A 56,798-nucleotide genomic window follows, 5' to 3' on the forward strand; every position below is an offset into this window, starting at 1 on the left:
GGCGGTGCCGCAGCACATGCCGCTGGCGTTGTTGGCGACGATGCCGCCGATCTTGCAGGCGTTGATCGAGGCCGGGTCGGGGCCAATCTTGCGCCCGAACGGTGCCAGCCAGGCGTTGGCCTGGGCGCCGATGACCCCGGGTTGCAGGCGGATCTGCGCGCCCTGGTCGCGGATCTCCCGGGCGTTCCAGTTATCCCCGAGGACAATCAGCACTGAATCGCTGATGGCCTGCCCGGAAAGACTGGTGCCGGCGGCGCGGAAGGTCACTGGTATCTGGTCGCGCTGGGCCAGTTGCAGCAGGGCGACCACTTCGTCCTCGGATTCGACGCGGATCACCAGCTTGGGGATCAGCCGGTAGAAGCTGGCGTCGGTGCCGAAGGCCAGGGTCGAGAGCGGGTCGTCGAAGCGCCGTTCCTGGGGAATCAGGCGCTGGGCATCACGCAGAAAAGCGGCCGGCAGGCTCATTGGTCCTCCAGGATCAGCACCACCAGGTCTTTCGGGCCGTGGGCGCCGTAAGCCAGGACTTGCTCGATATCAGCGGTTTTCGACGGGCCGGAAACCAGCAGCGCATTGGTCGGCATGCCGCAAGCCCAGTTCATCTGTTGCTGCACCTGGTAGAAGTTGTCGCGGATCTCGCTGGCCTTGAGCAGGGCGAAATGCACCGGTGGTACCAGGCTCATCAGTCGCGGTTCCTCGCGGGTCGGCCAGAGGATCAGGCTGCCGGTGGCGGCGATGGCGCCCAGGGTGCCGGTGAGGCTGGCCGGGGTGTCGTTGAACAGCTCGGCCTTCCATTCTTCCACCGGCCGATCGTAGGCCTTGAGTTCGGGCAGCTCGGGATGCGCCGCCCAGTGCTGCTGCACCTGCTGGCCATGGGCGGTACCCGGGGCGATCAGCAGGCTGGGCAGTTGGCGCTCCTTGAGCAGGCGGGCGAGCAATTCGGGCCACTCGGCCGCGCGGCTCAGGTGGATCTCGGTGTGCACCGCTTCCATCTGTTTGCGCAACTGCGGGATGCGTTGCTCGGCGGTGTAGGTATAGGGCTCGGTGACCAGCGCCTCGTCGAAGTTATCCACAATGGGCGTGGTGCCGCTCAGGCTGTTACGCAGCTTGGCGAGGATGTTGTGCTTGGCGCTCATCAGCGATCTTCCTGCTTGGCCAGGTGCTCGCGGGCCAGGTCGTGCAGCGACCGGGCGGCGGGTTTTGGCGCACTGTGGTTCTGGGTCCAGGGGCCGACGTTGCTCGGGGCCAGCGCCCGCAACCGGGTGGCCGCCAGGGTGAACAGGCGATACAGGGTGGGCGAGCTGTTCAGCCGCGCCCAGGCGTTCCAGATGAAACGCTCCTTGCGCGAGAACTTGCTGCCCTGGCCACGCATCACCGGGTGCGGGCTGTCCGGGGCCTTGACGTTCTCTTCGCGCAGGCGCCGCAGCAACGCCGGGATTGGGATCTTCACCGGGCAGACTTCGCCGCAGGCACCGCACAGCGACGAAGCGCTGGGGTGATCCGGGACCTTGGCCAGGCCCACCATGTGCGGGGTGATGATCTTGCCGATCGGCCCCGGGTAGACCTCGCCATAGGTGTGGCCGCCGACCCTCGTGTACACCGGGCAGTGGTTCATGCAGGCGCCGCAGCGGATGCAGTTCAGGGGCTGGCGCAGTTCGCTGTCGGCAAACGCCTGGCTGCGGCCGTTGTCCAGCAGCACCAGGTGCACTTCCCGGGGGCCGTCGAGCTCATGCTCTTTGCGCGGGCCGGAGATCATGTTGACGTAGGTGGTGATCGGCTGGCCCAGGGCCGAGCGGGTCAGCAGCGACAACAACGGCACTACGTCGCGCAGGTTCTCGACCACTTTCTCGATCCCGGTGACAGCGATGTGCACCGGCGGCACGGTGGTGGACATGCGGCCGTTGCCTTCGTTTTCCACCAGCAGCAGGGTGCCGGTCTCGGCCACGGCGAAGTTGACGCCGGAGACGCCGATGTCGGCTTCGAAGAATTTCTGCCGCAGGACCCTGCGACCGATCTGGATGAGTTGGTCGACGTCCTTGGTGTACTCCACGCCAAGTTTGTCGTGGAACAAGGACGCGACCTGACCGGCATTCTTGTGGATCGCCGGCATGATGATGTGTGAAGGCTTCTCGTGGTCGAGCTGGACGATGAACTCGCCCATGTCCGACTCAAGGCATTCAATGCCTTGTTCAGCGAGGACATGGTTCATTTCCATTTCCTCGCTGACCATCGATTTGCCCTTGATCACTTGCCGTGCCTCGTGAGCACGGATGATCGAAAGAACGATGCCATTGGCCTCGTCCACCGTTTCCGCCCAGTGCACTGTCACACCGTTGCGGGTCAGGTTCTGTTCCAGGCGCTCGAGCAGGTCGGGCAGCTTGGACAACGCCCGGGCGCGAATCGCATTGCCCAGGGCGCGCAGGTGTTCGCGCTCAAAGGCATCGCTGAACGAGGCCGCACGCTTGGCCATGAGTGAATCCATGGCGCTGCGAAAGTTGTTGCGCAGTTGCTGGTCGCCCAGGGCCTGGTGGGCCCGGGTGCGAAAATCGTCCGCCACCGTCGTGGTCGGAATCAGCTCGGGGGTGCTCATTGGGCACCTCCGGTACGCTGCCAGAGGAAGCTCGCCAGGTGCTGGCCGCGCAATGCCTCTCTTTGTTTCTCCAGGGCGCCGTTGATGTTCATCAAGCAGCCGCAGTCGGCACTGACCACCTGGTGCGCGCCGGAGTCCTTCAGTGCGCGGGTCTTGTCTGCGACCATGGCGCCGGAGATATCCGGCATTCGGACGCTGAAAGTCCCGCCAAAGCCACAGCATTCGCTTTCGTGGCTGTGTTCTACCCGTTCCACGTTGCTCAGTTGTGACAGCAGCTCACGCCCGTGCAGGTGGGTGTTCATTTCCCGGCGCGCCGAGCAGGAAGTGTGCAAGGCCACCTTGATCGGCTTACCGCTGTCCTTGAGTTGCACCTTGCACACATGCAGGAGGAACTCGGCCAGCTCATAGGTGCGTGCGGCCAGGGCCTGCACCTGTGCCAGGGTCTCGGGCTCGTCCTTGAACAGGTCCGCGTAGTGCTCGCGAATCATCCCGGCGCAGGAGCCCGAGGGCACCACCACCGGATAGTCCCCGGCGAACAGCGCCAGTTGCGCGCGGGCCACGGTGCGCGCCTGCTCGGTGTAACCGCTGGTGTAGGCCGGTTGTCCGCAGCAGCTTTGCCCCTGTGGGTATTCCACGCGAATGCCTTCGCGCTCCAGCAGGTGGATCGCATCCATCCCGGCTTCGGGATAGAACAGATCGACCACGCAAGTGCCGAACAGGTAGACCTGCGCCGGCTTGGCGCCAGGGTACTGCCGGGGCTCGGCCAAGGGTGGCGCGACACGGGTCGCATTGGGCACGGCGTTGTAGAAAAGCTCGCTCATCAGGCGTGTCTCCGGGTGGTCCCGGTTATTCGTCTGTCGCGGCGGCTGAAAGATAAACCAGCAAGCTTTCAGCAGCCTTGCAGACCGGGTGTGAATGACTGGCGCCGCGACTCCTTGCGGCGCCATCAGTATTGCCTAGTGCACCAGCATGCCGGTGAACCAGTAGGCCTGGGCCAGGGTGATCAGACCGACGATAGTGGCAAAGAACAGGCTGTGCTTGAGGGTGAAGCGGAACAGATCGGACTCTTTGCCCACCAGGCCGGTGGCGGCGCAGGCCACGGCGATCGACTGCGGCGAGATCATCTTGCCGGTCACGCCACCGCTGGTGTTGGCCGCCACCAGCAGGGTGTCGTTGACCCCCAGTTGATGCGCGGTGGTGGCCTGCAGCGAACTGAACAGGGCGTTGGACGAAGTATCGGAACCGGTGAGGAATACCCCCAGCCAGCCCAGGAACGGCGAGAAGAACGGGAAGGCCGCGCCGGTGGCCGCCAGGACCAGGGCCATGGTCGAAGACATGCCCGAATAGTTGGTGACGAAGGCGAAGGCCAGCACCATGCCGATGGACAGGATCGGCCAGCGCAGCTCGTAGAAGGTTTCCTTTAAAGTGGTCAGACCAGTTTTAAAGTCGATCTTCAGTACCAGCATGGACAGCAGTGCCGAGAAGAAGATCGCGGTGCCAGTGGCCGAGATCGGGTCGAACTTGAACACCGCAGGAATGGCTGTGGGCGTGGTGACGATCGGCGCCACCTTGATCACCAGTTGATCCAGGTGCGGGATGGCGAAGTTGAACACCCAGGCGTACATCGCGCCGCCGGCGGCGAACATCGCCTTGAACGGCTTGAGGGTCCAGAGGGTGACCAGTACGGTGAGGATCAGGAAGGGCGACCAGGCCTTGAAAATCTGGCCCAGGCTGTAGGGCGAGGCCAGGGTGCTGCGTGGCTGGCCGAAGCCGCCAGCGCTGGCGGTGATGGCGATGTCGGCGCTGACTCCGGGAATGCGTGCACCGGCGCTGCGCTTGGGCTGCCAGATCTTCAGGAACAGCGTCAGGGCGATCAGGCTGGCCAGGGCTGAGGTGATGTCCGGCAGCTCCGGGCCGATGAAGTTCGAGGTGAAGTATTGGGTCACGGCGAAGCTCAGGCCGGCCACCAGTGCCGCTGGCCAGGTCTCCCTGACGCCGCGCAGGCCGTCCATCATGAACACCAGCCAGAACGGCACGAACAGCGACAGCAGGGGCAGTTGGCGGCCGGTCATGGCGCCGATCTTGAAGGCGTCGATACCAGTCACCTGGCCGGCGACGATGATCGGGATGCCCAGGGCGCCGAAGGCCACTGGCGCGGTGTTGGCGATCAGGCACAGGCCCGCGGCGTACAGCGGGTTGAAGCCCAGGCCCACCAGCAGGGCGGCGGTGATCGCCACGGGGGCGCCGAAGCCTGCCGCGCCTTCGAGGAAGGCGCCGAAGCAGAAGCCGATCAGCAGTACCTGCAGGCGCTGGTCGTCGGTGATCGACAGCACCGAGCTGCGGATGATTTCGAACTGGCCGCTCTTCACAGTCAGCTTGTAGAGGAATACGGCGGCGACGATGATCCAGGCGATGGGCCATAGACCGTAGGCAAATCCATAGCCAGCGGCAGCGAAGGCCATGTCGGCGGGCATCTGGAAGGCGAAGATCGCCACCAGGATCGACAAGGCCAGGGTGATGCTCCCGGCGACATGTCCCTTGAGGCGGAACACGGCCAGAGCCAGGAAGAAGAACACGATCGGGATGACGGCGGCGAGAGCGGACAGGCCGAGGCTGCCAAGCGGGCTATAGAGCTGTTGCCAGGTTTGCATAGTGGGGTGGCCCCTAATTGTTGTTGGTCAGGCACTGCTAGCGTCTTGGTTAATTGGTAAGACCAATTTACAATCGCTGTTGGCTAGGGTAAAAGCCCGATGCTCGGTGTGTCAATTTGCCGCCCTAAAACTTTTGTAGCAGGCCGTTAGGGCGACTCATCTGTTCGCTGGAAATGGCAGTGTTCTGCTAGGTGTGGGCAGGGCCTGAATAGGCCAGAATAGAGCCCCCCGACGATGGGTCGGAGGGTGGGGAGTGAGTGATGGGGTTTGACCAGATACGCCAGCGCCGTTTGTCCGACGATATTGTCGAGCGCCTGGAAGCGATGATTCTCGAGGGCACCTTGAAGGCGGGCGAGCGCTTGCCGGCCGAGCGTGCCCTGGCCGAGCAGTTCGGGGTTTCACGGCCATCGCTGCGTGAAGCGATCCAGAAGCTGACCGCCAAGGGGTTGCTGATCAGCCGCCAGGGCGGCGGCAATTATGTGGTGGAAGGCCTGGGCTCGACCTTCAGCGACCCGCTGCTGCATCTTCTGGAAAACAATCCCGAGGCCCAGCGCGATCTATTGGAGTTCCGCCACACCCTCGAAGCGTCCTGCGCCTATTACGCGGCGTTGCGGGCGACCCCGGTGGATCGCGAGCGCCTGACCCAGGCCTTCGAAGAACTGCAGGATTGCTATGCCCATGCCAATGACGACAGCCGCAGCGAGGAGGGGGCGGCGGATGCGCGGTTCCACCTGGCGATTGCCGAGGCCAGCCATAACGCGGTGCTGTTGCACACCATTCGCGGGCTGTTCGATCTGCTCAAGCGCAACGTGGTGACCAATATCGGTGGCATGTACAAGCAGCGCACGGAAACCCGCGAGATGCTGATCAGCCAGCACCGTGACCTGTACCTGGCGATTATCGAGGGGCGTGCGGAGGAGGCGCGTGAGGTCTCCAGCCGGCACATTCTCTATGTGCAGGAGGTGCTCGAGGAAGTGCGCCAGGAAGTACAGCGAGTGGCCCGGGCCGAACGGCGCAAGGGCATCTGATGCAAATCGCCGGTACTGCGGTTTCTGCAGCGATGGCGCAGAAACCGCAGTACCGGCGATGACGGCTTCAGGGCAGGACGGTCAGTCTTCCTTGCCCTTGGTCCGCACGGCGCGCTGCAATTCCCGGTCGGAATCGCGCTCGCGCTCGGTGTGCCGCTTGTCATATTCCTTCTTGCCCTTGCCCAGTGCGATCTCGCACTTGACCAGATGCTTGCTCCAGTAGAGCGAAAGGCAGACGCAGGCATAACCCTTCTGCTGCACTGCGGCGAACAGCTTTTCCAGCTCGCGCTGGTTGAGCAGCAGCTTGCGCGTGCGCGTCGGGTCGGCGATGACGTGGGTGCTGGCGGTGGTCAGCGGGGTGAAATGGCTGCCGAACAGCCAGGCCTCGCCATCCTTGAGCAGCACGTAACTGTCCACCAGTTGCGCCTTGCCCGCCCGCAGACTCTTTACTTCCCAGCCGGCCAGGACCAGTCCAGCCTCGAACCTGTGTTCGATGAAGTAATCGTGACGCGCCTTTTTATTCTGCGCGATGGTCCCTGTTGGGTGTTTCTTCTGTTTAGCCATAGGGGCGGCATTATAGGGAGTTGCGCGGCCGCCCGCTACGGTGATGCAGCGTGCTTGAGCAGGTTGATCGAATCCCGGACAATGCGCGCTCTTTTTTTTCGGTTGGGCGTGTTAACGATGTCGACAGACAGGGTCTCTGTCCATGGCGGTTGGGCAAGCCGCTGGGTCTTTATACTCGCTGCAACTGGTTCGGCCGTGGGCCTGGGGAGCATCTGGAAATTCCCCTATATGGTCGGCGTCTATGGTGGCGGTGCTTTTGTCCTGGTGTTCCTGGCGTGTATCGCGCTGATCGGCTTGCCGGTGATGCTGGCCGAGACATTGATCGGGCGACGGGCTCGGCAGAGTCCGGCGAATGCGCTGAAAGTCCTGGCCCAAGAGGCCGGGCATTCGGCCAAGTGGTCCTGGGGCGCTTTTGCCGGAATGATCACGGCCTTGTTGATCCTTTCCTTCTATAGCGTGGTGGGTGGTTGGTCGCTGGACTACATCATCGACATGGGGCGTGGGGATTTCAGCGGCGTCACGGCGGAGCAGGTAGGGGCCTATTTCGCTTCGGTGACCGCCGACCCTTGGCGCCTGACGCTCTGGCACACGTTGTTCATGCTGCTGTCGGCGCTGGTGATTGCCAAGGGCGTGGTCGCCGGGCTCGAGCGTAGCCTGCGGATCATGATGCCGCTGCTGTTCGTGATGCTGCTGGTGCTGCTGGGCTACAGCATGACCACCGGGCACTTCATGCAGGGTTTGCACTTCATGTTCGACTTCAGCCTGGAGCGGCTGCTGGATGGCCTGTTGCCTGCGATGGGCCATGCCTTCTTTTCCCTCAGTGTGGGGGTTGGCTCGATCATGATCTACGGCGCCTACATGCCCAAGCATTCGTCCCTGGCCGGAACGGTGGTGGGCGTGGCGCTGCTGGACACCTTTGTCTCGTTGTTGGCCGGGATGGCGCTGTTCCCCATCGTCTTCGCCGCGGGACTGAATCCCAGTGAAGGGCCGGGGCTGATGTTCATCAGCCTGCCATTCGCCTTTGGAAATGTGGCGTTCGGCCAGCTCATGGGCGTAGTGTTCTTTATCCTGGTGGCCATTGCTGCATGGAGTTCAGCCATTTCCCTGCTGGAGCCCATGGTGGCTTATCTTGTGGAGAAGACTAAAATCCGCCGCGCCTGGGTGACGTTCTGGTTGGCGTTCAGTTGCTGGTTCGTGGGGTTGGGAACGGTGTTTTCCTTCAACATCTGGCAGCAGGCCAAGTTTTTCGTGAACGATGGCGGCGCTTTCCACCTCTACCAATGGGGGGCGGCCGGCGGCCTGGACTTCTTCGGCGTGATCGACTTCTTCACCTCGCGGATCATGTTGCCCCTAGGCGGTTTGTGCTTCGTGGTATTTGCAGGTTGGGTGATGGGCCGTGAGGCAGTGCGTGATGAGTTGTCGCTGCGCAGTCCCTTGTTGTTCGCCCTGGCCTTGTTTTTGATGCGCTATGTGGCGCCCGTCGGCATTCTTGTGGTGTTTGCCGCCCAGTTGTGGAAATGAAGCTCACATGACGACCCATATTCAACGTTCGGCCCTTTTGCCTTATCCGGCGCAGTTTCTTTATGACCTGGTCAACGATGTGGCCCGGTATCCGGAGTTTCTCCCTTGGTGCTCTTCGTCCACGGTGCTCGAGAGCAGCGCCGAGCACATGCGCGCCAGCCTGGAGGTGGCCAAGGGAGGGCTGAGCCAGCATTTCGTCACGCGTAATGCTTTGGTGCCGGGGCAGTCCATCGAGATGAATCTGGAGGAGGGGCCGTTCAATCAGTTGCACGGTGTGTGGGTATTCAAGCCGCTGGGCGAGAAGGCCTGCAAGATCAGCCTGGACCTGTCGTTCGACTACGCTGGGCCGCTGGTGCGCGCTACCCTGGGGCCGCTGTTCAATCAGGCGGCGAATACCCTGGTGGATGCATTCTGCCAGCGCGCCAAGCAATTGCATGGCTGAGGCGATGATGCGGATCGAAGTGGTGCATGCCGCGCTCGATCGCCAGTTGCTGGTCGAGGTGCAGGTGCCTGAGGGTACGACCTTGCGTGGGGCATTATTGGCTTCTGCCCTGGGCGAGCATTTTCCCGGTTTGGACCTGATGGCTTGCCCGGTCGGGATCTTCGGTCGGCAGGTCAACGACCCTGAACGGCACGTGCTCCAGGCGGGGGATCGGATCGAGGTCTATCGTCCGCTGCTGGCGGACCCCAAGGAAGTGCGCCGGATGCGGGCGGCCAAGGCTGCCGAGGCGCGTAAGCGCGAAGAGTCGTGACCGGTTTCGCCAAGCAATAAAAAAGCCCGGGTAGATCCGGGCTTTTTTGTGGGCTGCAGTTTTACTGCGGCGAGGTGTCCAGCGGCTCGGGTGTAGGTACGGGAACGGTCTCGACACCGTCCACGTCCTTCTGGATCTGATCCAGCAGGGAGCCTGGCTTGACCGGTTTCTCGGCCTTGGGCTTCTCGGCGTTTTCGGGGGTGGTAACGGTGTTGCCGCTTTCCTTGCCCAGCAGGGCTTCGTCGCGGCTTACGCCCGGCATGAAATCGCCAGCGAGGCTGACCAGCTGATCGTTGTTGTTGAAGATCAGGCTGACGCGTTCCTGTTGGCGCTCGCCGCCGCCAGGTTGCAGGCTATAGAGATAATCCCAGCGATCGGCATGGAACGTGTCGGTCAGCAGAGGGTTGCCCATGATAAACCGTACTTGCCGTCGGGTCATTCCAGGGCGCAACTGGTCTATCATGTCCTGCGTCACGACATTGCCCTGCTGGATGTCGATTTTGTAAACCCCGGGGAATGAACAACCGGCGAGTGCGAGCAGTCCCACGAAGGTGAAACTGGTTAGCAAGAGCTTGGTGTTTTGCATCGGTGGGCGACTTCCACTATCTTGGCTGGGACAACGTAAACCCCGATCATACCCGCATTAAGAGAAGCTGCGAAGCAGCATCGGCGAGAAAGCTGACCATGGTTGAAAATAGCGAACTACGTAAAGCCGGCCTTAAAGTGACTCTGCCACGGGTCAAAATTCTACAAATGCTCGACTCCACCGAGCAGCGGCACATGAGCGCTGAAGATGTCTACAAGGCGCTGATGGAGGCTGGTGAAGATGTCGGGTTGGCCACGGTCTACCGTGTACTGACTCAATTCGAAGCCGCCGGACTGGTGGTGCGCCATAACTTCGATGGCGGTCATGCTGTATTCGAGCTGGCTGACGGCGGCCACCACGACCATATGGTCAACGTGGAGTCTGGTGAAGTGATCGAGTTCTTCGACGAGGAAATCGAAAAGCTTCAGAAGGCGATTGTCGAAAAGCACGGTTTTGAATTGGTGGATCACAATCTTGTGCTGTACGTGCGCAAGAAGAAGTAAGCCCTTACGCGACCTTCATGGTCGTGAAACGATCGAAGGCGACCCTAGGGTCGCCTTCGTGTTTTCTGGAGCTTTCTATATATAGCAGAGGTCCAGGTATCAGGCTTTGGTGGTTACCACCATTTTCCTGGCGTGAGCCAGGGATTCCTTGGTCAGGTCGATGCCTCCCAGCATCCGGGCAATTTCCTCGACCCTCTCGTTCTTGTGCAGCTTGGATACAGCGGTGTGGGTCGCATCGCTGCCACGTACCTTGTGTACGAACAGGTGCTGGTGTCCTTGGGCTGCCACTTGTGGCAAATGGGTAACGGTCAGTACTTGGCCGCGCTCGCCAAGGCGGCGCAAGAGCTGGCCGACGATCTCGGCGGTCGGGCCACCGATCCCTACGTCAACTTCGTCGAACACCAGGGTTGGAACCCGCGATGTCTGGGCGGTAATGACCTGGATCGCCAGGCTGATGCGTGACAGCTCGCCACCCGAGGCTACCTTGGCCAAGGCCTTGAGTGGTTGTCCGGGGTTGGCGCTGACCAGTAGCTCGACCTGCTCCAGGCCATGGGGTAACAGTTCGTCGCTGGTGTTGGGGCGCAGTTCAATGGTGAAGCGCCCCCCGGGCATGCCCAGGCGCTGGATTTCCAGCTCCACCGCACTGGCTAGCCCGGTTGCGGCCTGTTGGCGCAGTTGACTTAGTTCCAGGGCCTTTTCGTGGTAGTGGCGAGCGAAGGACTGCAGCTCTTCGCCCAGGCGCTCGATGGATTCGTCGTTGGCATCCAGGGTCTCTATTTCCTCGAGCAGGGTTTGCTGCATCGCGGCTAATTCGAAAGGCTGGATGCGGTGCTTGCGGGCAAGGGTGTAGATGGCGTCGAGGCGCTCCTCCAGCTGTTGCAGGCGTGCTGGGTCGGCATCGAAGTTGTCGACGAAACGGTTCAGTTCGCCCACGGCCTCTTCAACCTGGATCTGTGCGCTTGCCAGCAGGTTGGTGGCCTCCGCGAGGGAGCCTGAAGAGCTGCCGATACTGGAAAGGCGGTTGAGGCTGACGGTCAGGGCGTTGAGGACATTGCCGGAATCGCTCTCGCTGCATTGTTCTACCACTTGTCGGCAGATGCCCAGCAGGCTTTCGGCATTGGTCAGGTTCTTGTGTTCCTGCTCCAGGTCCTCAAGTTCGCTCTCGCCGAGGCCAAGGTTTTCCAGTTCTTCCAGTTGATAGCTGAGCAGTTGGTGGCGAGCTCGCTGTTCGTCCCCGGAGTTGGATAGCCGTTCCAGTTCCTGGCGGGTCTGGCGCCAGCGCTGTGCGGCGAGCTGCACCTGGCGGGCCAGGTCGGTGGCGCCGGCGTATTCGTCCAGGAGGCGGCGGTGGGTATCGGTCTTGAGCAGGGATTGATGCTCATGCTGGCTATGGATGTCGATGAGGAGCTCACCCAGTGCCTTGAGATCGCCAAGCGGGCAGGGGGTGCCATTGATATAGCCACGGGAGCGGCCTTCGGCAGTGATCACCCGGCGCAGGATGCAGGGGCCGTCGCTGTCCAGGTCTCGCTCCGCCAGCCAGGTGCGGGCCTCGGGGATGTCCGCAAGGTCGAAGGTGGCAAGGATATCGGCCTTGTCTGCCCCGGGTCGTACCACGCCGCTGTCGGCGCGATCACCCAGGGTCAGGCCGAGTGCGTCGAGCATGATCGACTTGCCGGCACCGGTCTCGCCTGTGATGACGCTCATCCCGCGGTCCAGCTCGAGGTCCAGGTGTTCGACGATGGCGTAATTGTGTACGGACAGGTGCATCAGCATTAAGGCCGCTCCCAAACTAGATGTCTGGTTATTTATACAGTGTTTTGTTTCGGGCTGACAATGCCTTCCTTTAGCTCGATTCGCTTGATGGATGGGGCTGGTTAGTGTGTTCGGGAATGTGAGCGTGGGCTGTTCGTCAGGGGCGGGCGACTTTTACCCGGGGCTTGGGCTTGAACCCTGAAAATACGTCCCCATATAGCTGGGCAGAAGAGTGGGCTTGGCCCGCAGACGATATTGAAAGGAGAGTTTCATGGCTGACGAACAGACCCTGGATACGCAAAACCCTGACACCAACCAGGCCCCCGAGGCGTCGGGTGAAGATCTGGCGGCACGTGTACAAGTGCTCGAAGAGCAACTGGCTACTGCGCAGGACCAGGCTTTGCGTGTTGCGGCTGATCTGCAGAACGTCCGCCGCCGCGCCGAGCAGGATGTGGAAAAGGCTCACAAGTTCGCCCTGGAGAAGTTTGCGGGCGACCTGTTGCCGGTCATCGACAGCCTGGAGCGGGGGCTGGAGTTGTCCAACCCGGATGACGAGAGCATCCGTCCGATGCGTGAAGGTATCGAACTGACCCTGAAGATGTTCCACGACACCCTCAAGCGCTATCAGTTGGAAGCGATCGACCCGCACGGCGAGCCTTTCAATGCCGAGCAGCATCAGGCCATGGCCATGCAGGAAAGCGCGGACGTCGAGCCCAACAGTGTTCTGAAGGTGTTCCAGAAGGGTTACCAGCTCAATGGTCGCCTGCTGCGCCCGGCCATGGTCGTGGTCAGCAAGGCCCCGGCACCGGTTTCGCCTTCGATTGACGAGAAGGCTTGAAATCGGCTGTAGAGCCCCCATTTATCAGTCAAGCGTTTAAGTGCTACCGCAGTTTGCCAAGACAGCTGCGGCATCCAAATCCAAAGTTTCGGGAGAGTTAACATGGGCAAGATTATCGGTATCGACTTGGGGACCACCAACTCGTGCGTCTCCATTCTTGAAAACGGCAACGTAAAAGTTATCGAAAACGCCGAAGGCGCGCGTACCACGCCGTCGATCATCGCGTACGCCAACGATGGCGAGATCCTGGTAGGTCAGTCGGCCAAGCGCCAGGCTGTGACCAACCCGCACAACACCCTGTACGCGGTAAAGCGTCTGATCGGTCGTCGCTTCGACGAAGAAGTTGTGCAGAAAGACATCCAGATGGTCCCTTACAAGATCGTCAAGGCTGACAACAGCGACGCCTGGGTTGAAGTGAACGGCCAGAAAATGGCCCCGCCACAGATTTCGGCTGAAATCCTCAAGAAAATGAAGAAGACCGCCGAAGACTACCTCGGCGAGGCCGTGACCGAAGCGGTCATCACCGTTCCGGCCTACTTCAACGACAGCCAGCGCCAGGCGACCAAAGACGCCGGCCGCATCGCGGGCCTGGACGTTAAACGTATCATCAACGAACCAACCGCAGCCGCTCTGGCCTACGGCATGGACAAGGCCAAGGGCGACCACACCGTGATCGTCTATGACCTGGGCGGTGGTACTTTCGACGTTTCCGTGATCGAGATCGCTGAAGTCGACGGCGAGCACCAGTTCGAAGTACTGGCCACCAACGGTGACACCTTCCTGGGCGGTGAAGACTTCGACATCCGCCTGATCGACTACCTGGTAGACGAGTTCAAGAAAGAAAGCGGCATGAACCTCAAGGGTGACCCGCTGGCCATGCAGCGCCTGAAGGAAGCTGCCGAGAAGGCCAAGATCGAGCTGTCCTCGAGCCAGCAGACCGACGTCAACCTGCCGTACATCACTGCAGACGCCACCGGTCCTAAGCACCTGAACGTGAAGATCTCCCGCGCCAAGCTGGAGTCGCTGGTCGAAGACCTGGTTCAGCGCACCATCGAGCCATGCCGTATCGCCCTGAAAGACGCCGGTATCGACGTGGGTTCGATCAACGACGTGATCCTGGTCGGCGGTCAGACCCGTATGCCGCTGGTGCAGAAAGCCGTGACCGATTTCTTCGGCAAGGAAGCTCGCAAGGACGTCAACCCTGACGAAGCCGTTGCCATGGGTGCTGCCATCCAGGGCGCTGTACTGGCCGGTGACGTGAAGGACGTACTGCTGCTGGACGTTAGCCCGCTGACCCTGGGTATCGAAACCATGGGTGGCGTGATGACTGCGCTGATCGAGAAAAACACCACCATCCCGACCAAGAAGTCGCAGGTGTTCTCGACTGCCGATGACAACCAGGGCGCGGTGACCATCCACGTACTGCAGGGCGAGCGCAAGCAAGCCGCGCAGAACAAGTCGCTGGGCAAGTTCGACCTGGCCGACATTCCACCTGCTCCACGTGGCGTGCCGCAGATCGAAGTGACCTTCGACATCGACGCCAACGGCATCCTGCACGTAGGTGCGAAGGACAAGGCGACCGGCAAGACCCAGTCGATCGTGATCAAGGCCAACTCTGGCCTGTCGGATGAAGAAATCCAGCAGATGATCCGTGACGCTGAAGCCAACTCGGAAGAAGACCGCAAGTTCGAAGAGCTGGCCACTGCCCGTAACCAGGGTGATGCGCTGGTGCACTCGACTCGCAAGATGGTGGCTGATGCCGGTGACAAGGTGACCGCTGAAGAGAAGACTGCTATCGAAGCTGCTGTGGTTGCCCTGGAAGCCGCTGTCAAGGGCGACGATAAGGCTGCCATCGAAGCCAAGGTCGAAGAGCTGTCCAAGGTCTCCGCTCCGGTTGCCCAGAAGATGTACGCCGAACAGGCCCAGCCTGCAGAAGGCGCGGCACCGAACGCGGAGTCCGCTCAAAAAGCCGACGACGTGGTCGATGCCGAGTTCGAAGAAGTAAAAGATCACAAGTAATGTCTTGTTGGTCGGCCGGTTGACTGCCTTTGGGCGGTGACTGGTAGGATGTCGCCGCGCGGGAGCTTGCTCCCGCGTTGGCGTGTCTGGAGTCAGTGAATTTTCAACGGCATGCAGCTCCGTTTGCGTGCTGGCGGTCGGCTTGGAGAAGCTCCTGCTTTCCGGCTGCGATGACCGCAATCGTCGACCTGCAATCGGGTCGGCTTCCAAGACCAGGATCGTTGAATTGACGTGAGTTGGGTCCGGGCCTGTATTGGGGCTCAGCGAGTTTGGCGGAGCTCAGGAGGGGTTTGCCGGACGTCCTTAAGAGTGCAAAGACTTATGGCAAAGCGTGACTATTACGAAGTGTTGGGTGTGGAGCGAGGCTCCAGCGAGGCGGAGCTGAAGAAGGCTTACCGTCGCCTGGCGATGAAGCACCACCCAGACCGTAATCCCGGCGACAAAGCGTCGGAAGATCTGTTCAAAGAGGCCAACGAGGCCTACGAAGTACTGTCCGATTCCAGCAAACGCGCTGCCTACGACCAGTATGGTCATGCTGGCGTGGATCCGAGCATGGGTGGCGGCGGTGCCGGTTTCGGTGGGCAGAATTTCTCCGATATCTTCGGTGATGTGTTCAGCGACTTCTTCGGTGGTGGTCGTGGCGGCTCCCGTGGCGGCGCCCAGCGCGGCAGCGACCTGCGCTACACCCTGGAGTTGAACCTGGAAGAGGCGGTGCGCGGTACTACGGTCAATATCCGTGTGCCGACGCTGGTCAACTGCAAGCCATGTGATGGCTCGGGGGCCAAGAAGGGCTCGTCTCCAGTCACGTGCCCTACCTGTGGTGGTATCGGCCAGGTGCGCATGCAGCAGGGCTTCTTCTCGGTGCAGCAGACCTGCCCACGTTGCCATGGCCAGGGCAAGATCATTTCCGATCCTTGCGATTCGTGCCACGGCGAAGGCCGTGTCGAAGAGTACAAGACCTTGTCGGTGAAAGTGCCGGCTGGTGTCGATACCGGCGACCGCATCCGCCTGTCGGGTGAGGGTGAGGCCGGGACCCAGGGTGGCCCGACTGGTGACCTGTACGTGGTGATCAATGTGCGTGAGCACGCGATCTTCCAGCGTGATGGCAAGCATCTGTTCTGTGAAGTGCCGATCAGCTTTGCCGATGCGGCGCTGGGTGGCGAGCTGGAAATCCCGACCCTGGATGGCCGGGTCAAGTTGAAGATCCCCGAGGGCACCCAGACCGGCAAGCAGTTTCGGGTGCGTGGCAAGGGCGTTGCGCCGGTGCGTGGCGGTGGTGCGGGCGACCTGATGTGCCGTGTGGCGGTAGAGACTCCGGTTAACCTGAGTCGTCGCCAGCGCGAGCTGCTGGAAGAGCTGCGTGGGTCGCTGGAAGGCGACAATTCGCATTCGCCCAAGACCGCAGGTTGGTTCGAGGGCGTCAAGCGCTTCTTCGGCGACCTGTAAGGAGTAATGCATGCGACGTATAGCTGTGATGGGCGCCGCTGGGCGCATGGGCAAGACTCTGGTCGAGGCTGTGCAGTTGCGCTCGCCGCTCTCTGGCCTGACTGCGGCCATCGTGCGTCCGGGCAGTTCCCTGGTGGGGGCGGATGCTGGTGAGCTGGCGTCCTTGGGGCGCCTTGGCGTGCCAATGTCCGACAGCCTGGAGAAGGTGGTCGATGAGTTCGACGTGCTGATCGACTTCACCCTGCCTGAAGTGATGCTCAAGAACCTGGCTTTCTGCCGCAAGGCCGGCAAGGCCATGGTGATTGGCACTACGGGGTTGGGGGTCAAGGAAAAGCAGTTGCTGGTGGAGGCGGGCAAGGATATTCCGATCGTCTTCGCTGCCAACTTCAGTGTCGGGGTGAATCTGTCGTTGAAGCTGCTGGATATGGCGGCCCGGGTGCTGGGTGATGATGCGGACATCGAGATCATCGAGGCTCATCACCGTCACAAGATCGATGCGCCGTCGGGTACTGCCCTGCGCATGGGTGAAGTGATCGCCAGTGCCCTGGGGCGCGATCTGCAGCAGGTCGCGGTGTACGGTCGTGAAGGCCACACCGGGGCTCGCGAGCGTGAAACCATCGGTTTTGCCACGGTCCGTGGTGGTGATGTGGTGGGTGATCACACCGTGTTGTTCGCCACTGAGGGCGAGCGCCTGGAGATTACCCACAAGGCCTCCAGTCGCATGACCTTCGCCAAGGGGGCGGTTCGCGCAGCCTTGTGGCTGGATGGTCGTGAGCCTGGTCTTTACGATATGCAGGACGTTTTGGACCTGCGTTGAGATGTCTCTGGGGCGGGGCTGGGGTTTGTGCTTCAGTCCTGTCTTCGGCCGCTAAGCGATCTCCTGTCGCATTCCCCTGCCTTTAAGGCTCATTAGCGGTGGACCGAAAAAGCCTTTTTCTGTAAGCTACAGCTTTAGTGTGTCCACTAAAAGCGCGCAGATAATTCGATGAAGAAGCGGGGTGACGTGTCTATACGTCATTCCGCTTTTTTGCAACCTGCGATCGCCCCTTCAGGCTCTATATACGGGAGGTCTCTTGACTAAGCCAGCCATACTCGCCCTTGCTGATGGCAGCATTTTTCGCGGCGAAGCCATTGGAGCCGACGGTCAAACCGTTGGTGAGGTGGTGTTTAACACCGCAATGACCGGCTATCAGGAAATCCTTACCGATCCTTCCTACGCCCAGCAAATCGTTACCCTGACCTACCCTCACATCGGCAACACTGGCACCACGCCGGAAGATGCCGAGTCCGATCGCGTCTGGTCGGCCGGCCTGGTCATTCGCGACCTGCCCCTGGTCGCTAGCAACTGGCGTAACACCCTGTCCCTGTCCGATTACCTGAAAGCCAACAATGTGGTGGCGATCGCGGGTATCGATACCCGTCGCCTGACCCGGATCCTGCGCGAGAAAGGCGCTCAGGACGGCTGCATCATGGCGGGTGACAACATCTCCGAAGAGGCGGCCATCGCCGCTGCTCGCGGTTTCCCTGGCCTGAAGGGCATGGACCTGGCGAAAGTCGTCAGCACCAAGCAAAGCTACGAATGGCGCTCGACTGTCTGGGACCTGAAGACCGACAGCCACGCCACCATCGAGGCCTCCGAATTGCCTTACCACGTGGTCGCCTATGACTACGGGGTCAAGCTGAACATCCTGCGCATGCTGGTAGAGCGCGGTTGCCGCGTCACCGTGGTGCCTGCCCAGACGCCGGCGAGTGAAGTCCTGGCGCTCAAGCCTGATGGCGTGTTCCTGTCCAACGGCCCTGGTGACCCCGAGCCTTGCGACTACGCGATCAAGGCGATCAAGGAAGTCCTGGAAACCGAGATCCCGGTGTTCGGTATCTGCCTGGGCCACCAGTTGCTGGCCCTGGCCTCCGGCGCCAAGACCGTGAAGATGGGCCATGGCCACCACGGCGCCAACCATCCTGTCCAGGACCTGGACACCGGTGTGGTCATGATCACCAGCCAGAACCATGGCTTTGCGGTGGATGAAACCTCCCTGCCGGGTAACGTCCGGGCGATCCACAAGTCGCTGTTCGACGGCACCTTGCAAGGTATCGAACGTACCGACAAGAGCGCGTTCAGCTTCCAGGGCCACCCAGAGGCCAGCCCAGGCCCGAACGATGTCGCGCCGCTGTTCGACCGCTTCATCAACGAAATGGCCAAGCGACGCTAAGCGTTCGCCTTGAAAGTGTAGCGAGTAGCGCCTGAGGGCGGCCCCGGCGAGTCCGGTGGAGTCCCCTTAGGCGCCTCAGAGATTGTTCAAGACGGCTTGCCGACTGACCTGCGGATTTGAGTGACAACCATGCCAAAACGTACAGACATTAAAAGCATCCTGATTCTCGGCGCTGGCCCGATCGTGATCGGCCAGGCCTGCGAATTCGACTACTCCGGCGCCCAGGCCTGCAAGGCCCTGCGCGAGGAAGGTTTTCGCGTCATCCTGGTGAACTCCAACCCGGCCACCATCATGACCGACCCGGCCATGGCCGACGCCACCTACATCGAGCCAATCAAGTGGCAGTCGGTGGCCAAGATCATCGAGAAAGAGCGCCCGGACGCGGTGCTGCCGACCATGGGCGGCCAGACTGCACTGAACTGCGCCCTGGACCTGGAGCGCCACGGCGTTCTGGAGAAGTTCGGCGTGGAGATGATCGGTGCCAACGCCGACACCATCGACAAGGCCGAAGACCGTTCGCGCTTTGACAAGGCCATGAAAGACATCGGCCTGGAGTGCCCGCGCTCCGGTATCGCCCACAGCATGGAAGAGGCCAACGCGGTGCTCGAGAAGCTTGGCTTCCCTTGCATCATTCGCCCGTCCTTCACCATGGGTGGCACTGGCGGTGGTATCGCCTACAACCGTGAAGAATTCGAAGAGATCTGCACCCGCGGCCTGGACCTGTCGCCGACCAAAGAGCTGCTGATCGACGAATCGCTGATCGGCTGGAAGGAATACGAGATGGAGGTGGTCCGCGACAAGAAGGACAACTGCATCATCGTCTGCTCGATCGAGAACTTCGACCCGATGGGCGTGCACACCGGTGACTCCATCACCGTTGCACCGGCGCAGACCCTGACCGACAAGGAATACCAGATCATGCGCAACGCCTCGCTGGCGGTGCTGCGTGAAATCGGTGTGGAAACCGGTGGTTCCAACGTGCAGTTCGGTATCTGCCCGGACACTGGCCGCATGGTCGTGATCGAGATGAACCCTCGCGTTTCGCGCTCCTCAGCCCTGGCCTCGAAAGCTACCGGCTTCCCGATCGCCAAGATCGCCGCCAAGCTGGCCATCGGTTACACCCTCGACGAGTTGCAGAACGACATCACTGGCGGCCGTACCCCGGCGTCGTTCGAGCCATCGATCGACTACGTCGTCACCAAGCTGCCACGCTTCGCCTTCGAGAAATTCCCGAAAGCCGACGCCCGCCTGACCACCCAGATGAAATCCGTCGGTGAAGTCATGGCCATTGGCCGTACCTTCCAGGAATCCCTGCAGAAAGCCCTGCGCGGCCTGGAAGTCGGCGCCTGCGGCCTCGACCCGAAAGTCGACCTGGCCAGCCCTGAGGCTGCCGGCATCCTGAAGCGCGAGCTGACCGTGCCGGGCGCCGAGCGTATCTGGTACGTGGCCGACGCCATGCGTTCGGGCATGAGCTGTGAAGAAATCTTCGCGCTGACCGGTATCGACATGTGGTTCCTGGTGCAGATGGAAGATCTGATTAAGGAAGAAGAGAAGGTCAAGACCCTGGCCCTGTCGGCGATCGACAAGGACTACATGCTGCGCCTCAAGCGCAAGGGCTTCTCCGACCAGCGTCTGGCCAAGCTGCTGGGTATCACCGACAAGAACCTGCGCCGTCACCGTCACAAGCTGGAAGTGTTCCCGGTGTACAAGCGCGTCGACACCTGCGCCGCCGAGTTCGCCACCGACACCGCCTACCTCTACTCGACCTATGAGGAAGAGTGCGAGGCCAATCCGTCGACCCGTGACAAGATCATGATCCTCGGCGGTGGCCCTAACCGTATCGGCCAGGGCATCGAGTTCGACTACTGCTGCGTGCACGCGGCGCTGGCCCTGCGTGAAGACGGTTACGAGACCATCATGGTCAACTGCAACCCGGAAACCGTCTCCACCGACTACGACACCTCCGACCGCCTGTACTTCGAGCCGCTGACCCTGGAAGACGTGCTGGAAGTCTGCCGAGTCGAGAAGCCGAAGGGCGTCATCGTTCACTACGGCGGCCAAACCCCGTTGAAACTGGCCCGCGCCCTGGAAGAAGCCGGCGTGCCGATCATCGGTACCAGCCCTGACGCTATCGACCGCGCCGAAGACCGCGAGCGCTTCCAGCAGATGGTTCAGCGCCTGAACCTGCTGCAGCCGCCAAACGCCACCGTGCGTAGCGAAGACGAAGCCATCAAGGCCGCCGGTGGTATCGGCTACCCGCTGGTGGTGCGCCCGTCCTATGTATTGGGTGGCCGCGCCATGGAGATCGTCTACGAGCTGGACGAGCTCAAGCGCTACCTGCGTGAAGCAGTACAGGTGTCCAACGACAGCCCGGTACTGCTCGACCACTTCCTCAACTGCGCCATCGAGATGGACGTGGATGCGGTGTGCGACGGCACCGACGTGGTCATCGGTGCCATCATGCAGCACATCGAACAGGCTGGTGTTCACTCCGGTGACTCTGCTTGCTCGCTGCCACCTTACTCGTTGAGCAAGGAAGTGCAGGATGAAGTCCGCGTACAGGTCAAGAAAATGGCCTTGGAACTGGGCGTGGTTGGCCTGATGAACGTGCAGCTGGCCCTGCAGGGCGACAAGATCTACGTGATCGAAGTCAACCCGCGCGCTTCGCGTACCGTGCCGTTCGTTTCCAAGTGCATCGGCACCTCGCTGGCCATGATCGCTGCCCGCGTCATGGCCGGCAAAACCCTGAAAGAGCTGGGCTTCACCCAGGAAATCATCCCGAACTTCTACAGCGTCAAGGAAGCCGTCTTCCCGTTCGCCAAGTTCCCAGGTGTCGACCCGATCCTCGGCCCAGAGATGAAGTCCACGGGTGAAGTGATGGGCGTCGGTGATAGCTTCGGTGAGGCCTTCGCCAAGGCCCAGATGGGTGCCAGCGAAGTGCTCCCGACCGGCGGTACCGCGTTCATCAGTGTCCGTGATGACGACAAGCCCCTGGTTGCCGGCGTGGCCCGCGATCTGATCAACTTGGGCTTCGAGGTGGTAGCTACCGCGGGTACTGCCAAGGTGATCGAGGCCGCTGGCCTGAAAGTGCGCCGCGTGAATAAGGTGACTGAAGGTCGCCCGCATGTGGTCGATATGATCAAGAACGACGAAGTCACCTTGATCATCAATACCACTGAAGGTCGCCAGTCGATTGCCGACTCCTACTCCATTCGTCGTAACGCCTTGCAGCACAAGATCTACTGCACCACTACGATTGCTGCTGGCGAAGCTATCTGTGAAGCGCTGAAGTTCGGCCCTGAAAAAACCGTGCGGCGCTTGCAGGATCTACACGCAGGATTGAATGCATGAATAAATACCCAATGACCGTCCAGGGCGCTCGCGCCCTGGAAGAAGAGCATGCTCACTTGACCAAGGTCGTGCGTCCGAAGCTCAGCCAGGACATCGGCACGGCCCGAGAGCTGGGCGACTTGAAGGAAAATGCCGAATACCATGCCGCGCGCGAGCAGCAAGGCATGGTCGAGGCTCGGATCCGTGATATCGAAGGCCGCCTGCAGAACTCGGTGGTTATCGATGTCACCACCATTGCTCATACTGGCAAGGTTATCTTTGGCACTACGGTCGAGATCGCCAACGTCGAAACAGACGAGAGCGTGACCTATCAGATCGTTGGTGAAGACGAGGCTGACATCAAGCTCGGCAAGATCTCCGTTGCCTCTCCGATCGCCCGCGCCTTGATTGCCAAGGAAGAGGGTGATGTGGTGGTCGTCAAAACGCCAGGCGGCGTTATCGAGTACGAGATTGTCGAAGTCCGTCACATCTGAAAGAAGGCGCCCGCTGCATGCGGGCGCCATGCTTTGGCAGCTGACCCAGATGTTGTGGGTCGGCGGCTTATGGTTATTGCATCTCGGGTTGCTGCCTGCCTTGGGGCAAATCGGTCTGGCACCGTTGCTGATCGATGAGATCTCGACGCTACTAAGTGCATTGCTGGTGGCTTTCGCCGCCGTTTGTGTCGCTCTCCAGGTTCTGGTCTTGATCCAGTCCGAGGGGTTGCAGAGCGTGTGGCGGGATATTCGGGGGCAACTGCTGTTGATGGCGATGTATGCGTGTGCAATGTATTTCACTGTGCACAAGTTATTGCCGGAAGCTCAGCGCTGGCAGTTGTTCAGCTACTTGGTCCTGGGATTCTCCGGCCTGTTGCTGGTCTTGCAGCCAGTGCCAGGGTGGGGTGGAAGGGTGCGCCAGGCACACCCTTGACCTGGATCGACGTCAATTGAAACGATGGACGTTCGAGAGTTGCTTGTTTACCTTGGCGTTCTTGCGGTAGATCAACGCCATCTTGCCGATGACTTGTACCAGATCCGCCTTGCCGGTCTTGCACAGTTCGGCGATGGCTTCCAGGCGCGACTCGCGCTCAAGGATATTGAGCTTGATCTTGATCAGCTCGTGATCGCTCAAGGCGCGTTCAAGTTCGGCTAGTACACCTTCGGTCAAACCATTGTCAGCCACAGTCAATACTGGTTTCAGATGGTGGCCAATGGATTTGTACTGTTTCTTCTGCTCTTGAGTGAGCGGCATAATCTGACCCCTGCGTCTGATCTTGTAAAAAGCGGCGGCCAGTTTACCCGAGCGAGTCCGGGACCGCCCAGTTAATCACGACGCGTTTTATTTTTGAGGTGGCCCGTGGCCCGTTCCAAGACAAGCCATAACTGGCTAAAAGAACATTTCAACGACCCATTCGTCAAAATGGCGCAAAAAGATGGGTACCGTTCCCGTGCCAGCTACAAGCTACTGGAAATCCAGGAAAAAGATCGCCTCATCCGCCCGGGCATGAGCGTTATCGATCTGGGAGCTGCCCCGGGTGGCTGGTCGCAGGTGACCAGTCGTCTGATTGGCGGCCAGGGGCGCTTGATCGCTTCCGATATCCTGGAGATGGACAGCATTCCCGATGTGACCTTCATTCAGGGGGATTTCACCGAGGATGCCGTGTTCGCGCGAATTCTCGAAGCGGTGGGAAATTCCGAGGTCGACCTTGTGATTTCCGATATGGCCCCCAATATGAGTGGGTTACCAGCCGTAGATATGCCTCGAGCGATGTTTCTCTGCGAGCTGGCGCTGGATCTCGCGAGCCGGGTGCTTCGTCCAGGCGGCGATTTCCTGATCAAGATCTTCCAGGGGGAGGGTTTTGATGAGTTCCACAAGAATGTCCGGCAGAGCTTCGAGAAAGTGCAGATGCGCAAACCGACCTCTTCCCGTGATCGTTCTCGGGAGCAGTACCTGCTAGGGCGCGGCTTTCGTGGGCGTGCGGAGTAAGTAGGAGTTTTGAGCGGGGTGATAGGATTTTCATATTTCGCCCCCGCGGTATTAAGCGCATATTGTGTAGTCTAGGTTTCACATAGGGTTACAGACAGCGCCTGCCAGAGCTGTAGGTAATGTAGTAAGTTAGGCCGGTGAATATCATGCGAAGCGCGCGCCAGTAGCGGAGCTTGCTTCAGAGGGTAGTTAATTGAACGACATGGCAAAGAATCTAATCCTTTGGTTGATCATCGCGGCTGTCCTGGTGACGGTGATGAACAACTTCTCCAGCCCTAACGAGCCGCAGACCCTCAACTATTCAGACTTTATTCAACAAGTTAAGGATGGCAAGGTCGAGCGCGTTGCCGTTGACGGTTATGTGATTACCGGCAAGCGCAACGACGGCGACAGCTTCAAGACCATCCGCCCGGCGATCCAGGACAACGGATTGATTGGCGACCTGGTTGATAACCATGTAGTGGTCGAGGGCAAGCAGCCTGAGCAGCAGAGCATCTGGACCCAGTTGCTGGTGGCCAGCTTCCCGATCCTGGTGATCATTGCGGTCTTCATGTTCTTCATGCGCCAGATGCAAGGTGGCGCAGGCGGCAAGGGCGGCCCGATGAGCTTTGGCAAAAGCAAGGCGCGCCTGCTGTCCGAGGATCAGGTAAAAACTACCCTGGCTGATGTCGCAGGTTGTGACGAAGCCAAGGAGGAAGTTGGCGAGCTGGTCGAGTTCCTGCGTGATCCAGGCAAGTTCCAGCGCCTGGGCGGTCGGATTCCTCGTGGCGTACTGATGGTCGGCCCTCCAGGTACTGGTAAGACCCTGCTGGCCAAGGCTATCGCTGGCGAAGCGAAAGTGCCGTTCTTCACCATTTCCGGTTCCGACTTCGTCGAGATGTTCGTCGGTGTGGGTGCCAGCCGTGTTCGCGATATGTTCGAGCAGGCCAAGAAACATGCTCCTTGCATCATCTTCATCGACGAGATCGATGCCGTCGGTCGTCACCGTGGTGCCGGCATGGGCGGTGGTCATGATGAACGCGAGCAGACCCTCAACCAGTTGCTGGTTGAGATGGACGGCTTTGAAATGAACGATGGCATCATCGTGATCGCTGCTACCAACCGCCCTGATGTGCTGGACCCTGCGTTGCTGCGCCCTGGTCGTTTCGACCGCCAGGTGGTGGTAGGCCTGCCGGACATTCGCGGTCGTGAGCAGATTCTCAAGGTGCATATGCGCAAAGTTCCGATGGGTGACGATGTCGCTCCAGCGGTTATCGCGCGTGGCACGCCAGGTTTCTCCGGTGCCGACCTGGCCAACCTGGTGAACGAGGCTTCGCTGTTCGCAGCTCGTGGTGGCAAGCGAATTGTCGAGATGAAGGAATTCGAGCTGGCCAAGGACAAGATCATGATGGGCGCAGAGCGCAAATCCATGGTCATGTCCGAGAAGGAAAAACAGAACACGGCTTACCACGAGGCGGGTCACGCTATTGTGGGTCGAGTGGTGCCGGAGCATGATCCTGTCTACAAGGTGTCGATCATTCCTCGCGGGAGGGCCCTTGGCGTCACCATGTTCTTGCCGGAAGAGGATCGCTACAGCTTGTCCAAGCGTGCCCTGATCAGTCAGATCTGCTCGCTCTACGGTGGTCGTATCGCTGAAGAGATGACCTTGGGTTTCGATGGCGTGACCACTGGGGCATCCAACGACATCATGCGGGCCAGTCAAATTGCCCGGAACATGGTGACCAAGTGGGGGCTTTCCGAGAAGTTGGGTCCGCTGATGTATGCGGAAGAAGAGGGCGAGGTGTTCCTGGGGCGCAGTGCCGGTTCCCAGCATGCGAGCCTGTCTGCCGAGACCGCAAAGCTCATCGACTCCGAAGTGCGTAGCATCATCGATCAGTGCTATGGCACCGCGAAGCAGATCCTGACTGACAACCGCGACAAGCTGGATGCCATGGCGGACGCCTTGATGAAGTACGAAACCATCGATGCCGATCAGATCGATGACATCATGGCGGGGCGCACCCCGCGTGAGCCTCGTGATTGGGAGGGCGGTTCGGGTACTACTCCTCCAGTGGTACAAAACGAACGTCCGGAAACTCCTATTGGTGGCCCTGCGGCTGACCACTAAGGTTCTAAATGACTTCTGTTTCTTCCTCCACCCGGTTGCCTTGCGGCAACCGGGTTCTTGATTTGGCCCGTGCGCATGTCATGGGTATCTTGAATGTCACCCCTGATTCCTTTTCCGATGGCGGTCGTTTCAACCAGCTAGATGTCGCCTTGCGTCATGCCGAAGCCATGGTTGTGGCAGGGGCTACGCTGATCGATATAGGTGGCGAGTCGACCCGGCCCGGGGCGCGAGTGGTGTCGCCTCTGGAGGAGTTGGAGCGAGTGGCTCCTGTGGTCGAGCGCATTCATCGCGAGTTGGATGTCATCATCTCCGTTGACACCTCGACGCCAGCCGTCATGCGTGAAACCGCCCGCCTTGGTGCAGGGTTGATCAATGATGTTCGGTCTCTACGTCGTGATGGTGCCCTGGATGCGGCGGCTGCCACGGGGCTGCCGGTGTGCCTTATGCACATGCTCGGTGAGCCGGGAAACATGCAGGATGACCCTCGTTATCAGGATGTTACCCACGAAGTAGGTGTCTTCCTGGCTGAGCGCATGGCGGCATGTGCATCGGTAGGAATTGGTGCCGAGCGGATCGTCCTTGATCCTGGCTTTGGTTTTGCCAAGACCTTGCAGCACAACCTGAGCCTGTTCAAGCATATGCAAGCCTTGCACTCGCTGGGGTGTCCGTTGCTGGTTGGCGTATCCCGCAAGAGCATGATTGGCCAGGCATTGAATCGCCCTGTAGCTGAGCGCCTGAACGGCAGCTTGGCGCTAGCCGCGCTGGCGGTAGTCAAGGGGGCAAAAATTATCCGCGTGCACGATGTTGCCGAGACCGTGGATGTAGTGCGAATGATTGCGGCAGTGGAATCGGCCGAATAAGAATGATGGAGTACTTATGACTAAGAAATATTTTGGCACCGACGGTATTCGTGGCCGCGTGGGTGAATACCCTATTACTCCTGATTTCATGCTCAAGCTTGGTTGGGCTGCGGGCATGGCTTTCCGTAGCATGGGTGCCTGTCGCGTCCTGGTGGGCAAGGATACGCGTATCTCCGGCTACATGTTCGAGTCGGCTCTGGAGGCCGGTTTGTCCGCTGCTGGTGCGGATGTGATGTTGCTGGGGCCTATGCCGACTCCGGCAATCGCCTACCTGACACGTACCTTCCATGCCGAGGCCGGTATCGTTATCAGTGCTTCGCACAATCCCCATGATGACAATGGCATCAAGTTCTTTTCGGGTGAGGGCACCAAGTTGCCCGACGAAGTCGAGTTGATGATCGAAGAGCTACTGGATGCTCCGATGACCGTGGTGGAGTCCAGCAAACTCGGCAAGGTATCGCGAATCAATGACGCCTCGGGGCGCTACATCGAGTTCTGCAAGAGCAGTGTGCCCTCCAGTACCAGTTTTTCAGGTCTGAAGGTCGTTCTCGATTGCGCGCACGGTGCGACTTACAAAGTGGCTCCAAGTGTATTTCGTGAGTTGGGGGCCCAGGTTACCGTCCTGTCGGCACAACCCAATGGCTTGAATATCAACGAGAACTGCGGTTCTACCCATATGGCGCAGTTGCAGGCTGCGGTCCTGGCTGAGCATGCCGACCTGGGTATTGCCTTTGACGGCGATGGCGATCGGGTGCTGATGGTTGATCAGACCGGTGCGATTGTTGATGGTGATGAGCTGTTGTTCATCATTTCCCGAGACCTGCATGAGCGCGGCAAGCTCCAAGGTGGCGTGGTCGGCACGCTCATGAGCAATCTGGGGCTGGAGTTGGCCTTGGCTGAACTGGGTATTCCTTTTGTTCGGGCCAATGTCGGTGACCGTTATGTGATCGCCGAGCTGCTAGAGCGGAACTGGTTGGTGGGTGGAGAAAATTCGGGGCATATCGTGTGCTTCCGTCATGCCACCACTGGCGATGCAATCATTGCCGCTTTGCAGGTGCTGATGGCGCTCAAGGCGCGTGGCGAAAGCCTGGCTCAATGCCGGCAAGGGTTGCGCAAGTGCCCCCAGGTGCTGGTCAATGTGCGTTTTGGTGGCGGTGAGAGTCCGGTCGAGCACCCTGTGGTGAAAGAGGCTTGTGAGCGTGTTACTGCTGCCATGGCTGGGCGAGGGCGAGTTCTCTTGCGCAAGTCCGGTACAGAACCTCTGGTGCGTGTCATGGTCGAGGGTGACGATGAAACCCAGGTCCGCGCCTATGCCGATGAACTGGCAAAACTGGTTGCTGAAGTTTCTGCCTGATTTCAGCTTGCCAGTGGTGTTTTGGTTGGGTAACATCTGCGCCCACTTTGACCGACGAGGTAAAGCATGCGTCGCCCTATGGTAGCTGGTAACTGGAAGATGCACGGTACCCGCGCCAGCGTCGCTGAGCTGATCAACGGCCTTCGTCATCTGGCCTTGCCAAGCGGTGTTGACGTCGCGGTGTTCCCGCCTTGCTTGTATATCAATCAGGTGATTGATGGCTTGAAAGGCAAGTCGATTTTTGTCGGCGCACAGAACTCCGCGGTGGAACCCATGCAGGGTGCGTTGACGGGCGAGATCGCTCCGAGTCAGTTGGTCGATGCAGGTTGTTCCCTGGTGCTGGTTGGGCACTCTGAGCGCCGCCAGATGATGGGTGAGCGTGATGTGGTCCTCAATCGCAAGTTCGCAGCGGCACAGGCCTGCGGTTTGAAGCCGATCCTGTGTGTTGGGGAAACCCTGGAGCAGCGCGAAGCCGGTAAGACTCTTGAGGTTGTCGGGCGTCAGCTTGGTAGCATCATCGAAGAGTTGGGTGTTGGTGCTTTCGCCAATGCTGTTATTGCTTACGAGCCGGTCTGGGCCATTGGCACCGGGCTGACTGCGACACCGCAGCAAGCTCAGGATGTGCATGCAGCCATCCGGGCGCAGCTGGCGGCAGAAAATTCTGAAGTGGCACGAGGTGTGCGGCTTCTATACGGCGGCAGCGTGAAGGCGGCCAATGCGGTCGAATTGTTCGGCATGCCGGATATCGATGGGGGGCTCATTGGTGGAGCTTCCCTGAATGCAGATGAATTCGGTGCGATTTGTCGCGCCGCGGGAAACTGAGAAAATGCTGGAAACAGTCGTAGTCGTTTTTCATCTGCTGGGTGCCCTGGGCGTAGTTGCTCTGGTTTTGCTGCAGCAGGGTAAAGGTGCGGAAGCTGGCGCGTCTTTCGGTGCAGGTGCTTCAAATACTGTGTTCGGAAGCCAAGGTTCCTCTACCTTTCTTAGTAAGTTTACTGCTATACTTGCCGCCGGTTTCTTCATAACCAGCTTGGGGTTAGGTTACTTTGCTAAAGAGAAAGCTCATCAGCTGACTCAAGTAGGTTTGCCAAATCCAGCAGTACTTGAAGTACCAAAGCAAAAACCGGCTTCTGATGATGTACCGGTGCTCCAAGAGCAAAAGTCGGCTAACAGTGCGACTGACGTACCTCCAGCTCCAGAGCAGAAGTAAGAAGAGTTTCACGCAGTAACGTAGTCTATGCCGAGGTGGTGGAATTGGTAGACACGCAACCTTGAGGTGGTTGTGCCCATAGGGTGTAGGGGTTCGAGTCCCCTTCTCGGTACCAATTATCAGGAGAGCCCGCTGTTGCGGGCTTTCTTGTAGGTGGAAGGTTACATTGACCCTATTTGGGATCAGTCGTATACTTCCGCCCCAGCTTTGTCGCGGGGTGGAGCAGTCTGGTAGCTCGTCGGGCTCATAACCCGAAGGTCGTCGGTTCAAATCCGGCCCCCGCAACCAGTTTTAGCGGAGCCCCTTTTCAGGGGCTTTTTGTTAGCTGGACACTTTATAGCGCCGATGTTCAACGGCGTTTCCGGGATGGGCGCTTCGCCCATTTTTTATTTGCACAAGCATGCACGAGGGGGTTCAGGTGTCGAGCAAGCTAGAACAGTTGCAGGCCTTGTTGGCCCCGGTGGTCGTGGCCCTTGGCTATGAATGCTGGGGTATCGAGTTTTCGGCCCAGGGCCGCCATTCATTGTTGCGCGTTTACATCGATAAGGAAGGCGGCGTGCTGGTGGACGATTGCGCCATCGTCAGCCGTCAGCTCAGCGGTGTCCTGGATGTTGAAGATCCAATTTCCGTTGAGTACACCCTAGAAGTTTCCTCTCCTGGCATGGAACGCCCGCTGTTCACCCTTGAACAGTTTGCCAAGTATGTCGGTGAGCAAGTGAAGATCAAGCTGCGCTCGCCCTTCGAAGGTCGGCGTAATTTTCAGGGCTTTCTCCGCGGGGTGGAGGAACAGGATGTCGTGGTGCAGGTGGATGACCATGAATTCTTGTTGCCGATCGATTTGATCGACAAGGCCAACATTATTCCCAGTTTTGACTGAGACGCGGATCCCGCGGATCCAATGGCTTGCGAAAGGCGAGGCGTACGATGAGCAAAGAAGTACTGCTGGTTGTTGAGTCGGTATCCAATGAAAAAGGTGTACCGGCAAGCGTAATTTTTGAAGCGCTGGAGCTGGCCCTGGCCACTGCTACCAAAAAGCGTTTTGAAGACGAAGTGGACCTGCGTGTGGAAATCAATCGCCACAACGGTTCCTATGAGACTTTCCGTCGCTGGACGGTAGTCGATGAAGCCGATCTGGATGATCCAGCGGTGGAAACCTGGCTGAGCAAGGCCCGCGAAACTCATCCCGATGCCAAAGTCGGTGATGTGATCGAAGAAAAAATCGAATCCATCGAGTTCGGCCGTATCGCTGCCCAGACTGCCAAGCAAGTCATTGTGCAGAAGGTTCGCGAAGCCGAGCGCGCGCAAGTGGTCGATGCCTACCGCGAGCGCCTGGGCGAGATCATTTCCGGCACCGTGAAAAAGGTGACGCGTGACAACGTGATCGTCGACCTGGGTAACAACGCCGAAGCGTTGCTGGCCCGTGAAGACATCATCTCCCGTGAGACTTTCCGCGTTGGTGTGCGTTTGCGCGCTCTGCTCAAGGAAATCCGCACCGAGAACCGTGGCCCGCAGTTGATCCTGTCGCGTACCGCTCCGGAAATGCTGATCGAGCTGTTCCGTATCGAAGTGCCGGAAATTGCCGAAGGCCTGATCGAAGTCATGGCCGCCTCCCGTGATCCGGGCTCGCGGGCCAAGATCGCCGTCCGCTCCAAGGACAAGCGCATCGACCCGCAAGGCGCGTGCATCGGTATGCGCGGTTCGCGCGTCCAGGCTGTGTCCGGCGAGCTGGGTGGCGAACGTGTGGATATCGTCCTGTGGGACGAGAATCCGGCGCAGTTCGTGATCAATGCCATGTCGCCGGCTGAAGTCGCGGCCATCATCGTCGACGAAGATGCCCATGCCATGGACATCGCCGTTGGTGCAGACAACCTGGCCCAGGCCATTGGCCGTGGCGGTCAGAACGTACGCCTGGCCAGCCAGCTGACTGGCTGGACCCTGAACGTGATGACCGAGTCGGACATCCAGGCCAAGCAGCAAGCGGAAACCGGCGACATCCTGCGCAATTTCATCGAAGAGCTGGAAGTCGATGAAGAGCTGGCACAGGTTCTGGTTGACGAAGGCTTTACCAGCCTGGAAGAAATTGCCTACGTACCGTTGGAAGAAATGCTCAACATCGATGGTTTTGACGAAGACATCGTCAACGAGCTTCGTGCTCGGGCCAAGGATCGCCTGTTGACCAAGGCCATCGCTACTGAGGAAAAGCTGGCAGACGCCCATCCGGCCGAAGACCTGCTCTCGCTTGAGGGTATGGACAAGGATTTGGCGATGGAACTGGCGGTGCGCGGCGTGATTACCCGCGAAGACCTGGCCGAGCAGTCTATTGACGACCTGCTCGACATCGACGGCATCGACGACGAGCGTGCCGGCAAGTTGATCATGGCCGCCCGAGCCCATTGGTTCGAGTAATAGGCGCGGCCTGAGGAGAGAAGTGCATGACGCAAGTCACGGTGAAACAACTGGCCGATGAGGTCAAAACACCGGTAGAGCGCCTGCTGCAGCAGATGCGTGAGGCAGGTCTGCCGCACACCGCCGCCGAGGAACATGTGAGCGACAGTGAGAAGCAATCGTTGCTGACTCACCTGAAGAGCAGTCACAAGGCGAAGGTGGAAGAACCACGCAAGATCACTTTGCAGCGCAAGACCACCAGTACCCTGCGTGTCGCTGGCAGCAAGAGCATCAGCGTTGAAGTGCGTAAGAAGAAAGTCTTCGTACAGCGCAGCCCCGAAGAAATCGAGGCCGAGCGCCAGCGTGAGCTGGAAGAACGTCGCGCAGTAGAGAATGCTGCCCGTCAAAAGGCCGAAGAAGAAGCCAAGCGCCGCGCCGAAGAAGAGGCACGTCGCCAGCCGGCTCCGGTTGTCGAGCCTGTTGTCGAGGCGGTAGCCGCTCCTGCGCCTGTCGCGGCCGAGCGTGTGCAGGAGGCGCCAGCAGCGGCCCCGGCACCAGCAGTGGAAGCCCGTAAGAAAGACGAGCCTCGCCGTCCGGACAAAACCCGTAACGACGACAGCCGTCGTGGCAGCGATGGTGAGCGCAAGAACGCTCCGCACCGTGCTTCGGTCAAGGAAAAGGCTCCGGCGCCTCGCGTCGCGCCCCGCACGACCGATGAAGAAAGCGACGGTTTCCGTCGTGGCGGTCGCAGCAAGGGCAAGCTGAAGAAGCGTAATGCCCACGGTTTCCAGAACCCGACAGGGCCGGTTATCCGTGACGTACAGATTGGCGAGACCATCACTGTGGGCGAGTTGGCCCAGCAGATGTCGGTCAAGGCCGCTGAAGTCATCAAGTTCATGTTCAAGCTGGGCACTCCAGCCACCATCAACCAGGTACTGGATCAGGAAACTGCCCAGCTGGTAGCCGAAGAACTGGGCCACAAAGTGACCCTGGTCAGCGACACCGCCCTGGAAGATTCCCTGGCCGAGTCCCTGAAGTTTGAAGGTGAGGCTGTTGCCCGTGCTCCGGTCGTGACCGTAATGGGCCACGTTGACCATGGTAAGACCTCGCTGCTGGACTACATCCGTCGCGCCAAAGTGGCCGCGGGCGAAGCCGGTGGCATTACCCAGCACATCGGCGCCTACCACGTAGAAACCGAGCGCGGCATGGTCACCTTCCTCGACACCCCGGGTCACGCCGCGTTTACCGCAATGCGTGCCCGTGGTGCCAAGGCCACCGACATCGTGATCCTGGTGGTCGCGGCGGACGACGGCGTGATGCCTCAGACCGTCGAAGCCGTTCAGCACGCCCAGGCTGCTGGCGTACCGCTGGTGGTCGCGGTGAACAAGATCGACAAGCCGGGTGCCGACCTGGATCGCATTCGCAGCGAACTGGCGGCCCATGGCGTGACGCCGGAAGATTGGGGTGGCGATACTCCGTTCGTTCCAGTCTCCGCGAAAATGGGTACCGGCGTTGACGACCTGCTCGAAGCCGTCCTGCTGCAAGCCGAAGTACTGGAACTCACCGCAACCCCTTCGGCCCCTGGTCGTGGTGTGGTGGTCGAGTCCCGTCTCGACAAGGGCCGCGGCCCGGTGGCTACCGTGCTGGTCCAGGACGGTACCCTGCGTCAAGGCGACATGGTGCTGGTCGGCTCGAACTATGGCCGCGTGCGCGCCATGCTCGACGAGAACGGCAAGCCGATCAAGGAAGCGGGCCCGGCCATTCCGGTCGAGATCCTCGGCCTGGACGGTACTCCGGATGCTGGCGACGAGATGAGCGTGGTGGCTGACGAGAAGAAGGCCCGTGAGGTTGCCCTGTTCCGTCAAGGCAAGTTCCGCGAAGTCAAGCTGGCTCGTGCCCACGCTGGCAAGCTGGAAAACATCTTCGAAAGCATGGGCCAGGAAGAGAAGAAGACGCTCAACATCGTCCTCAAATCCGACGTCCGTGGTTCGTTGGAAGCCCTGCAAGGCGCCTTGAACGGCCTGGGTAACGACGAAGTGCAAGTGCGTGTAGTTGGCGGCGGCGTCGGTGGTATCACCGAGAGCGATGCCAACCTGGCACTGGCCTCCAATGCAGTCGTGTTCGGCTTCAACGTGCGTGCCGATGCCGGTGCGCGCAAGATCGTCGAGCAGGAAGGTCTGGATATGCGTTACTACAACGTAATCTACGACATCATTGAAGACGTCAAGAAAGCCCTGACCGGTATGCTGGGCAGTGATGTCCGGGAGAACATCCTGGGTATCGCCGAGGTTCGTGACGTGTTCCGCTCGCCGAAGTTCGGTGCGATCGCCGGTTGCATGGTCATCGAAGGTGTCGTGCACCGTAACCGTCCGATCCGCGTACTGCGCGAAGACATCGTTATCTTCGAAGGCGAGCTGGAATCCCTGCGCCGCTTCAAGGATGACGCTTCCGAAGTGCGTGCCGGCATGGAGTGCGGTATCGGCGTCAAGAGCTACAACGACGTCAAGGTTGGCGACAAGATCGAAGTCTTCGAGAAGGTCCAGGTTGCTCGCAGCCTCTAACTCGCGCACTTCAAGAGCCCCGATGGATCGCTGCATGCAAATGCACGGCGTCGCTGGCGGGCTCTAAACGCAACGCCCGGTCTGGTTTTTTCCAGGCCGGGCGTTTGCCGCTTTCAGACCACACGGGTTTCACCGTGAGGCAGTAACAGGTAGCAAGACATGGCAAAAGAATACAGCCGTACCCAACGTATCGGTGACCAGATGCAGCGCGAGCTGGCGCAACTGATCCGCCGTGAAGTCAAGGATCCACGTGTTGGCCTGGTGACGATCACCGCCGTGGAAGTCAGTCGTGACGTCGGTCACGCAAAGATCTTCATCACCGTGATGGGCCAGGAGGGTGCCGAAGAGATCGCCCAGAGCATCAAGGTGCTGAACTCGGCGGCAGGTTTCCTGCGCATGCAACTGGCGCGTGAAATGAAGCTGCGCAGCGTGCCGCAATTGCACTTCCATTATGACGAGAGCGTGGCCCGTGGTGCCCACCTGTCGGCCTTGATCGAGCGTGCCGTGGCCGAAGACAGCCAGCATGGCGACGCCTCCGCCCCTGAAGACACCAAGGAGTAAGCGGTGGCTCAGGTCAAGCGTATCCGTCGTAATGTCAGTGGGATCATCCTGCTGGACAAGCCCCTGGGGTTTACCTCCAATGCGGCGCTGCAGAAGGTCCGTTGGTTGCTCAATGCCGAGAAGGCCGGGCACACCGGTAGCCTCGATCCCCTGGCCACCGGCGTATTGCCGTTGTGCTTTGGAGAGGCCACCAAGTTCTCGCAGTACCTGCTCGATTCCGACAAGGGTTATGAAACCCTGATGCAGTTGGGCAAGACCACCAGCACGGCGGATGCCGAAGGCGAGGTCCTGCAAACCCGCGAGGTGACCGTTGGTCGTACCGATATTGAAGCGGTATTGCCGGAATTTCGTGGTGAAATCAAACAGATACCCCCCATGTACTCTGCCCTCAAGCGTGATGGCCAGCCACTCTACAAGCTGGCTCGTGCAGGGGAAGTGGTGGAGCGTGAACCGCGTTCTGTTACTATTGCGCGCCTGGAATTGCTCGCCTGTGAAGGCGACACCGCCCGCTTGGCGGTGGATTGCAGCAAAGGCACCTATATCCGTACCCTGGTGGAGGATATCGGCGAGAAACTCGGTTGTGGTGCGTACGTCGCGGAACTGCGACGGACCCAGGCCGGACCTTTCAGCCTGGCCCAGACGGTCACCCTGGAAGAGCTCGAGGCCGTGCATGCCGAAGGTGGTAACGAAGCGGTGGATCGTTTCCTGATGCCATCGGACAGTGGCCTGCTGGATTGGCCGTTGCTGCAGTTCTCGGAGCACAGTGCGTTTTACTGGCTCAATGGCCAGCCGGTACGTGCCCCCGATGCGCCGAAGTTCGGCATGGTGCGAGTACAGGATCACAATGGTCGCTTCATCGGTATCGGTGAAGTGAGCGAAGACGGGCGCATCGCGCCGCGTCGACTGATTCGGTCAGAGTGACCGAAACCAGCCTGTGTCACAGCAGGTTGGCGAGTGTGGCTGTCAGCAGGCACGGTCACTACTCTTTTTTTGATACAGGGATTTGTCCCTGGCCTGTTGAAACTGTTCTTGAACAGTTTCCTGATATAAGGAATGCCCACATGGCACTCAGCGTTGAAGAAAAAGCTCAGATCGTAACCGACTACCAGCAAGCTGTTGGTGACACTGGTTCGCCAGAAGTGCAAGTTGCACTGCTGACCGCCAACATCAACAAGCTGCAAGGTCACTTCAAGGCCAACGGTAAAGACCACCACTCGCGTCGTGGCCTGATCCGCATGGTAAACCAGCGTCGTAAGCTGCTGGACTACCTGAAGGGCAAGGACCTGAGCCGTTACAGCACCCTGATCGCTCGTCTGGGTCTGCGTCGCTAATCAGCGATTGCGCTATGAGGTTGGTTGCTTGCCATGCGTCAGCGGTTTTTCCGCCGGCGTATGGCAGGCTTCCAGCCTCAAGTTTTATCTGGGCTGTAGTTTTACCTGGACAATAAAGGCTGGGCCGATTCCCACCGTTGCCCAAGAATTTCGCAAGAACACAAGTTTCCCCAAGAGCCACAAAGAAGGTAGGACACCGTGAACCCGGTAATCAAGAAATTCCAGTTCGGTCAGTCGACCGTCACTCTCGAGACTGGCCGTATCGCCCGTCAGGCCTCCGGCGCAGTATTGGTCACCGTTGACGACGACGTCAGCGTATTGGTGACCGTAGTCGGTGCCAAGCAAGCCGATCCAGGCAAAGGCTTCTTCCCTCTGTCTGTCCACTACCAGGAAAAAACCTACGCCGCCGGCAAGATCCCTGGTGGTTTCTTCAAGCGTGAAGGCCGTCCTTCCGAGAAAGAAACCCTGACCTCGCGTCTGATCGACCGCCCGATCCGCCCTCTGTTCCCAGAAGGCTTCATGAACGAAGTGCAGGTTGTCTGCACCGTGGTTTCCACCAGCAAGAAGACCGATCCGGACATCGCTGCGATGATCGGTACCTCTGCTGCCCTGGCCATCTCCGGCATTCCTTTCGACGGCCCGATCGGCGCTGCCCGCGTCGCTTTCCACGAAAGCACTGGCTACCTGCTGAACCCAACCTACGAGCAACTGGCTGCTTCGAGCCTGGACATGGTCGTAGCCGGTACCGAAGAAGCGGTACTGATGGTTGAGTCCGAAGCCAAGGAACTGACCGAAGACCAGATGCTGGGCGCCGTGCTGTTCGCCCACGACGAATTCCAGTCGGTAATCAAGGCCGTCAAGGAACTGGCCGCCGAAGCCGCCAAGCCAACTTGGGACTGGGCGCCTGCCGCCGAAGCCACCGAGCTGCTGGGTGCCATCCGCGCCGAGTTCGGTGACGCCATCTCCCAGGCCTACACCATCACCGTCAAGGCCGACCGTTATGCCCGCCTGGGCGAGCTGAAGGACCAAGTGGTCGCCAAGCTCTCCGGCGAAGAAGGCCAGCCATCGGCTTCCGACGTCAAGGCCGCTTTCGGCGAGATCGAATACCGCACCGTTCGCGAAAACATCGTTAACGGCAAGCCACGTATCGACGGCCGCGACACTCGTACCGTACGCCCTCTGAATATCGAAGTTGGCGTCCTGGCCAAGACCCACGGTTCGGCCCTGTTCACCCGTGGCGAAACCCAGGCCCTGGTCGTTGCGACCCTGGGTACTGCCCGTGACGCACAGCTGCTGGACACCCTGGAAGGCGAGAAGAAAGACCCCTTCATGCTGCACTACAACTTCCCACCGTTCTCGGTAGGCGAATGTGGTCGCATGGGTGGTGCTGGTCGTCGTGAAATCGGTCACGGCCGCCTGGCCCGTCGTTCCGTCCAGGCCATGCTGCCGGACACCGACTCGTTCCCTTACACCATCCGCGTGGTATCGGAAATCACCGAATCCAACGGCTCCAGCTCCATGGCTTCGGTCTGCGGTGCTTCCCTGGCCCTGATGGACGCCGGTGTACCGATGAAGGCTCCGGTTGCCGGTATCGCCATGGGTCTGGTGAAGGAAGGCGAGAAGTTCGCCGTCCTGACCGACATCCTGGGTGACGAAGACCACCTGGGCGACATGGACTTCAAAGTAGCCGGTACCGCCAAGGGTGTGACCGCGCTGCAGATGGACATCAAGATCAAGGGCATCACCGAAGAAATCATGGAGATCGCCCTGGGCCAGGCCCTGGAAGCTCGCCTGAACATCCTCGGCCAGATGAACCAAGTGATCGGCCAGTCGCGTACCGAGCTGTCGGCCAATGCTCCGACCATGATCGCGATGAAGATCGACACCGACAAGATCCGTGACGTCATCGGTAAAGGCGGCGCGACCATCCGTGCGATCTGCGAAGAAACCAAGGCTTCGATCGATATCGAAGACGACGGTTCGATCAAGATCTTCGGCGAAACCAAGGAAGCGGCAGAGGCAGCTCGCCAACGCGTCCTGGGCATCACCGCAGAGGCCGAGATCGGCAAGATCTACGTCGGCAAGGTTGAGCGCATCGTCGACTTCGGCGCCTTCGTCAACATCCTGCCGGGCAAGGACGGCCTGGTGCACATCTCCATGCTGAGCGACGCTCGCGTAGAGAAAGTCACCGACATCCTGAAAGAAGGCCAGGAAGTGGAAGTGCTGGTACTGGACGTGGACAACCGCGGCCGTATCAAGCTGTCCATCAAGGACGTGGCAGCAGCCAAGGCTTCGGGCGTTTAATCTCCCTCTAGCCTCACGCTGAACAAGCAAGCGCCCCGACTGGTTCGGGGCGTTTTGCTATCTGCACTTGATATCTCTTTGCCCTCTTGCCTGGCGCGCCCCAGGCGCCGGTGCTAGGTTTAGCCCACGCCGGTGTAGCTCAGTCGGTAGAGCAGCGCACTCGTAACGCGAAGGTCGCAGGTTCGATTCCTGTCTCCGGCACCAGTCAATAGATTCATGCAGTGCCAAGCAGTCGCATGAAACCCCTTAGAAGCCAGCCTAGTTCGGGTGTCTTGCTTCATGCAGTGCCATCCAGTTTCATCCAAGCGCTTGTCTTATGAGTACCTATCCGAGTACCTTGTATTAGTTCAATAATCTATGGGTACTCAGCATGCCTTTGACGGCTTTGCAGGTTAAGAATGCTGCACCACGCGAGAGGGACTATGGCCTTGCGGATGCTGGTGGTCTTTTCCTCTGGATTCGTGCGGCAGGCGGCAAGTCCTGGCGCTTTCGCTTCCGTCTGGATGGCAAGCAATCTCACATTTCCCTTGGCACAGTCGACAAGGTAACCCTCGCACAGGCGCGGCAGCTTGCTTCCGAGTCTCGCCAGCTTGTGGCGCAGGGGCGGCATCCTGGGCTTGAACGGAAGGTTGCGCGAGCGCAGGCGGCAATCTCTCGTGCCAACACGTTCAAAAGCCTTGCGCTGGAGTGGCATCAACACAAATCGCAGCGCTGGTCGGTAGGTTATGCCAATGATGTGATGGAAGCGTTCGAGCTGGACATCTTCCCCCTGCTGGGAAGTCTCCCCCTAACCGACATAAAGCCTATGCAGTGGCTACAGGTTTTTCGTCGCATAGAGTCGCGGGGTGCTCTGGAGAAGCTGCGCAAGGTCAGGCAACGCTGCCAGGAGGTCTATCGTTTCGCGATCGCCACTGGCCGTGCTGAGTACAACCCTATCTCTGATATTGGTGGAGCACTTCAGACGCCTACCTCTCGACACTATCCCTTCCTGCCTATTGCAGAGCTTCCGGAACTGATACGCAGTTTTCAGGCGTGTCCAGGGCACGACGTGGTGAAAATCGCTACTCGCCTGCTGATCCTGACGGGGGTGCGCACAGCTGAACTGAGGGGAGCGCTTTGGTCGGAGTTTGACCTCAAGGACGCTCTCTGGCAGATCCCAGCTTCACGTATGAAAATGCGTCGCGCACATTTGGTCCCTCTTTCAAGGCAGGCGGTGGCTGCATTGAATGAGCTGGAAGGTATTACAGGCGGCTACACGCTCGCTTTTCCTGGCCGCAACGATCCGGCCAAGCCGATGAGTGAGGCCGCTATCAACCAGCTGCTTAAGCGTTCTGGATATGATGGCCGGGCTACGGGCCATGGATTCCGTCACACGATGTCCACCACTCTACATGAGCAGGGGTATCGTAGTGAGTGGGTCGAGACCCAGCTTGCGCACGTTGATAAGAATAGTATTCGCGGCACTTATAACCATGCCCAGTATCTTGAGGGGCGCCGGAAGATGCTTCAGTGGTATGCGGAGCATTTAGAAGCCTTATCGCGTCCGAGAGCAATGGAGGGTAAGTCGCATGAGTGATGATGCCGTTCGCCTATCCGAATTGGTTCCGGAATACTCTCATTACTATAAGGTCACGCCCAAAGAAGCTGCATATGCCCTGCATGAACTGATTGATGATCTATATTTAGAGTATGGTGAAAGGCGTGGAAATAGGCTTTCTATTAATGAGGTTCTCTGGGTGGGTAGGTCTGAGTCCCCAGAGAGAACATCCAGGAAGTATAACTTTCACTTTCAGTTGGTGAATCAGTATTTTGAGGGTTTTTTTGCTTCGGAATCCGAGGCGACCCCTGTTTGCATCAGCTGCTATTCTGAGTCTGATCAGAGGTTTAAAGATATTCCTGTGAGCCTGGTGTGGCTGTCCCGGCGCAAGTTCTCAGAGTGGGCTTTGGAGGCAGGAATTGATCCACCAGAATCTATATCCAAGGCAGGTGTAGCTAGAAAATCTTTAGCTGAGGCAACTGATAGCACCCTAAAAACTTTGGAGCTGGAAAGTATTAGGAAGATAATGGTTGGCCTAGTTAGGCTGATTAAAGAGGTTGACAGAGCCCACAGCGAGCAGCCAATTAATTATGATGAAAAGAGGCGCTCGGATAGGATTAAGCTTCGTGCTTCCAGGCTTAACAATCCACCACGAAAGAACTCGGATCTGTATAGAGAGCTAATAGAATTTGCAGAAGATGCTGGATTTGAATTGGTCAAGGATCGCCAGACCCTTAGAAGATATATGCACGGCGAATCCAAAACCAGTAGCGGGGAATAAGCTTTCTTAGTAATGATTTTGGGATTCTCCCTGAAAACTCGGGGATTCCCATGCTTCTTCGTTCGATGTGCCATTGAATACCTAGCCATCTAACCCGGTCCCAAGGAGACCCGTCCCGATGGCTAGTCAACCTATCTCACCTCTATTGCTCCGCTTGCCTGGTGTCTGTGCTTTGGTAGGGCTTAGCAAATCTCAGATCTATCGCCTGATCCGGGCTGGAGAGTTTCCTGCTGGTATTTCCCTTGGCGCGAACTCTGTGGCTTGGCCCACCGAGCAGGTGCGTGCCTGGGTGGCCGCGAAGATCAGCGCATCCACTCCTCAACAATGACCGAAAATATGTCAGTTCCTAGCCGGTTGGCCCAGCTAAAGGAAAACTGGAAACGGTCTATCGCGAAGCCTAAAGAGGGTAAGGCCGAAGACGAGGACGAGGACGAGGTTGTTACACTGCCGAACTGGCCCGAATCGGTACGTCGTGTTCCCAACATCGCTCTTCGCTCAGCACTCTTTGGCGCAATCGGAAAGGGGGGGCGGCCATATGTTGAACAAGTCGAAATTAACTCCTTGGGTGGTATCAGTATTTATTATACAGGTGTGCTACTTGATCAAGGTGATCTGGATGTTTGGGAAACGGTGTTGCACCTAGCGAGAATGCAAGAGTTGGGTTCGGAGTGCAGGGTGACAGCGTATAGACTTCTGAAAGTTCTGGGTAAAACAGATACGGGGAAAAATAGAAAAATTTTAGATAAGCATATTAGTAGGCTTAAGGCTACCGCCTTGCAGATTAAAGTGGGAAGGTTTTCATATGAGGGGAGTTTTATAAATGAGGTATATCGTGCCCAGGATGAACGGAGCGAACGTATATACGTCATTCGGTTGAATCCTAAACTTCATGTGCTGTTTAATGGGGATCAGTACACCAATGTGAACTGGTCTATTCGCCAAGCGCTACATGGAAAGCCACTTGCTCAATGGGTGCACGGTTTTTATTCGACGCATGCTAGGTCCTATGATTACAAGGTTGAGACTTTACATCAGCTATGCGGGAGTCGTGCGAGCTCTTTATCTGACTTCAAAAAAGATTTGCGGCGGTCTCTTGAAGCTGTAGTGCGTGCGAGCACCGCAGAAGGACAGCCGTTTAGTTATCTTTTGGAAGGGAATCTAGTGAAAGTTAAAACTAGCCCAAGCGCTTCTCAGCTGCGTCATTTGGCCAAAAAGCGCTAATGTTAATACCGTTCCAGCCCCCCTGAACTTACCGTTCCAGCACCCTAGGCTACCGTTCTAAGACCCCGACAATACCGTTCCAGCACCCATGATGTACCGTTCTAGCACTCCTTGAGTTTGACTGTGAAATAGCCCTCTAGCCCAATAAGAATCAGTGGTGCAGCGATTTTTACGGTGTGCACTAATCTGTTATTAATCAATTCTAATCACTTCCATTTCGGCTAAGCCCGTGAGGTTCTCAAGGATGGATCACGAACCATTGCCTAGTACTTGGGTTATTGAGGAAGCGCGAACGTTTATCAGAGCTGCTCAGATCCTGGAGCAAAGGGCTATTGATGACCACGATCTGAATCTGTTCTGGCCAGCTGTGATGAATTCGGCGCTCGCTTGTGAGCTGCTCCTGAAATCGTGCTTGGTGGAGGCTGATCCCTGCTATCCGAGGACTGAACATGACCCTGAGGGGCATTTGCGGTTGGGTGTGAGGATACCTGGGAATGGTCACGGCTTGATCGATCTGTACCACGCCATTTCGCCCAAACTAGCCAATCAACTACGCGAAATTTCAGAGCGTCTGGCACCGGACTTCCCCCTGGAAAAATGGATCAGGGCATCCTCGAAGTTATTCGTTGGAACTCGATATCCGTACGAAGCTAACTCCGTCCAAAGTGTAGATCTGGAGGTGCTGAAGCTTGCTCCGCACCTGGATCGGGTGTTGGAGGAAATGACGCGATGGGCCCATGACCAGGGCCTATGAGAGGGCATAAAAAGCGCGAGAGTGCTCGGCTTTGAGGGCATGCCTAACGGCAGAAGCTGTTTCATCGCTACCAGACGCCCAGGAATCCATCAGCACAGAGACTCGGTCGAGCCGGTCCTGTATCAATCGGACGTGTTCTTGGTCTCTGTAGGCAGCTTTCAATGCCACGTCGCGGTCTTGGTCAGAAATGGCAAGAATGTCCCTCAGGCTTTCGATTTCTTGATTGTGCCGCTTTGTAATTTCAGAAACATGGTCGAGGTGCCGGTGCTCGATGTCTTTGAGTTCGTCGCTGTGTTTCTGGAGCAGAGCTTTCTGCCGCTCGACACTGGCATCAAGGATGGCTTTGATTCGTGCTCTAGATTTTTTGCTTTCCAAGAGCAACACTGCCAAGACACCAATCACGATCACTGATGTGCCGATCACGAAGAGCAAGCTACTGCTGATCCAGGTAGGGTCGATGTTTATTCTCAACGAAGATAGACCTCTGTAATTTCTGGCCGGAAGTGGCCCATTTCCTGTGAAACCACCGCCAGAGCCTGTTTTCGCGTTAAGTGGCGTTGCAATGTCGCCATGCGCTCCTGGGCGTAGGTATGCCGCAGTCCATGTGCGCCGTTCGACCAGCCGAGCGCTCCTTTGGAAGCTGCACTAACGCTTTTGCTCCACGGCTGACCGCCGCCAATCCCGTAAAACTGTTGGTAGTTGATTCCTCGATCTTTAACGATTCGTGGCTCTGCCAACCGTGTTCTTTCCAGCCGTTGGGCTAGGGGAATCGGAATACGTACTTCGCGGATTAGCCCACCCTTGCCGTGGACGGTGTAGCTGATAGTCATCTCGCGAATTCCTGAAAACTTCATTCCGTGCGCCGGACGTTGATCCGGCACGCGTTGGTGCGTTCTGCGAAGGCCGAGTAACTCATGAGCACGAAGGCCGGCGGCGTGCGCAATCTCTGTCGCCAGTGCGTTATGCGGAGCTTGGCGAGCTGCAATCAATGTCATTTGCTCGCGGTTGTATGCTCTTGCCTGATCAGCAAGCCTGCGACCCAAAGTGGGATGGTTTGTCGTTCCCATGCGACTTGTCGCGGTGCTCCTGATTACCTCCAGAGTTTGTCCTGGCGGTAGCTGATGAGTGACATGCTGCATCATGGCTTGGAGGGCTTGGCGCTCCATGTCCAAGGTTTTCTGGCCAACGAACGTTGCACGTTGCTGGAGGTATTCAAGAGCACGGGCAGGTGTCACTTCACGGAGGCTGCCTAGTCGATGCTCTTGAAGGTAAGTGGTAATGCGCACCAAACATTGCTCATAGTTGCGAACGGTGCCGACTGAGCGGATGTGGGTGCCTTGGAGGCTTTTCATCACGGACGCGGCTTGTTTCGCAGGCTTGGCAAACTTAGCCACTCAGGCGATTCCGATGTAGCCATCGGTGCACTGTTGAGCGTTGGATCTTGATGCCTTTCTCTGCTATCCAGCGTTGCAGTTCGCTGCCATTGCAACCTGCTGAATCAAGCTGCAACAGCTCGCACTTGTAGTTATCCAGCAATGAGCGGCGTTGGGCATAGGTTCGGGGTTTTCTCCGAATCCTCGATTCGGCCTTGAGGCGTGCAGTAATGCTATGCGCATCGAATTCGCTCATGGGATTCTCTCTATCAGATGTAAGAACTCCTGACCGTTACCGATTCAGCGACACACCATCCGCAGATGGTTCGTTGTGTGCCTGTTCGCCCCCCTTTGCATCAGATGCAGGCGGGGACTGTTCACGCCTACTCGGAGTCTCCGAGTGAGTTCCTGAATGTCCGCTCAGGTTCGGTTGCCATTGGGTCTGGCTGACTATGCTGGGTTGTCTTCTCTCCTTAAGTGATTGGTCGTTGATGGTCCCGACACATAGTCGGCGTTAGGGAGGGCACACGCGCGATGACGCAGGTGTGGCCGATGGGCTACTGCCCGCGATGACGCAGGCCGAGCCCCCTGCCACTGTCCCAACCCATGAATCACACGGGTAACGAGACCGCCGGGCAGTGCGGTTTGGTTCCTGATCAGCTTACGAAAATGGGGATGGGCAGACAACGCAATGTCGCTGCGTTGTATTTGTTGCGTCAAATCGGAATGGTCGAGTGTGCCCGCTATGTAGAGCGCCATCTAGGCGCGTTACATAGCGGGCACATAGGCGCTGAAAAGTGAGACGGTAGTAACTGTATCGAGTTGAGTGGAGACGCAAGAAGGGTGGCGATAGGCTGGAAGTCGTTCAGCTTAACTTGCGGAGAAATGTGAGCATGAAACTGAGGGAATTTCTGGATTCAACGCACCTGCGGATGCCTTTTGCCACTAAGTGGGTAGGCCGGACGGGCATTGTCCTTGGGCCAATCCTTGGCCTGCTGCACCTGCTCGCTGCGGCAGTTATGCGGCCATATAGTCAGCATGTGGTGGAGCAGTACGATGCCGTTCAACGCATGGGCAATTTGTTAGCTGCACCTGCGGCCCAGTATTTCATCCTGTTCGGTTTCTCACTGTGTCTGCTCTGGTTTGGTTTGTGGGTTGCCAGGATTGGTTTGGCCATTCGTAGCTGGATAATTCGGCGGCGGGCAGTGTAATGAGTGTCGCGTCGGCTGAGGATTTTGCCGGGTTCAACTGGGTATTCGGTCTATGGGAAAATGTCGCGCTGACGATCATGACCGCTACCGAACCACTGTTCGTTGCGCTCAATGAGACGAGTACTGAACTGATCGTGGTCGTGGGGTTTGGCTGGCTACTGCTGGTTATCCTGCGTTTAGGTGAAGGTGCAGGCCGTACGTTTTTTGCCGGTATCCTAATTTTCCTGCTTGTGGCGTACGGGATGAGACCGGCCACCGTGACGCTTCCTAGTGGTGCGTCAGTGCGGATGGTCGAGGTCCAAGCGGTTCCGCTTAAAATTGTCATGGCGATACACGTGATGTACCGGCAGGCATTTGACCAGGTTTTGAGCGACCAGACTGTGGCCGGCACAATCGTCCCTGCGCAGGCGGCAATCGACAATATGGTTGGGCGCTCAGCGGATGTGTTTGCGGGTAGCGATCTCGCCCGGCTGATCAGGGATTACAACGCCAGTTGTGCCCCAGCACCGGCTGAGCTAGCAGGGCCTGAGCATGCAGCCAAAGTGGAGGCGTTGCATGCCATTGGCCTGTTGGGCGGCGGTGGGCTTGGGATTCCAGATAAAGAAGTTGGTCTCATTGCGCAGGCGCGTACCGGCCTTGGAGGTGCATGGACATATGTTTTCGGCTCCGCTGAAGAAAATGGCGGTTGGGGGGCCTACTTGCTGGGAGGAGGGGCTGCTCGTACAGGTTTGGAGCATGTGCTCGATCAGAGAGCTATCCAGACACGCCGAGAAGCGGGTATACGAGCTTTAGAATCGGCAGGCCCCTTCATGGGGAGCAGCTATGCGTTGCCAACTCAGTCACATTGGGCTGCAAGGCTGGCAGGTCAAGAGGATGCGACGCCGTCCTATTTGCCAATCAGCAAAATGCCTAATCAGAAATCGACAATCGTCGGGGATGATCAGGGAATCATGTTTCGGCCATCCAGCTGTGTAGAGGCGTACCAGATCGCGCAGATGGGAGCAGAGCAGGCCTACCAAGCGCTGCGCGACTCAGGTCAGGTCATTGCGGGTGGGCAGCGAGTCAGCGCGGAGGTCGGAGCGGTCAGTACCGCCGTGGCGTGGCAACGATTCATGGCTCGTTCTCTAGAGAGAACGACGGGCATGTCGGCTGGGGGCACCGAGGTCGCCGGTGGAATCTTGGCCGCTGCGCAGATGTTCAAAAACTTCAGTAGCTGGCTGGATCTGCAAACGCTGTTGCCGGGATATGTCATCATGTCGGCTTGGTTGTTCTGGATTGTCTTGATCCTTGCCCCGCTTTTCCTGCTGCTCGCGCCACTGCGGGGGGCTACGATACTCGTTAATTGGCTATCTCTGCTCCTTCTTCCGGTCATCGCGGTTATGACCGCCCAGATGATCACCGTTGCGATCTCACAAACTATGGCTGCTGTAGCCGTAGCGCAGGCGGGAGCTGCAAGTGGATGGACTGGAGTAGGGGCTGATTACGATGGTCTTCGTGGGTTGATGTCAGCTGTAGCTGCCGTATCGCTTGGCCTTTCCACTTGGATCACTTCGAGTATGCTAGGTGTTTCGTTGGGAGGCCTAGCGGGCAGCCTTTCAGGCGCCGTGGCTACAGCTAGTGATGCGGGTCGCTTCGCTATGAAAGCGGTTGGCGTTGCTATGTTGGGGTCTAGATTGGTCGGGATAGGTGCTGCGGCTTCATCACGAGGTGGGGGTGGTTCGAGCCCTCAGAACGGTGCTGGAGTGTCTCCATCGGTCCCACGGTCTCCCAATCCGGTGGGGCCCAGCTCAATTCCACCACCTCGGCCAAGTAGTCAAGGTGCGGGGCGGTCGCTAAACCCCCCGAAATCTAACAAGTAGAGTTTGGGCAGGAGGGGCGGCGTTGACCGCCCTGGTGCAGATGATGACGCCACGTTCAGTGGGGCGCGTCTGCACAAGCCCCCATTTCGCAGGAGCTCTAGCGCTGCTGCATGTCCCCGGCAGAAATCTCAAGTTTCGTCTCGCCCCGGTATTAGGCCGCACCGCTTCACCTTCAGTATGCCAGTGAGTCACATCTGGGCTGCCCGTCAATGATCCCCTCGAAACCTAGCGCTACCATCGACATGTATTCGTGCCAACTAATGGCGCCACTGCCGCACCAGTGACAGGCCGTTAGGATTCATATTCATATCCTGTGGCACCCTGATATTTCCCTGGCGCACCTCGCGGCCTCTCAAAAAATCGTTACGGCATCCTCAAATCCCACTGGGGGAACTCAGCATTTTTTCTAGAGCGCCATGACACACCCTGAGATGGAGGTAACTTCGGCTTCAAATGAGGCTGGAGGTCGGTATGAAGCAGTTTTGGGTCACAGTTGTGTGTGCCGGCGCGGGTTTTTGGCTAGGGGCTCACCGTTTGGTTCCCCTATGGTTGATCGTCGTTCTGGCAGTACTAGGCGCGGGGTTGTGGGGAGTGGCCGAGTGGATTGAGCGTCGAGAAACGAATGGCGAGCGCAAACCATGATGCGAGCCGATCTACAGGAGCTTCTGGTGCTCTCTGCGATGTTTCCCTCCTGGTCGTGGAGGCAGATGGCAGCGCGTCCGGTCATTGTGGCCACGGAGGGCTCCGTCATCCGTCTGTACTGGATGCCGGCGCTTTTATGTCTGGATGAATTTCGCTGCCAACTGTTTGTGCAGCAACTCAATGCTGTAGGCGTATGCCGTAGCTTTGGCGAGAGCTAAATGGAAGAATGGCACATTGTCATCAAGGAGCGTGCTGGGTGAAGCAATGGAAATTGGCGTTACTGGCTATGGTATCTGTGTCTGTAGCTGGATGTTGGCAGGGCGATTATGCGTTCGAGGGAAAGTATTTCGCCGCAGAGGGTGAGGACTGCACGACTCCGTCCAGCGCCACGGATCGGGAGCAATACTTTTTGGAGATAACCAAGCAGGTACACAACGGCACTGCACTTTACTCGGCTAAGTTTCCAATCGCTTCGCGGGCAGGGGCTCCAATTGTCGCCGCTCAAAGCGTCTCTGCAACGGACGATGATGAGCTCACCTTCAACTTCACGAAGCCAGAGGTGTCGGGGACGTTTTCAGGGAGTCCGGCGGTGGATATCGTCATCACTGTCATTCCCAACAAGAGTAAGGAGGGTCACCTTTGGCTCAAAAAGGCAGAGCTCACAAGCGTTCGGAATGGAAAGGTCAGTGAAGCTGATCTTCTTGCGAACCTGAGAAGAGCCACAACTATTGGGGAAACAGGCGCCTGCTTGAGAAAAGCTAGCAATGCACACTGAGGGTGGATGTTACTTTGGGGGGCGCAAGATCCAGCAGGTAACAGAAGCGAGATGTTGTAAAAAGGGCCGTCGCGCTCTTTCAAAGGATTGCCGGTGTCTGCCGAAGAAGGATAAAGAAGTGCTAGACTCCTTGCGAGGTCTAGCACCCCTGGCCTTGCACCACCACAGCCCTGACCAGTCAAGACTCGACCCTCAGCTGGTCCAGGGCTTTCATTTTGAGGGCATCGAGGTGGGTGGATTAGCACTCGATGCCCATGACTCTTCTCCTAGCTGTCCACATACGGCCTCCCCTAGCAGGTCTTCACTCTAGCGTTGCACCACCACAGCCCTAGCCGGTCAAGACTCGACCCTCAGCCAGTCCAGGGCTTTCATTTTTGGGGCGCCGAGGTGGGTGGATTAGCACTCGACGCCCATGACTCTTCTCCTAGCTATCCGCATACGGCCTCCCCTAGCAGGTCTTCACTCTAGCGTTGCACCACCACAGCCCTGGCCGGTCAAGACTCGACCCTCAGCTGGTCCAGGGCTTTCATTTTGAGGGCATCGAGGTGGGTGATTAGCACTCGATGCCCATGACTCTTCTCCTGGCTATCCGCACACGGCCTCCCTTCATAGGTCTTCACTCTAGCGTTGCACCCGATTCCTCAGACTCTCCTAGGCGCTAGCCTTAGTTTTCCGGGGCCGTTTGGTCGTGGTGGATGTAGTAGCTGGCGGTGGGGGAGCCGAATTCTGATTAGCGGTTTTTGCGGCAGCAGTTGCAGCCGCTTTTTCTGCCTTTTTGAGCGCTTCCCAATAGGCGTGGAGTGCCTCGATATCGCCATAGGCACCGATTTCTGGCAGTCGCTCAATGAAGCGGCCATACAGGCCATCCTGAACCTTCCCATGATTACGCATCCATTCCACCGCAGCGTTTGGGTTGGTGAGCATCACATAGTGAAATTCGCCGGATGCGCCTGGCTTGGTCATGATGAAGTTCAGCTCCCGGAGCTTCTTCATCCGGCGACGCCAGGTGTCCACAGCCCGCTCCCCGAGAAATCCCGCTTCAGCAGCAAACGTGCTAGGGTTCTCGATCATGATGACCGGATGATCGGGCATCCGTGCCCATAGGCAAAACAACACGTGCCCGGCAGGCTGCCCTTTCGAATCGGCGTCAATAATCTGCATTGCAATGGGCAGGGTTCGAGGAATCGTGCTGAAACCATCATGGGTTTTTCGCGTCCATTTCAGTGCATCGGGAATGTTGGGGAAGTGGACCTCCATCAGTTGCTGAGCACGTTCCGCCATTGTTAAGCGGCGTTTTGCTGACTGTTTTGCGTTGGCCATTGTGCAGCCCTTATTCGATTTCTGTTGGGGCCAGTTTCCCGTCATTCGCTGATGAGGGCAAACCGTCATTTCACGCTCATATCGCGCATTTCGATGCACGCGAATGAACTATACAGCTCGCTTAAATGCTTGATATGAGCATAGTTCAAGTATTTGTATTGCGCGATTTCGCGCATGGAATGTCTGTAACTTTCTGTTTTTGATGGATTTATTTTTTAATTTCGGTGCTCGCTGTGGTGTGGGAAGAGGGGCGTAGCGAGACGGGCTTGCGCTCATTTTTTTGTTATTAAGGACCTCGATGTGGCTCAGTACCGAACCTTGAAAGTCGGGGAGTCTTCTGGGCGCAGTTGTCGGCGGTCGTAGACGCGGGTGGTACTGATGTTGGCATGACCTAGCCAAGCCTGAACCTTTGCAATGTCGGCCTCATGCTCTAGGGCATTGGTTGCGGCGGTCGCCCGCAAACCATGTACACCCAAACCGGCAACCTCAATGCCGGCGCGTTTGGCATAAACGCCCACCAGGGCGTAGATGCCGTTTGCTGTGATGCCCAAGCCAGTCAAGCGCCCCCGCAACGGTACAAAAAGGGCTCCTTGGGGGGTGAGTAGGTGATGGCCGGACTTTTCCAGGTAGGAATAAATTCGCTCAGACGCGACGGGATGTAGCGGCAGGAAACGAAGCTTGCCGCCCTTGCCCTTAATCCGCAGATGTTTGATACCCCGACGCTCCTGCAGATCGTTTAGCTGTAGTTGCGCGCATTCCTCACGACGCAGGCCGTGATATAGCAGAACAGCGAGAATGGCCCGATCACGCACCCCTTTAACAGAATCTAAGGGTGGCGCATCAAGCAGCGCTTTGGCCTGCTGGTCACCCAAAGCCGGTGTCTTCCCTTCATTCGTTTCGATCCTGGGGCGTTTGACTCCATGTACCGGGTTGCCGCCAGCGATGGAGTTGCGCTCCAGCAGGTGATCAAACAGGCTGGTCAGTGCGGCCAGTTTGCGCCGGATGGTCGTCGCGGCCAGGCCGCGCTGCTCGAGCTGAGCACGCCAAGCTAGTACATGCGCCCGGGTGACGGAGCGGAACTCATCCGCTGTAGTCAGTCCGACAAACCCGCAGAAGTCCTCCAGGTCGCCCTGATACGCGCGGCGTGTGCGTGGGTTATCGATATTGGCGAACCACTCGACTGCGGCCGGCACGCTGGCCAACTGCTGGAACTCGACGGCTGTCAGTCGGCGTTCGCTGGAAAGGATCAGATCTGACACCTCAAACTCCCTTCAGATGTTTTTTATGGATCTCGTGGCAACGGTCAATGACTTTCTTTACGCGAGGATGAGGCGAGTAGTCGTTACGGAAACCTGGTGGTATGAGAAGGCTTCTATCGCGGTAAGGAACGACGCCAACAAAACCGCTTGGCAACGCATTCAGTTCAAGCGAGAGCAGTACAAGGGTCTTGAAGGCATTGGGCACTTGGTCTTTTTCAAACTTGGCCCATTTGTCCATCATTGCCTTCATGGCCTTTCCCGCTTTGTCTCCCGGTTTTGACTTGTGATGCACCAAGGCATTGCGCGCGCTCACCAAGCCTTTAAGACTGGTGATGGCAGGACCTTCGGCATCAAGCGACTGGCCGCAGACCAATCGAGGCCCGATCATCCACTTACCCACGATGTCCATCCTGTCCAGGTACTTTTCAGCAATCGTGTCACCCAGCATCGAAGCTGAGAATTCGAATGCCGCCGCCTCAATGGCCATCGCGGCAAACACGATGGTCTTGATACCGCTGACGCGTTTTCTATCATCGCGATCAAACCCACCTGCTGTGTCCGGGTCGAAATTCTGATCTAGGAAATTTCCGAACGCTTGCTCGGCGATGCCTGCGTAGGTATCCACCAAGCAGTCAACACGGACGGGATAGATGTTCTCGTACATTTCTGAAATATCCACCGGCAGCTCCTAGCTAAAAAAAGGTGATAACGTATTTTATCACCAATTTTACATCTTAAGATTTCTCTCGATTCCCCTCAGCTCTGGTTCTGAGAATTGAAGCTGTCGCTAAACGACAAAAGCCAAAAGGAAGGGAGCCGCTCCGGGCTCACGTAGCCAGCATGCCGGCCAACACCACTCTTTACCGTGGTTTTCTCACGTCCGACCCGATCAACTGTTCTGCAGACCTGGGCTTTCATCAGCAGGCAATTTCGTGGGTGATCGATGCAACCTGCTGTCATGACTGAAAAAAAATAGATCGGATACGTGGGCATGTCCTTATGAAGGACTGGCACTTTGCCTTATATTCGCTCTCGGCCCGATTGGGCCAAACACGCCCCGTGCGGATGTCTGCACGGGTCAACCCAACCAGCAAGGGAAGTAACCCCATGCGAATCCAAAAACACCCTCTCATTTTCTATCAGGAGTACAACAAAGGTGATGATCGATGTTAACGATGTAAAGGCAACTCTGGAAAACAACCCTGCCGTTTTCCGGTACACGCCTGAAGGAACCGCGTTTGCCCGTGCCCAAGATTCGGAGCATGACGCTGAGCCCCGCTTCTACAACAAAAAGTCGGATAGCCGCTTCGGCAGCGCCGACCTTCCTGTAGGAGTTCTGTACCTTGGGTTCAGCGACACTGTTGCCGTCGCCGAGGTGTTCCAGCCGCCGGGGGATGACACCCCGGTGGCGTATGCCAAGCTGGAGCAAAGCTCCTTGCACCAGCTGGTGGCGGTACGGGAATTGAAGCTGATTGACCTGCCGATGTTGGCTAATCTGATGGGTCTCAAGCTGCGCGATGTCGTCCGGGCAAAGGGACAGGGCTCTGAAGGTTATGACCCAACTCGGGCGCTGAGCAAGGCGTGCATGGAATGTGGCTTGGGGGTCGATGGACTTCTGTACACCTCTTCCGTGTATTCGCCGGCCGGCACCCTTGAAGGGTGCAATGCCGCCCTCTTCGGCGAAAGGGGCGAGCAGGTTAAACCGGTCAGCCACAAGCCGCTCCTCAAAGAGCGCTTGTCGAACGGTAAGACTGCCGTGAAGCACCTGCAAGACCTGGGCGTAAGCCTGGAGTGAGCAACACCCGGCCCCCTCGTAAGAGGGGGGCGGTTTTATCTGCCATGCAGGTACTTATTGTCCCATTCCCGCTTGATGATTCTGCGGGCGGCGGGATCATCCATGAGCGTGTGCATCTCAACGATATTCTCGGGCTCGCCCGGGTTCGAGTAATCGATCTTTGTGATCAGATGCTGGACAAACAGGTTCATGGACACTTGGTCTGTGGGCTCGACGCCGAACTCGGAAATCAGCTCGGCGATCACAGGCCGGATCTTGTTATCTCTGATCTGGAAGGCTGGGTAGTATTTTCTACCATTGCTTTGGTTCGTGTACACGGCGATCTGGCCAGCCTGGATACGCTTGCTTAACGCCTGTTTTGTGATACCCAAAATTCTCACGAGGTCCTTGCTCTCGAGCAGTTCGCACCTCTCTCTGACCCTCACAAAGGCTCTAGCTCGCATTTCAGCGATAGCCTCTTGGTTCTCGATTTCGATGCTTCTCGCCGCCTCAGCCGCGGATCTCGCCAGCTCAGCGAGGGCTTCCCTATCTGAAAGTTTCAGAGACTTTTCGAGCACCGCCTGCGGCAGCTTTGCGATGAACAGGCGGAAACGTCTATCGACCGCAGCCTCAAGATCCAATCTCGAGGTGGGGGCGGACTCTAGAGCAGAGACGGACATAAAACCTCCTAACGACGCATTGAAGCGGTGATCAATTGCTTACCAATATAAGGTCAACCTGTCGAATCGTCAACCAGTCAACCAAGTCTGACGAGTAGGTTTCCCATCGTCGGGATTTGGTTGCATACGCACCGCAAACTGTGAACAGAATTCCACTGCTGCGGAAGCAGGTGCGATGACCAAATCACGGTTGCCTGATCCATCAAAGGTGCTCCAGTCGGCCTTCCACTGCCAGAGATGCTGCACGCTCGTGTTTCTGGCTCACAGCAACCTCAAGAGATAAAACTCATTCAGCAGCAAACGCCATGCGGTAAACGCAAGGTGAGTACCTAATTGAGTGCCTATATTGAATTGTAATTTTCCATAGTCCTCTATTTTGCTGGTCTTGGTATTCCATATTCGATTCCTGTCTCCGGCACCAGAGAGCAAGCCAGGGCAGTTCATGACTGCCTATCCCCCTAAATAAACGCTCTCGAAAGACACCGAACTACAAAACATCACCAGGCCGCTTCAGCCACTATGTCGAGTTCGCAGGTTGTATCTAAAAACCATGCTAAATGGTCGTCATAGCTTGCTCTATCAGCTCCAGAACTTTCCTGCTCAATTCAGTTGAGCGCCTTCTAGTTGCCTGTTGAAAAGCGTCTGATGTTGCAGATGCCGATAAGCCAGAAACAAATACATCAACTAAGCGTTTGCTTGTACTTAACCGGCATCACGTACTGGGATCCGCAGTTTGTTCAATGCTACTGGGGTATGCACTTTGTAGCTCGATGAGCTTTGGACTTGGTTGTTCATGCTCGGGTTGGTCATGAAGTGGATGGTAGCCGCTAGGGGCATTACGCATAATGACAGCCAGGAATCATGGAGCGTCCGGTGTGAAGAAGTGGAAGTTGGCTGTGTTCGGTGTGGTGTCGCTGTTGCTTGCTGGCTGTGAGAAAGGGCCTTCCTATGAGTTCGAGGGGCAATACTTCGCCACTGAAGGCGAAGAGTGCACGACTCCAGTGAGTACGAAAGACCTGGAACACTATCTTATTGAGATAACCAAACAGGTGAGTTGGGGGCGTGTGATGTATTCCGCCACGTTGCCATCAGCGGCCAAGGCTGGGCTGCCTGTTGTCAGTGCGCAAGACGTCTCGCCCAATGATGATAATCAGCTCACTTTCAATTTCAGCAAAGCCAGGGTGTACGGGGTTCCTCCAGAGAATCCGGACTTTACTATCGTCGTTACCGTAATCCCCAATCAAAACAAGGAAGGGCATCTTTGGTTGATCAAGGAAAAGATGATTATCAACAAGGATGGGGAAGTGAAGGAGTTCGATACCCTTGAGCGCCTGAGAGACTTTTTCGAAGTCGGGCAGGCAGGCGCTTGCTTGAGAAAAGGAGCGGCGACGGGTTGATTCTTGTGGTCCTGATTGGCTAATGCCGATCAGTCAAGACGCTTGTAGGAGCGAGGCTTGCCCGCGATGCGCGCTACCGTTAACGAGCGTCGACCGGCTGCTCCTAAAGGGGATCACCTCGCTTAACTGACTGGCATTACTCTCTTTGAAACACCGATAGAGCCCATCGCTTTGGCGGGATCTGCGAAATCCTGTTTCGCAAGGTTCTGGTGGGCTGGTGTTTGGCGATGCTCCGCAAAACCTCCAATTTTTCTGCAATGGGTGCATCAGGTCATATAAATCGTGGGCCAAAGCCCCTATATTCGGTCCCTGTCTGAGTACCAGCATGCTGTTTTCAGATGATCCCGAATGGCTCTGCAGGCCGGTTGAATCGAGCGGCCCAGAGATCCCAGCGACCCCGATCCATTTCCATTCCCAAGATCAGAGAGAACGAGATGATTCCTAAAGAGGCAAGAATCGACGTAGCGCTTGAAAGGTACTTGGCTGCCACGCCTTCCTTGCAAGAAGAAATCAGTGCCCTGAGCCCAGAGGAGCAGAAGCAGCAGGCGCAATGGGCCTTTGAAGACGAGGCGGAGTCTCGCGGCATCGAGCCGTGGGAACTGGTGCTCGACCTGGTGGCCGAGACACCCGAGGAGCTGAAGGCCATGCGCCTGGAAGTGCACCAGGAGGTTGCCGAAGCACTGGGCATGGATCTTCAGGACTACCTGGAACTCAACGAAATCGACGATTGAGCATTAGCGGCGACCAGCTTCAAGAACGCTTCTTGAAGCTGGTCGCCAAGCCCGCCGCCGTTTTCAGAGGCTCAGGCGCATGGACAGGTCCAGGGCCTTCACGTCCTTGGTCATGGCGCCTATGGAGATGTAGTCCACGCCAGTCTCGGCGATCGGACGCAAGGTGCTCTCGTTGATCCCGCCGCTGGCCTCGAGCTTGGCCTGGCCCGCATTCAGGCGCACGGCCTCGCGCATATCGTCCAGGCTCAACTCGTCGAGCATGATGATGTCGGCACCCGCCGCCAGCGCTTCTTTCAATTCCCCAAGGCTTTCCACTTCCACTTCCACCGGCTTGCCCGGGGCGATCTTGTGGGCGGCGCTTACGGCCTGGGCGATACCGCCACAGGCGGCGATATGGTTTTCCTTGATCAGGAAGGCGTCATACAGGCCGATGCGGTGGTTGTGGCAGCCGCCACAGGTGACTGCATATTTCTGTGCCAGGCGCAGGCCGGGGAGAGTCTTGCGGGTATCCAGCAGCTTGACCTGGGTATCGGCGACAAAGTCCGCCAGGTAGCGAGCGCGGGTGGCGACCCCCGACAGCAGTTGCAGGAAGTTCAAGGCACTGCGTTCACCCGTGAGCAGCGAGCGGGCCGGGCCTTCCAGGTGGAACAACACTTGATTGGCGACCACCCGTTCACCGTCTGCCACCTGCCAATGCACGGCGACCCTTGGGTCCAGTTGGCGAAACACCGCTTCGACCCAGGCGGTACCGCTGATCACCGCGGCTTCGCGGGTGATGATGGTGGCCTTGGCCAGCCGCTCGGCCGGGATCAATTGCGCTGTGATATCGCCGCTGCCGACATCTTCCAGCAATGCACGGCGCACGTTGGCTTCGATTTCGGCGGTCAGGTCGGCGAGGCGTAGATTCGGCATAACGGACTCCACAAACAAGGTGCGCCGATTATAGAGGCATGGGATCGACGAACCCAAGGCGGCTAATCCGGCAAGCCCAGGCCGAACCTGTGTTTCGTCGCTTTGTCTGAATAGATGAGAGATTTTTCC

At 58.2% G+C, this 56,798-nt stretch carries 54 protein-coding genes and 3 tRNA genes (1 of these 57 cut by a window edge); 40 read left to right on the forward strand and 17 right to left on the reverse strand.

Annotated elements, in window-relative coordinates; translation table 11 throughout:
- The 5 genes from I9018_RS04035 to I9018_RS04055 form a co-directional block, all read right to left on the reverse strand.
- Positions 1-465 carry the 5' portion of an FAD-binding and (Fe-S)-binding domain-containing protein gene (locus I9018_RS04035; protein WP_241108789.1) on the reverse strand. The gene continues 2,346 nt to the left of window position 1, outside the view, so the window shows 465 of its 2,811 coding nt (coding positions 1-465); its start codon is at positions 463-465; the stop codon falls past the left edge of the window.
- Positions 462-1,133, reverse strand: a complete 672-nt coding sequence (locus I9018_RS04040) for a lactate utilization protein (RefSeq protein ID WP_068577748.1) — start codon at positions 1,131-1,133, stop codon at positions 462-464. The genes I9018_RS04035 and I9018_RS04040 overlap by 4 nt, the downstream gene beginning before the upstream one ends.
- A complete protein-coding gene (locus I9018_RS04045) occupies positions 1,133-2,587 on the reverse strand; it encodes a LutB/LldF family L-lactate oxidation iron-sulfur protein (RefSeq protein WP_241108790.1) in 1,455 nt (484 codons plus the stop codon). Before I9018_RS04045 ends, I9018_RS04040 begins: the two co-directional genes overlap by 1 nt.
- Complete coding sequence (locus tag I9018_RS04050) at positions 2,584-3,408, reverse strand: (Fe-S)-binding protein (RefSeq protein WP_241108791.1); 825 nt, start codon at positions 3,406-3,408, stop codon at positions 2,584-2,586. The genes I9018_RS04045 and I9018_RS04050 overlap by 4 nt, the downstream gene beginning before the upstream one ends.
- A gap of 135 nt (positions 3,409-3,543) precedes the next feature.
- Positions 3,544-5,238 (reverse strand): lactate permease LctP family transporter, encoded by a 1,695-nt coding sequence (locus I9018_RS04055; protein WP_241108792.1) that lies wholly within the window; start codon positions 5,236-5,238, stop codon positions 3,544-3,546.
- Between the two features lie 260 nt (positions 5,239-5,498).
- Here I9018_RS04055 and I9018_RS04060 point away from each other — a divergent pair, with 260 nt between their 5' ends.
- A complete protein-coding gene (locus I9018_RS04060; protein ID WP_068577757.1) occupies positions 5,499-6,266 on the forward strand; it encodes a GntR family transcriptional regulator in 768 nt (255 codons plus the stop codon).
- 81 nt (positions 6,267-6,347) lie between these two features.
- Here the strand turns inward: I9018_RS04060 and smpB are convergent, their stop codons facing one another.
- A complete protein-coding gene (gene smpB / locus I9018_RS04065; protein WP_022642145.1) occupies positions 6,348-6,830 on the reverse strand; it encodes an SsrA-binding protein SmpB in 483 nt (160 codons plus the stop codon).
- Positions 6,831-6,947: 117 nt separating this feature from the next.
- Here smpB and I9018_RS04070 point away from each other — a divergent pair, with 117 nt between their 5' ends.
- From I9018_RS04070 to I9018_RS04080, 3 genes are read left to right on the forward strand one after another with little or no spacing between them, the layout of a single operon-like run.
- A complete protein-coding gene (locus I9018_RS04070) occupies positions 6,948-8,351 on the forward strand; it encodes a sodium-dependent transporter (RefSeq protein ID WP_068577759.1) in 1,404 nt (467 codons plus the stop codon).
- A 7-nt stretch (positions 8,352-8,358) separates the two neighbouring features.
- Positions 8,359-8,793: a type II toxin-antitoxin system RatA family toxin gene (locus I9018_RS04075; protein WP_241108793.1), complete on the forward strand. Its 435-nt coding sequence runs from the start codon at positions 8,359-8,361 to the stop codon at positions 8,791-8,793.
- Positions 8,786-9,103: an RnfH family protein gene (locus I9018_RS04080; protein WP_241108794.1), complete on the forward strand. Its 318-nt coding sequence runs from the start codon at positions 8,786-8,788 to the stop codon at positions 9,101-9,103. The genes I9018_RS04075 and I9018_RS04080 overlap by 8 nt, the downstream gene beginning before the upstream one ends.
- Before the next feature lie 61 nt (positions 9,104-9,164).
- Here the strand turns inward: I9018_RS04080 and I9018_RS04085 are convergent, their stop codons facing one another.
- Positions 9,165-9,689, reverse strand: coding sequence for an outer membrane protein assembly factor BamE (locus I9018_RS04085; protein ID WP_068577765.1), 525 nt, complete (start codon positions 9,687-9,689; stop codon positions 9,165-9,167).
- A gap of 98 nt (positions 9,690-9,787) precedes the next feature.
- On the opposite strand from I9018_RS04085, the gene fur reads away from it, so the two are divergent.
- Entirely contained in the window at positions 9,788-10,192 is a 405-nt protein-coding gene (fur, locus tag I9018_RS04090) for a ferric iron uptake transcriptional regulator (protein ID WP_011059185.1), read from the forward strand.
- Between the two features lie 99 nt (positions 10,193-10,291).
- Here the strand turns inward: fur and recN are convergent, their stop codons facing one another.
- Positions 10,292-11,965: a DNA repair protein RecN gene (gene recN, locus I9018_RS04095; RefSeq protein ID WP_241108795.1), complete on the reverse strand. Its 1,674-nt coding sequence runs from the start codon at positions 11,963-11,965 to the stop codon at positions 10,292-10,294.
- 250 nt (positions 11,966-12,215) lie between these two features.
- On the opposite strand from recN, the gene grpE reads away from it, so the two are divergent.
- The 8 genes from grpE to I9018_RS04135 all read left to right on the forward strand — a co-directional run bounded on the left by grpE (position 12,216) and on the right by I9018_RS04135 (position 22,714).
- Positions 12,216-12,782, forward strand: a complete 567-nt coding sequence (gene grpE / locus I9018_RS04100; RefSeq protein WP_068577771.1) for a nucleotide exchange factor GrpE — start codon at positions 12,216-12,218, stop codon at positions 12,780-12,782.
- Positions 12,783-12,884: 102 nt separating this feature from the next.
- Positions 12,885-14,801, forward strand: a complete 1,917-nt coding sequence (dnaK, locus tag I9018_RS04105) for a molecular chaperone DnaK (RefSeq protein ID WP_068577772.1) — start codon at positions 12,885-12,887, stop codon at positions 14,799-14,801.
- A gap of 321 nt (positions 14,802-15,122) precedes the next feature.
- The gene (gene dnaJ, locus I9018_RS04110; RefSeq protein WP_068577773.1) at positions 15,123-16,247 is read left to right on the forward strand and encodes a molecular chaperone DnaJ; all 1,125 of its coding nucleotides are present in this window, start codon (positions 15,123-15,125) and stop codon (positions 16,245-16,247) included.
- Positions 16,248-16,257: 10 nt separating this feature from the next.
- The gene (gene dapB / locus I9018_RS04115; protein WP_068577774.1) at positions 16,258-17,064 is read left to right on the forward strand and encodes a 4-hydroxy-tetrahydrodipicolinate reductase; all 807 of its coding nucleotides are present in this window, start codon (positions 16,258-16,260) and stop codon (positions 17,062-17,064) included.
- Between the two features lie 256 nt (positions 17,065-17,320).
- Positions 17,321-18,457 (forward strand): glutamine-hydrolyzing carbamoyl-phosphate synthase small subunit, encoded by a 1,137-nt coding sequence (gene carA / locus I9018_RS04120; RefSeq protein WP_068577776.1) that lies wholly within the window; start codon positions 17,321-17,323, stop codon positions 18,455-18,457.
- Positions 18,458-18,586: 129 nt separating this feature from the next.
- Positions 18,587-21,808: a carbamoyl-phosphate synthase large subunit gene (carB, locus tag I9018_RS04125; RefSeq protein WP_124345715.1), complete on the forward strand. Its 3,222-nt coding sequence runs from the start codon at positions 18,587-18,589 to the stop codon at positions 21,806-21,808.
- Positions 21,805-22,281, forward strand: coding sequence for a transcription elongation factor GreA (gene greA, locus I9018_RS04130; protein WP_068577785.1), 477 nt, complete (start codon positions 21,805-21,807; stop codon positions 22,279-22,281). Before carB ends, greA begins: the two co-directional genes overlap by 4 nt.
- A 28-nt stretch (positions 22,282-22,309) precedes the next feature.
- Positions 22,310-22,714 (forward strand): MFS transporter, encoded by a 405-nt coding sequence (locus tag I9018_RS04135; RefSeq protein ID WP_068577787.1) that lies wholly within the window; start codon positions 22,310-22,312, stop codon positions 22,712-22,714.
- A 12-nt stretch (positions 22,715-22,726) separates the two neighbouring features.
- Here the strand turns inward: I9018_RS04135 and I9018_RS04140 are convergent, their stop codons facing one another.
- A complete protein-coding gene (locus tag I9018_RS04140; RefSeq protein WP_068577789.1) occupies positions 22,727-23,035 on the reverse strand; it encodes a YhbY family RNA-binding protein in 309 nt (102 codons plus the stop codon).
- A 105-nt stretch (positions 23,036-23,140) separates the two neighbouring features.
- Here I9018_RS04140 and rlmE point away from each other — a divergent pair, with 105 nt between their 5' ends.
- The 21 genes from rlmE to I9018_RS04245 all read left to right on the forward strand — a co-directional run bounded on the left by rlmE (position 23,141) and on the right by I9018_RS04245 (position 42,736).
- A complete protein-coding gene (gene rlmE / locus I9018_RS04145; protein WP_241108796.1) occupies positions 23,141-23,770 on the forward strand; it encodes a 23S rRNA (uridine(2552)-2'-O)-methyltransferase RlmE in 630 nt (209 codons plus the stop codon).
- A 202-nt stretch (positions 23,771-23,972) separates the two neighbouring features.
- A complete protein-coding gene (gene ftsH / locus I9018_RS04150; RefSeq protein ID WP_068577793.1) occupies positions 23,973-25,877 on the forward strand; it encodes an ATP-dependent zinc metalloprotease FtsH in 1,905 nt (634 codons plus the stop codon).
- 8 nt (positions 25,878-25,885) lie between these two features.
- Positions 25,886-26,737 (forward strand): dihydropteroate synthase, encoded by an 852-nt coding sequence (folP, locus tag I9018_RS04155; protein WP_241108797.1) that lies wholly within the window; start codon positions 25,886-25,888, stop codon positions 26,735-26,737.
- Positions 26,738-26,753: 16 nt separating this feature from the next.
- On the forward strand, positions 26,754-28,091 hold the full coding sequence (gene glmM / locus I9018_RS04160) for a phosphoglucosamine mutase (RefSeq protein WP_241110107.1): 1,338 nt from the start codon (positions 26,754-26,756) through the stop codon (positions 28,089-28,091).
- 66 nt (positions 28,092-28,157) lie between these two features.
- Positions 28,158-28,913 carry a triose-phosphate isomerase gene (gene tpiA / locus I9018_RS04165; RefSeq protein WP_124345717.1) on the forward strand — a complete coding sequence of 252 codons (756 nt, stop codon included), beginning with the start codon at positions 28,158-28,160 and terminating at the stop codon, positions 28,911-28,913.
- 4 nt (positions 28,914-28,917) lie between these two features.
- A complete protein-coding gene (secG, locus tag I9018_RS04170; protein ID WP_083235775.1) occupies positions 28,918-29,301 on the forward strand; it encodes a preprotein translocase subunit SecG in 384 nt (127 codons plus the stop codon).
- A 29-nt stretch (positions 29,302-29,330) separates the two neighbouring features.
- Positions 29,331-29,416: transfer RNA gene (locus I9018_RS04175), tRNA-Leu, on the forward strand.
- A gap of 96 nt (positions 29,417-29,512) precedes the next feature.
- Positions 29,513-29,589: transfer RNA gene (locus I9018_RS04180), tRNA-Met, on the forward strand.
- Positions 29,590-29,719: 130 nt separating this feature from the next.
- On the forward strand, positions 29,720-30,178 hold the full coding sequence (rimP, locus tag I9018_RS04185) for a ribosome maturation factor RimP (protein ID WP_068581161.1): 459 nt from the start codon (positions 29,720-29,722) through the stop codon (positions 30,176-30,178).
- Positions 30,179-30,225: 47 nt separating this feature from the next.
- On the forward strand, positions 30,226-31,707 hold the full coding sequence (gene nusA / locus I9018_RS04190; protein WP_068581166.1) for a transcription termination factor NusA: 1,482 nt from the start codon (positions 30,226-30,228) through the stop codon (positions 31,705-31,707).
- Between the two features lie 26 nt (positions 31,708-31,733).
- Positions 31,734-34,247: a translation initiation factor IF-2 gene (gene infB / locus I9018_RS04195; RefSeq protein ID WP_068581169.1), complete on the forward strand. Its 2,514-nt coding sequence runs from the start codon at positions 31,734-31,736 to the stop codon at positions 34,245-34,247.
- Positions 34,248-34,406: 159 nt separating this feature from the next.
- The gene (gene rbfA / locus I9018_RS04200; RefSeq protein ID WP_068581172.1) at positions 34,407-34,808 is read left to right on the forward strand and encodes a 30S ribosome-binding factor RbfA; all 402 of its coding nucleotides are present in this window, start codon (positions 34,407-34,409) and stop codon (positions 34,806-34,808) included.
- Positions 34,809-34,811: 3 nt separating this feature from the next.
- Positions 34,812-35,729, forward strand: a complete 918-nt coding sequence (truB, locus tag I9018_RS04205; RefSeq protein WP_068581174.1) for a tRNA pseudouridine(55) synthase TruB — start codon at positions 34,812-34,814, stop codon at positions 35,727-35,729.
- A 140-nt stretch (positions 35,730-35,869) separates the two neighbouring features.
- Positions 35,870-36,139, forward strand: a complete 270-nt coding sequence (gene rpsO, locus I9018_RS04210) for a 30S ribosomal protein S15 (protein ID WP_060837491.1) — start codon at positions 35,870-35,872, stop codon at positions 36,137-36,139.
- Positions 36,140-36,337: 198 nt separating this feature from the next.
- Entirely contained in the window at positions 36,338-38,443 is a 2,106-nt protein-coding gene (gene pnp, locus I9018_RS04215; protein ID WP_068581177.1) for a polyribonucleotide nucleotidyltransferase, read from the forward strand.
- A gap of 128 nt (positions 38,444-38,571) precedes the next feature.
- Positions 38,572-38,647 (forward strand) — tRNA-Thr (locus I9018_RS04220).
- 166 nt (positions 38,648-38,813) lie between these two features.
- Positions 38,814-40,019: a tyrosine-type recombinase/integrase gene (locus tag I9018_RS04225; RefSeq protein ID WP_241108798.1), complete on the forward strand. Its 1,206-nt coding sequence runs from the start codon at positions 38,814-38,816 to the stop codon at positions 40,017-40,019.
- Positions 40,012-40,761: a hypothetical protein gene (locus I9018_RS04230; RefSeq protein WP_241108799.1), complete on the forward strand. Its 750-nt coding sequence runs from the start codon at positions 40,012-40,014 to the stop codon at positions 40,759-40,761. Before I9018_RS04225 ends, I9018_RS04230 begins: the two co-directional genes overlap by 8 nt.
- Before the next feature lie 118 nt (positions 40,762-40,879).
- The gene (locus I9018_RS04235) at positions 40,880-41,089 is read left to right on the forward strand and encodes an AlpA family phage regulatory protein (protein WP_092319506.1); all 210 of its coding nucleotides are present in this window, start codon (positions 40,880-40,882) and stop codon (positions 41,087-41,089) included.
- Positions 41,090-41,097: 8 nt separating this feature from the next.
- Positions 41,098-41,982 carry a plasmid replication initiator TrfA gene (gene trfA, locus I9018_RS04240; RefSeq protein ID WP_241108800.1) on the forward strand — a complete coding sequence of 295 codons (885 nt, stop codon included), beginning with the start codon at positions 41,098-41,100 and terminating at the stop codon, positions 41,980-41,982.
- Between the two features lie 244 nt (positions 41,983-42,226).
- Positions 42,227-42,736 (forward strand): hypothetical protein, encoded by a 510-nt coding sequence (locus I9018_RS04245; RefSeq protein ID WP_092319510.1) that lies wholly within the window; start codon positions 42,227-42,229, stop codon positions 42,734-42,736.
- Here the strand turns inward: I9018_RS04245 and I9018_RS04250 are convergent.
- Genes I9018_RS04250 through I9018_RS04260 form a run of 3 tightly spaced genes read right to left on the reverse strand, consistent with a single transcriptional unit; the run spans position 42,731 to position 44,365 of the window.
- Positions 42,731-43,168, reverse strand: a complete 438-nt coding sequence (locus I9018_RS04250; protein ID WP_241108801.1) for a hypothetical protein — start codon at positions 43,166-43,168, stop codon at positions 42,731-42,733. The two genes, I9018_RS04245 and I9018_RS04250, sit on opposite strands and share 6 nt — an antisense overlap.
- 35 nt (positions 43,169-43,203) lie before the next feature.
- Positions 43,204-44,130 (reverse strand): site-specific integrase, encoded by a 927-nt coding sequence (locus I9018_RS04255; RefSeq protein ID WP_167365717.1) that lies wholly within the window; start codon positions 44,128-44,130, stop codon positions 43,204-43,206.
- Positions 44,123-44,365, reverse strand: a complete 243-nt coding sequence (locus tag I9018_RS04260; protein WP_092319514.1) for a hypothetical protein — start codon at positions 44,363-44,365, stop codon at positions 44,123-44,125. Before I9018_RS04260 ends, I9018_RS04255 begins: the two co-directional genes overlap by 8 nt.
- Before the next feature lie 637 nt (positions 44,366-45,002).
- On the opposite strand from I9018_RS04260, the gene I9018_RS04265 reads away from it, so the two are divergent.
- From I9018_RS04265 to I9018_RS04275, 3 genes are all read left to right on the forward strand, one after another.
- Positions 45,003-45,320 (forward strand): hypothetical protein, encoded by a 318-nt coding sequence (locus I9018_RS04265; protein WP_241108802.1) that lies wholly within the window; start codon positions 45,003-45,005, stop codon positions 45,318-45,320.
- The gene (locus I9018_RS04270) at positions 45,320-47,179 is read left to right on the forward strand and encodes a hypothetical protein (protein WP_241108803.1); all 1,860 of its coding nucleotides are present in this window, start codon (positions 45,320-45,322) and stop codon (positions 47,177-47,179) included. Before I9018_RS04265 ends, I9018_RS04270 begins: the two co-directional genes overlap by 1 nt.
- An 898-nt stretch (positions 47,180-48,077) precedes the next feature.
- Positions 48,078-48,596: a hypothetical protein gene (locus tag I9018_RS04275; protein WP_241108804.1), complete on the forward strand. Its 519-nt coding sequence runs from the start codon at positions 48,078-48,080 to the stop codon at positions 48,594-48,596.
- Between the two features lie 651 nt (positions 48,597-49,247).
- Here I9018_RS04275 and I9018_RS04280 read toward each other — a convergent pair.
- The 3 genes from I9018_RS04280 to I9018_RS04290 all read right to left on the reverse strand — a co-directional run bounded on the left by I9018_RS04280 (position 49,248) and on the right by I9018_RS04290 (position 51,854).
- Entirely contained in the window at positions 49,248-49,916 is a 669-nt protein-coding gene (locus I9018_RS04280) for a hypothetical protein (protein WP_241108805.1), read from the reverse strand.
- A 305-nt stretch (positions 49,917-50,221) separates the two neighbouring features.
- On the reverse strand, positions 50,222-51,175 hold the full coding sequence (locus tag I9018_RS04285; RefSeq protein WP_241108806.1) for a tyrosine-type recombinase/integrase: 954 nt from the start codon (positions 51,173-51,175) through the stop codon (positions 50,222-50,224).
- A gap of 1 nt (position 51,176) precedes the next feature.
- A complete protein-coding gene (locus I9018_RS04290) occupies positions 51,177-51,854 on the reverse strand; it encodes a hypothetical protein (protein ID WP_241108807.1) in 678 nt (225 codons plus the stop codon).
- Positions 51,855-52,334: 480 nt separating this feature from the next.
- On the opposite strand from I9018_RS04290, the gene I9018_RS04295 reads away from it, so the two are divergent.
- Positions 52,335-52,970: an RES family NAD+ phosphorylase gene (locus tag I9018_RS04295; RefSeq protein ID WP_241108808.1), complete on the forward strand. Its 636-nt coding sequence runs from the start codon at positions 52,335-52,337 to the stop codon at positions 52,968-52,970.
- Positions 52,971-53,005: 35 nt separating this feature from the next.
- Here the strand turns inward: I9018_RS04295 and I9018_RS04300 are convergent, their stop codons facing one another.
- A complete protein-coding gene (locus I9018_RS04300; protein ID WP_241108809.1) occupies positions 53,006-53,629 on the reverse strand; it encodes a hypothetical protein in 624 nt (207 codons plus the stop codon).
- An 875-nt stretch (positions 53,630-54,504) separates the two neighbouring features.
- On the opposite strand from I9018_RS04300, the gene I9018_RS04305 reads away from it, so the two are divergent.
- Entirely contained in the window at positions 54,505-55,026 is a 522-nt protein-coding gene (locus I9018_RS04305) for a hypothetical protein (RefSeq protein ID WP_241108810.1), read from the forward strand.
- 434 nt (positions 55,027-55,460) lie between these two features.
- On the forward strand, positions 55,461-55,757 hold the full coding sequence (locus I9018_RS04310; protein WP_031320853.1) for a DUF6388 family protein: 297 nt from the start codon (positions 55,461-55,463) through the stop codon (positions 55,755-55,757).
- Positions 55,758-55,820: 63 nt separating this feature from the next.
- Here the strand turns inward: I9018_RS04310 and nadC are convergent, their stop codons facing one another.
- Positions 55,821-56,669: a carboxylating nicotinate-nucleotide diphosphorylase gene (gene nadC / locus I9018_RS04315; protein WP_241108811.1), complete on the reverse strand. Its 849-nt coding sequence runs from the start codon at positions 56,667-56,669 to the stop codon at positions 55,821-55,823.
- Positions 56,670-56,798 lie beyond the last annotated feature (129 nt).

The sequence above is a fragment of the Pseudomonas sp. MPFS genome (genome assembly GCF_022537035.1).
Classification (GTDB): Bacteria; Pseudomonadota; Gammaproteobacteria; order Pseudomonadales; family Pseudomonadaceae; genus Aquipseudomonas; species Aquipseudomonas sessilinigenes.

Bases quoted from the DNA above. Each gene is read 5' to 3' on its own strand.
- I9018_RS04040 (WP_068577748.1), bottom strand. From the start codon at position 1,133: ATGAGCGCCAAGCACAACATCCTCGCCAAGCTGCGTAACAGCCTGAGC.
- I9018_RS04045 (WP_241108790.1), bottom strand. From the start codon at position 2,587: ATGAGCACCCCCGAGCTGATTCCGACCACGACGGTGGCGGACGATTTT.
- I9018_RS04050 (WP_241108791.1), bottom strand. From the start codon at position 3,408: ATGAGCGAGCTTTTCTACAACGCCGTGCCCAATGCGACCCGTGTCGCG.
- I9018_RS04055 (WP_241108792.1), bottom strand. From the start codon at position 5,238: ATGCAAACCTGGCAACAGCTCTATAGCCCGCTTGGCAGCCTCGGCCTG.
- I9018_RS04060 (WP_068577757.1), top strand. From the start codon at position 5,499: ATGGGGTTTGACCAGATACGCCAGCGCCGTTTGTCCGACGATATTGTC.
- smpB (WP_022642145.1), bottom strand. From the start codon at position 6,830: ATGGCTAAACAGAAGAAACACCCAACAGGGACCATCGCGCAGAATAAA.
- I9018_RS04070 (WP_068577759.1), top strand. From the start codon at position 6,948: ATGTCGACAGACAGGGTCTCTGTCCATGGCGGTTGGGCAAGCCGCTGG.
- I9018_RS04075 (WP_241108793.1), top strand. From the start codon at position 8,359: ATGACGACCCATATTCAACGTTCGGCCCTTTTGCCTTATCCGGCGCAG.
- I9018_RS04080 (WP_241108794.1), top strand. From the start codon at position 8,786: ATGGCTGAGGCGATGATGCGGATCGAAGTGGTGCATGCCGCGCTCGAT.
- I9018_RS04085 (WP_068577765.1), bottom strand. From the start codon at position 9,689: ATGCAAAACACCAAGCTCTTGCTAACCAGTTTCACCTTCGTGGGACTG.
- fur (WP_011059185.1), top strand. From the start codon at position 9,788: ATGGTTGAAAATAGCGAACTACGTAAAGCCGGCCTTAAAGTGACTCTG.
- recN (WP_241108795.1), bottom strand. From the start codon at position 11,965: ATGCTGATGCACCTGTCCGTACACAATTACGCCATCGTCGAACACCTG.
- grpE (WP_068577771.1), top strand. From the start codon at position 12,216: ATGGCTGACGAACAGACCCTGGATACGCAAAACCCTGACACCAACCAG.
- dnaK (WP_068577772.1), top strand. From the start codon at position 12,885: ATGGGCAAGATTATCGGTATCGACTTGGGGACCACCAACTCGTGCGTC.
- dnaJ (WP_068577773.1), top strand. From the start codon at position 15,123: ATGGCAAAGCGTGACTATTACGAAGTGTTGGGTGTGGAGCGAGGCTCC.
- dapB (WP_068577774.1), top strand. From the start codon at position 16,258: ATGCGACGTATAGCTGTGATGGGCGCCGCTGGGCGCATGGGCAAGACT.
- carB (WP_124345715.1), top strand. From the start codon at position 18,587: ATGCCAAAACGTACAGACATTAAAAGCATCCTGATTCTCGGCGCTGGC.
- greA (WP_068577785.1), top strand. From the start codon at position 21,805: ATGAATAAATACCCAATGACCGTCCAGGGCGCTCGCGCCCTGGAAGAA.
- I9018_RS04135 (WP_068577787.1), top strand. From the start codon at position 22,310: ATGCTTTGGCAGCTGACCCAGATGTTGTGGGTCGGCGGCTTATGGTTA.
- I9018_RS04140 (WP_068577789.1), bottom strand. From the start codon at position 23,035: ATGCCGCTCACTCAAGAGCAGAAGAAACAGTACAAATCCATTGGCCAC.
- ftsH (WP_068577793.1), top strand. From the start codon at position 23,973: ATGGCAAAGAATCTAATCCTTTGGTTGATCATCGCGGCTGTCCTGGTG.
- folP (WP_241108797.1), top strand. From the start codon at position 25,886: ATGACTTCTGTTTCTTCCTCCACCCGGTTGCCTTGCGGCAACCGGGTT.
- glmM (WP_241110107.1), top strand. From the start codon at position 26,754: ATGACTAAGAAATATTTTGGCACCGACGGTATTCGTGGCCGCGTGGGT.
- tpiA (WP_124345717.1), top strand. From the start codon at position 28,158: ATGCGTCGCCCTATGGTAGCTGGTAACTGGAAGATGCACGGTACCCGC.
- secG (WP_083235775.1), top strand. From the start codon at position 28,918: ATGCTGGAAACAGTCGTAGTCGTTTTTCATCTGCTGGGTGCCCTGGGC.
- nusA (WP_068581166.1), top strand. From the start codon at position 30,226: ATGAGCAAAGAAGTACTGCTGGTTGTTGAGTCGGTATCCAATGAAAAA.
- infB (WP_068581169.1), top strand. From the start codon at position 31,734: ATGACGCAAGTCACGGTGAAACAACTGGCCGATGAGGTCAAAACACCG.
- rbfA (WP_068581172.1), top strand. From the start codon at position 34,407: ATGGCAAAAGAATACAGCCGTACCCAACGTATCGGTGACCAGATGCAG.
- rpsO (WP_060837491.1), top strand. From the start codon at position 35,870: ATGGCACTCAGCGTTGAAGAAAAAGCTCAGATCGTAACCGACTACCAG.
- I9018_RS04225 (WP_241108798.1), top strand. From the start codon at position 38,814: ATGCCTTTGACGGCTTTGCAGGTTAAGAATGCTGCACCACGCGAGAGG.
- I9018_RS04230 (WP_241108799.1), top strand. From the start codon at position 40,012: ATGAGTGATGATGCCGTTCGCCTATCCGAATTGGTTCCGGAATACTCT.
- I9018_RS04235 (WP_092319506.1), top strand. From the start codon at position 40,880: ATGGCTAGTCAACCTATCTCACCTCTATTGCTCCGCTTGCCTGGTGTC.
- trfA (WP_241108800.1), top strand. From the start codon at position 41,098: ATGTCAGTTCCTAGCCGGTTGGCCCAGCTAAAGGAAAACTGGAAACGG.
- I9018_RS04245 (WP_092319510.1), top strand. From the start codon at position 42,227: ATGGATCACGAACCATTGCCTAGTACTTGGGTTATTGAGGAAGCGCGA.
- I9018_RS04260 (WP_092319514.1), bottom strand. From the start codon at position 44,365: ATGAGCGAATTCGATGCGCATAGCATTACTGCACGCCTCAAGGCCGAA.
- I9018_RS04265 (WP_241108802.1), top strand. From the start codon at position 45,003: ATGAAACTGAGGGAATTTCTGGATTCAACGCACCTGCGGATGCCTTTT.
- I9018_RS04270 (WP_241108803.1), top strand. From the start codon at position 45,320: ATGAGTGTCGCGTCGGCTGAGGATTTTGCCGGGTTCAACTGGGTATTC.
- I9018_RS04280 (WP_241108805.1), bottom strand. From the start codon at position 49,916: ATGGCCAACGCAAAACAGTCAGCAAAACGCCGCTTAACAATGGCGGAA.
- I9018_RS04295 (WP_241108808.1), top strand. From the start codon at position 52,335: ATGATCGATGTTAACGATGTAAAGGCAACTCTGGAAAACAACCCTGCC.
- I9018_RS04300 (WP_241108809.1), bottom strand. From the start codon at position 53,629: ATGTCCGTCTCTGCTCTAGAGTCCGCCCCCACCTCGAGATTGGATCTT.
- I9018_RS04310 (WP_031320853.1), top strand. From the start codon at position 55,461: ATGATTCCTAAAGAGGCAAGAATCGACGTAGCGCTTGAAAGGTACTTG.
- nadC (WP_241108811.1), bottom strand. From the start codon at position 56,669: ATGCCGAATCTACGCCTCGCCGACCTGACCGCCGAAATCGAAGCCAAC.